The organism is Ruegeria sp. H6 (genome assembly GCF_056532975.1).
In genome coordinates, this window is the sequence record NZ_JBQFOA010000006.1 from 115344 (window position 1) to 171325 (window position 55982).

The 55982-nt window shown below is 58.6% G+C and carries 59 protein-coding genes (2 of these 59 cut by a window edge); 27 read left to right on the top strand and 32 right to left on the bottom strand.

What is annotated here, in order from left to right; genetic code table 11:
- The 3 genes from ACR0AG_RS12570 to msrA form a co-directional block, all read left to right on the top strand.
- On the top strand, positions 1–355 hold the 3' end of the coding sequence (locus ACR0AG_RS12570; protein ID WP_480839317.1) for a M48 family metallopeptidase. It extends 689 nt beyond the left edge of the window; only the last 355 of its 1044 coding nucleotides appear in the window; the start codon falls outside the window, past its left edge; it ends in the stop codon at positions 353–355.
- Between the two features lie 62 nt (positions 356–417).
- Positions 418–702 (top strand): SCP2 sterol-binding domain-containing protein, encoded by a 285-nt coding sequence (locus tag ACR0AG_RS12575; RefSeq protein ID WP_480839319.1) that lies wholly within the window; start codon positions 418–420, stop codon positions 700–702.
- A 96-nt stretch (positions 703–798) separates the two neighbouring features.
- The gene (gene msrA / locus ACR0AG_RS12580) at positions 799–1470 is read left to right on the top strand and encodes a peptide-methionine (S)-S-oxide reductase MsrA (protein WP_480839321.1); all 672 of its coding nucleotides are present in this window, start codon (positions 799–801) and stop codon (positions 1468–1470) included.
- Here the strand turns inward: msrA and ACR0AG_RS12585 are convergent.
- Both ACR0AG_RS12585 and ACR0AG_RS12590 read right to left on the bottom strand, forming a co-directional pair.
- Entirely contained in the window at positions 1467–2336 is an 870-nt protein-coding gene (locus tag ACR0AG_RS12585; RefSeq protein ID WP_480839323.1) for a ribokinase, read from the bottom strand. The two genes, msrA and ACR0AG_RS12585, sit on opposite strands and share 4 nt — an antisense overlap.
- Complete coding sequence (locus ACR0AG_RS12590) at positions 2333–4597, bottom strand: NADP-dependent malic enzyme (protein ID WP_480839326.1); 2265 nt, start codon at positions 4595–4597, stop codon at positions 2333–2335. Before ACR0AG_RS12590 ends, ACR0AG_RS12585 begins: the two co-directional genes overlap by 4 nt.
- Before the next feature lie 161 nt (positions 4598–4758).
- Here ACR0AG_RS12590 and mutS point away from each other — a divergent pair, with 161 nt between their 5' ends.
- Entirely contained in the window at positions 4759–7371 is a 2613-nt protein-coding gene (gene mutS / locus ACR0AG_RS12595) for a DNA mismatch repair protein MutS (RefSeq protein WP_480839496.1), read from the top strand.
- Between the two features lie 58 nt (positions 7372–7429).
- Here the strand turns inward: mutS and ACR0AG_RS12600 are convergent, their stop codons facing one another.
- Positions 7430–7993, bottom strand: a complete 564-nt coding sequence (locus ACR0AG_RS12600) for a nucleotide exchange factor GrpE (RefSeq protein WP_480839328.1) — start codon at positions 7991–7993, stop codon at positions 7430–7432.
- 10 nt (positions 7994–8003) lie between these two features.
- Positions 8004–9068 carry a heat-inducible transcriptional repressor HrcA gene (gene hrcA, locus ACR0AG_RS12605; RefSeq protein WP_480839330.1) on the bottom strand — a complete coding sequence of 355 codons (1065 nt, stop codon included), beginning with the start codon at positions 9066–9068 and terminating at the stop codon, positions 8004–8006.
- Between the two features lie 111 nt (positions 9069–9179).
- Between hrcA and rph the strand changes: the two genes are divergently transcribed.
- Genes rph through ACR0AG_RS12625 form a run of 4 tightly spaced genes read left to right on the top strand, consistent with a single transcriptional unit; the run spans position 9180 to position 12006 of the window.
- Positions 9180–9893: a ribonuclease PH gene (rph, locus tag ACR0AG_RS12610; protein WP_480430059.1), complete on the top strand. Its 714-nt coding sequence runs from the start codon at positions 9180–9182 to the stop codon at positions 9891–9893.
- Positions 9890–10504 carry an RdgB/HAM1 family non-canonical purine NTP pyrophosphatase gene (gene rdgB / locus ACR0AG_RS12615; RefSeq protein ID WP_480839332.1) on the top strand — a complete coding sequence of 205 codons (615 nt, stop codon included), beginning with the start codon at positions 9890–9892 and terminating at the stop codon, positions 10502–10504. The genes rph and rdgB overlap by 4 nt, the downstream gene beginning before the upstream one ends.
- Positions 10494–11648, top strand: coding sequence for a radical SAM family heme chaperone HemW (gene hemW, locus ACR0AG_RS12620; protein WP_480839334.1), 1155 nt, complete (start codon positions 10494–10496; stop codon positions 11646–11648). Before rdgB ends, hemW begins: the two co-directional genes overlap by 11 nt.
- Positions 11649–11652: 4 nt before the next feature.
- Entirely contained in the window at positions 11653–12006 is a 354-nt protein-coding gene (locus ACR0AG_RS12625) for a YbaN family protein (protein ID WP_480839336.1), read from the top strand.
- On the opposite strand, the gene ACR0AG_RS12630 is transcribed toward ACR0AG_RS12625, so the two are convergent.
- From ACR0AG_RS12630 to ACR0AG_RS12660, 7 genes are all read right to left on the bottom strand, one after another.
- A complete protein-coding gene (locus ACR0AG_RS12630) occupies positions 11996–12892 on the bottom strand; it encodes a ParB/RepB/Spo0J family partition protein (protein ID WP_480839338.1) in 897 nt (298 codons plus the stop codon). The two genes, ACR0AG_RS12625 and ACR0AG_RS12630, sit on opposite strands and share 11 nt — an antisense overlap.
- A gap of 20 nt (positions 12893–12912) precedes the next feature.
- Positions 12913–13716, bottom strand: coding sequence for a ParA family protein (locus ACR0AG_RS12635; protein ID WP_480839340.1), 804 nt, complete (start codon positions 13714–13716; stop codon positions 12913–12915).
- Positions 13709–14320: a 16S rRNA (guanine(527)-N(7))-methyltransferase RsmG gene (rsmG, locus tag ACR0AG_RS12640; protein WP_480839342.1), complete on the bottom strand. Its 612-nt coding sequence runs from the start codon at positions 14318–14320 to the stop codon at positions 13709–13711. The genes ACR0AG_RS12635 and rsmG overlap by 8 nt, the downstream gene beginning before the upstream one ends.
- A complete protein-coding gene (gene mnmG / locus ACR0AG_RS12645) occupies positions 14317–16185 on the bottom strand; it encodes a tRNA uridine-5-carboxymethylaminomethyl(34) synthesis enzyme MnmG (RefSeq protein ID WP_480839344.1) in 1869 nt (622 codons plus the stop codon). Before mnmG ends, rsmG begins: the two co-directional genes overlap by 4 nt.
- Before the next feature lie 12 nt (positions 16186–16197).
- Positions 16198–17484, bottom strand: a complete 1287-nt coding sequence (mnmE, locus tag ACR0AG_RS12650) for a tRNA uridine-5-carboxymethylaminomethyl(34) synthesis GTPase MnmE (protein WP_480839346.1) — start codon at positions 17482–17484, stop codon at positions 16198–16200.
- 30 nt (positions 17485–17514) lie between these two features.
- A complete protein-coding gene (gene rho, locus ACR0AG_RS12655) occupies positions 17515–18786 on the bottom strand; it encodes a transcription termination factor Rho (protein ID WP_480550441.1) in 1272 nt (423 codons plus the stop codon).
- Positions 18787–19009: 223 nt separating this feature from the next.
- Positions 19010–19459 (bottom strand): CopD family protein, encoded by a 450-nt coding sequence (locus ACR0AG_RS12660; protein ID WP_480839348.1) that lies wholly within the window; start codon positions 19457–19459, stop codon positions 19010–19012.
- A 404-nt stretch (positions 19460–19863) separates the two neighbouring features.
- Here ACR0AG_RS12660 and ACR0AG_RS12665 point away from each other — a divergent pair, with 404 nt between their 5' ends.
- The 4 genes from ACR0AG_RS12665 to dnaQ are packed head-to-tail and all read left to right on the top strand — an operon-like array spanning position 19864 to position 22601.
- Positions 19864–20463, top strand: a complete 600-nt coding sequence (locus ACR0AG_RS12665; protein ID WP_480839350.1) for a Maf family protein — start codon at positions 19864–19866, stop codon at positions 20461–20463.
- Complete coding sequence (locus tag ACR0AG_RS12670) at positions 20460–21293, top strand: shikimate dehydrogenase (protein ID WP_480839352.1); 834 nt, start codon at positions 20460–20462, stop codon at positions 21291–21293. Before ACR0AG_RS12665 ends, ACR0AG_RS12670 begins: the two co-directional genes overlap by 4 nt.
- Positions 21290–21883 (top strand): dephospho-CoA kinase, encoded by a 594-nt coding sequence (coaE, locus tag ACR0AG_RS12675; RefSeq protein WP_480839354.1) that lies wholly within the window; start codon positions 21290–21292, stop codon positions 21881–21883. Before ACR0AG_RS12670 ends, coaE begins: the two co-directional genes overlap by 4 nt.
- Positions 21876–22601: a DNA polymerase III subunit epsilon gene (gene dnaQ / locus ACR0AG_RS12680; protein WP_480839356.1), complete on the top strand. Its 726-nt coding sequence runs from the start codon at positions 21876–21878 to the stop codon at positions 22599–22601. Before coaE ends, dnaQ begins: the two co-directional genes overlap by 8 nt.
- A gap of 24 nt (positions 22602–22625) precedes the next feature.
- On the opposite strand, the gene secB is transcribed toward dnaQ, so the two are convergent.
- Positions 22626–23132 (bottom strand): protein-export chaperone SecB, encoded by a 507-nt coding sequence (gene secB / locus ACR0AG_RS12685; RefSeq protein ID WP_480839358.1) that lies wholly within the window; start codon positions 23130–23132, stop codon positions 22626–22628.
- A gap of 64 nt (positions 23133–23196) precedes the next feature.
- On the bottom strand, positions 23197–23685 hold the full coding sequence (locus tag ACR0AG_RS12690) for an FxsA family protein (protein WP_480839360.1): 489 nt from the start codon (positions 23683–23685) through the stop codon (positions 23197–23199).
- A 108-nt stretch (positions 23686–23793) separates the two neighbouring features.
- On the opposite strand from ACR0AG_RS12690, the gene ACR0AG_RS12695 reads away from it, so the two are divergent.
- The 3 genes from ACR0AG_RS12695 to ACR0AG_RS12705 are packed head-to-tail and all read left to right on the top strand — an operon-like array spanning position 23794 to position 26080.
- Complete coding sequence (locus tag ACR0AG_RS12695; protein WP_480839362.1) at positions 23794–24456, top strand: Tim44/TimA family putative adaptor protein; 663 nt, start codon at positions 23794–23796, stop codon at positions 24454–24456.
- Positions 24453–25493: a murein transglycosylase A gene (mltA, locus tag ACR0AG_RS12700; RefSeq protein ID WP_480839364.1), complete on the top strand. Its 1041-nt coding sequence runs from the start codon at positions 24453–24455 to the stop codon at positions 25491–25493. Before ACR0AG_RS12695 ends, mltA begins: the two co-directional genes overlap by 4 nt.
- The gene (locus ACR0AG_RS12705; protein WP_480839366.1) at positions 25493–26080 is read left to right on the top strand and encodes a Smr/MutS family protein; all 588 of its coding nucleotides are present in this window, start codon (positions 25493–25495) and stop codon (positions 26078–26080) included. Before mltA ends, ACR0AG_RS12705 begins: the two co-directional genes overlap by 1 nt.
- Here the strand turns inward: ACR0AG_RS12705 and ACR0AG_RS12710 are convergent.
- The 3 genes from ACR0AG_RS12710 to hslU form a co-directional block, all read right to left on the bottom strand.
- Positions 26077–27297 (bottom strand): MFS transporter, encoded by a 1221-nt coding sequence (locus ACR0AG_RS12710; protein WP_480839368.1) that lies wholly within the window; start codon positions 27295–27297, stop codon positions 26077–26079. The two genes, ACR0AG_RS12705 and ACR0AG_RS12710, sit on opposite strands and share 4 nt — an antisense overlap.
- On the bottom strand, positions 27294–28355 hold the full coding sequence (locus tag ACR0AG_RS12715) for an alpha/beta hydrolase (protein ID WP_480839498.1): 1062 nt from the start codon (positions 28353–28355) through the stop codon (positions 27294–27296). Before ACR0AG_RS12715 ends, ACR0AG_RS12710 begins: the two co-directional genes overlap by 4 nt.
- A 133-nt stretch (positions 28356–28488) precedes the next feature.
- Positions 28489–29796 (bottom strand): ATP-dependent protease ATPase subunit HslU, encoded by a 1308-nt coding sequence (hslU, locus tag ACR0AG_RS12720; RefSeq protein WP_480839370.1) that lies wholly within the window; start codon positions 29794–29796, stop codon positions 28489–28491.
- Positions 29797–29968: 172 nt separating this feature from the next.
- On the opposite strand from hslU, the gene ACR0AG_RS12725 reads away from it, so the two are divergent.
- Entirely contained in the window at positions 29969–31210 is a 1242-nt protein-coding gene (locus tag ACR0AG_RS12725) for an MFS transporter (RefSeq protein ID WP_480839372.1), read from the top strand.
- Here the strand turns inward: ACR0AG_RS12725 and hslV are convergent.
- Entirely contained in the window at positions 31199–31759 is a 561-nt protein-coding gene (hslV, locus tag ACR0AG_RS12730) for an ATP-dependent protease subunit HslV (protein ID WP_480839374.1), read from the bottom strand. The two genes, ACR0AG_RS12725 and hslV, sit on opposite strands and share 12 nt — an antisense overlap.
- A gap of 196 nt (positions 31760–31955) precedes the next feature.
- Between hslV and ACR0AG_RS12735 the strand changes: the two genes are divergently transcribed.
- On the top strand, positions 31956–32150 hold the full coding sequence (locus ACR0AG_RS12735; protein WP_480839376.1) for a DUF1127 domain-containing protein: 195 nt from the start codon (positions 31956–31958) through the stop codon (positions 32148–32150).
- A 57-nt stretch (positions 32151–32207) separates the two neighbouring features.
- Here the strand turns inward: ACR0AG_RS12735 and ACR0AG_RS12740 are convergent, their stop codons facing one another.
- From ACR0AG_RS12740 to regB, 10 genes are all read right to left on the bottom strand, one after another.
- On the bottom strand, positions 32208–32570 hold the full coding sequence (locus ACR0AG_RS12740) for a Lin0512 family protein (RefSeq protein WP_480839378.1): 363 nt from the start codon (positions 32568–32570) through the stop codon (positions 32208–32210).
- Positions 32567–32917: a Lin0512 family protein gene (locus tag ACR0AG_RS12745; protein WP_480839380.1), complete on the bottom strand. Its 351-nt coding sequence runs from the start codon at positions 32915–32917 to the stop codon at positions 32567–32569. The genes ACR0AG_RS12740 and ACR0AG_RS12745 overlap by 4 nt, the downstream gene beginning before the upstream one ends.
- Positions 32918–33007: 90 nt before the next feature.
- Positions 33008–33328 carry a thioredoxin gene (gene trxA / locus ACR0AG_RS12750; protein ID WP_480839382.1) on the bottom strand — a complete coding sequence of 107 codons (321 nt, stop codon included), beginning with the start codon at positions 33326–33328 and terminating at the stop codon, positions 33008–33010.
- 38 nt (positions 33329–33366) lie between these two features.
- Positions 33367–36747 carry a double-strand break repair helicase AddA gene (addA, locus tag ACR0AG_RS12755; protein WP_480839384.1) on the bottom strand — a complete coding sequence of 1127 codons (3381 nt, stop codon included), beginning with the start codon at positions 36745–36747 and terminating at the stop codon, positions 33367–33369.
- Positions 36744–39662, bottom strand: coding sequence for a double-strand break repair protein AddB (gene addB, locus ACR0AG_RS12760; RefSeq protein WP_480839386.1), 2919 nt, complete (start codon positions 39660–39662; stop codon positions 36744–36746). The genes addA and addB overlap by 4 nt, the downstream gene beginning before the upstream one ends.
- On the bottom strand, positions 39655–40341 hold the full coding sequence (locus tag ACR0AG_RS12765; RefSeq protein WP_480839388.1) for a nucleotidyltransferase family protein: 687 nt from the start codon (positions 40339–40341) through the stop codon (positions 39655–39657). The genes addB and ACR0AG_RS12765 overlap by 8 nt, the downstream gene beginning before the upstream one ends.
- A complete protein-coding gene (locus ACR0AG_RS12770) occupies positions 40338–41342 on the bottom strand; it encodes an aminoglycoside phosphotransferase family protein (RefSeq protein WP_480839390.1) in 1005 nt (334 codons plus the stop codon). The genes ACR0AG_RS12765 and ACR0AG_RS12770 overlap by 4 nt, the downstream gene beginning before the upstream one ends.
- Positions 41339–41809, bottom strand: coding sequence for a tRNA (adenosine(37)-N6)-threonylcarbamoyltransferase complex ATPase subunit type 1 TsaE (tsaE, locus tag ACR0AG_RS12775; protein WP_480839392.1), 471 nt, complete (start codon positions 41807–41809; stop codon positions 41339–41341). The genes ACR0AG_RS12770 and tsaE overlap by 4 nt, the downstream gene beginning before the upstream one ends.
- A gap of 41 nt (positions 41810–41850) precedes the next feature.
- A complete protein-coding gene (locus tag ACR0AG_RS12780) occupies positions 41851–43356 on the bottom strand; it encodes a PAS-domain containing protein (protein WP_480839394.1) in 1506 nt (501 codons plus the stop codon).
- Between the two features lie 62 nt (positions 43357–43418).
- Positions 43419–44816: a sensor histidine kinase RegB gene (gene regB, locus ACR0AG_RS12785; RefSeq protein WP_480839396.1), complete on the bottom strand. Its 1398-nt coding sequence runs from the start codon at positions 44814–44816 to the stop codon at positions 43419–43421.
- An 89-nt stretch (positions 44817–44905) separates the two neighbouring features.
- Here regB and ACR0AG_RS12790 point away from each other — a divergent pair, with 89 nt between their 5' ends.
- The 3 genes from ACR0AG_RS12790 (at position 44906) to ACR0AG_RS12800 (ending at position 46629) form a co-directional block, all read left to right on the top strand.
- Positions 44906–45526 carry an SCO family protein gene (locus ACR0AG_RS12790; RefSeq protein ID WP_480839398.1) on the top strand — a complete coding sequence of 207 codons (621 nt, stop codon included), beginning with the start codon at positions 44906–44908 and terminating at the stop codon, positions 45524–45526.
- Between the two features lie 87 nt (positions 45527–45613).
- On the top strand, positions 45614–46168 hold the full coding sequence (locus tag ACR0AG_RS12795; protein ID WP_039542641.1) for an ActR/PrrA/RegA family redox response regulator transcription factor: 555 nt from the start codon (positions 45614–45616) through the stop codon (positions 46166–46168).
- Positions 46169–46257: 89 nt separating this feature from the next.
- The gene (locus tag ACR0AG_RS12800) at positions 46258–46629 is read left to right on the top strand and encodes a VOC family protein (protein WP_480839401.1); all 372 of its coding nucleotides are present in this window, start codon (positions 46258–46260) and stop codon (positions 46627–46629) included.
- On the opposite strand, the gene ACR0AG_RS12805 is transcribed toward ACR0AG_RS12800, so the two are convergent.
- On the bottom strand, positions 46626–47219 hold the full coding sequence (locus ACR0AG_RS12805; protein ID WP_480839403.1) for an HD domain-containing protein: 594 nt from the start codon (positions 47217–47219) through the stop codon (positions 46626–46628). The two genes, ACR0AG_RS12800 and ACR0AG_RS12805, sit on opposite strands and share 4 nt — an antisense overlap.
- A gap of 207 nt (positions 47220–47426) precedes the next feature.
- Here ACR0AG_RS12805 and ACR0AG_RS12810 point away from each other — a divergent pair, with 207 nt between their 5' ends.
- From ACR0AG_RS12810 to ACR0AG_RS12825, 4 genes are all read left to right on the top strand, one after another.
- Entirely contained in the window at positions 47427–47741 is a 315-nt protein-coding gene (locus ACR0AG_RS12810) for a hypothetical protein (RefSeq protein ID WP_480839405.1), read from the top strand.
- Between the two features lie 101 nt (positions 47742–47842).
- The gene (gene ahcY / locus ACR0AG_RS12815; protein ID WP_480839407.1) at positions 47843–49231 is read left to right on the top strand and encodes an adenosylhomocysteinase; all 1389 of its coding nucleotides are present in this window, start codon (positions 47843–47845) and stop codon (positions 49229–49231) included.
- 13 nt (positions 49232–49244) lie between these two features.
- A complete protein-coding gene (locus ACR0AG_RS12820; RefSeq protein ID WP_480839409.1) occupies positions 49245–49994 on the top strand; it encodes an extensin-like domain-containing protein in 750 nt (249 codons plus the stop codon).
- Positions 49995–50133: 139 nt separating this feature from the next.
- Positions 50134–50475 (top strand): DUF2853 family protein, encoded by a 342-nt coding sequence (locus ACR0AG_RS12825; protein ID WP_480839411.1) that lies wholly within the window; start codon positions 50134–50136, stop codon positions 50473–50475.
- A 223-nt stretch (positions 50476–50698) separates the two neighbouring features.
- Here ACR0AG_RS12825 and ACR0AG_RS12830 read toward each other — a convergent pair whose 3' ends face one another.
- Genes ACR0AG_RS12830 through tsaD form a run of 4 tightly spaced genes read right to left on the bottom strand, consistent with a single transcriptional unit; the run spans position 50699 to position 53448 of the window.
- Positions 50699–51121, bottom strand: a complete 423-nt coding sequence (locus ACR0AG_RS12830) for an EVE domain-containing protein (RefSeq protein WP_480839413.1) — start codon at positions 51119–51121, stop codon at positions 50699–50701.
- Positions 51121–51390 carry a YciI family protein gene (locus ACR0AG_RS12835; protein WP_480839415.1) on the bottom strand — a complete coding sequence of 90 codons (270 nt, stop codon included), beginning with the start codon at positions 51388–51390 and terminating at the stop codon, positions 51121–51123. Before ACR0AG_RS12835 ends, ACR0AG_RS12830 begins: the two co-directional genes overlap by 1 nt.
- A 1-nt stretch (position 51391) precedes the next feature.
- Positions 51392–52354, bottom strand: a complete 963-nt coding sequence (locus tag ACR0AG_RS12840) for an NAD(P)H-dependent glycerol-3-phosphate dehydrogenase (RefSeq protein WP_480839417.1) — start codon at positions 52352–52354, stop codon at positions 51392–51394.
- Positions 52351–53448, bottom strand: a complete 1098-nt coding sequence (tsaD, locus tag ACR0AG_RS12845; RefSeq protein ID WP_480839500.1) for a tRNA (adenosine(37)-N6)-threonylcarbamoyltransferase complex transferase subunit TsaD — start codon at positions 53446–53448, stop codon at positions 52351–52353. Before tsaD ends, ACR0AG_RS12840 begins: the two co-directional genes overlap by 4 nt.
- 98 nt (positions 53449–53546) lie before the next feature.
- Between tsaD and ACR0AG_RS12850 the strand changes: the two genes are divergently transcribed.
- The 3 genes in view from ACR0AG_RS12850 to ACR0AG_RS12860 are tightly spaced (at most 53 nt apart) and all read left to right on the top strand, a layout consistent with a single transcriptional unit that may run on beyond the window.
- Positions 53547–54260 carry a uroporphyrinogen-III synthase gene (locus ACR0AG_RS12850; protein WP_480839419.1) on the top strand — a complete coding sequence of 238 codons (714 nt, stop codon included), beginning with the start codon at positions 53547–53549 and terminating at the stop codon, positions 54258–54260.
- Between the two features lie 53 nt (positions 54261–54313).
- Entirely contained in the window at positions 54314–55591 is a 1278-nt protein-coding gene (locus ACR0AG_RS12855) for a COG4223 family protein (RefSeq protein WP_480839421.1), read from the top strand.
- A gap of 10 nt (positions 55592–55601) precedes the next feature.
- Positions 55602–55982, top strand: the 5' end (the start) of a protein-coding gene (locus ACR0AG_RS12860; RefSeq protein WP_480839423.1) for a heme biosynthesis HemY N-terminal domain-containing protein. Its footprint extends 1110 nt past the window's final position; the window shows 381 of its 1491 coding nt (coding positions 1–381); the start codon lies at positions 55602–55604; its stop codon lies off the right edge, out of view.

The window sequence follows — 55982 nt, forward strand, 5'->3', positions numbered from 1 at the left end:
GGGGCATGAGATCGGTCATGTCGCCGAACAGCATGGGCTGCATCAGATCTACCGCTCGGTCGGGGGCTATGTTCTGATCACTTTGCTGGCCGGTGACACGGGGCCGATCCTGGATCAGGTTCTGCTTGAGGGGAACCTGCTTTTGTCCCTGTCGTACTCGCGGCAGCATGAACTGTCCGCAGATCGGTTCGGCGTGAACCTTGCACGTGAGGCCGGATTTGATCCCGGCGGGCTGTCCGAATTCTTCGCGCTTTTGAATGCGCAATACGGCGAACAGACCTCGGACTGGTTCAGCACCCACCCCGGTTCGGTGGAACGTATGGAAGCGCTCGATGCACTGACCCAAGGTCAATAGGCCAGCGACCTTGCCACGCGCGAGCGATCCCCCTAACCCGAAGGGATTACAGGAGGATTTCCATGACACTCAGCGCCATAGCCGACGGCATCCGTACCAATCTTGAGGGTAAGTCCTTTGAGGGTTCGCTCAAATTCGACTGTGGAGCCGATGGGGTGATCGTATTGGCAGACAACACCGCCACCACAGATGACCGCGACACCGATTGCACCATCCGCATCTCTCGCGACAATCTGTCGAAGCTTCTGACCGGTAAGCTGAGCCCGATGACCGGGGTTGCGATGGGCAAGATTAGGATTTCAGGCAATATGGGGATTGCGCTGAAGCTGGGTCAATTGCTGGGATAAGCCGATAAACTCGTTTCACCAGCCTGTGACAAACCATGTCAGCGGATTGAAACAATCGGCAGATCGCGCCAGCTTTGTTTTGGAAGGAGATTTGCCATGACCCGGACTGCCTATATCGACTACATCAAGCCAACCCTGTTGTTTGCGTTGATCACGCTGGCCGCATTCCTGCGCGCCGCACCCGCCCCGGCTGCGGGCACAGAAACGCTGACCGTCGCCGGCGGTTGTTTCTGGTGCGTTGAATCCGATTTCGAATCCGTACCCGGCGTCATCGGCGCCGTGTCCGGCTTTACCGGCGGCAAAACCGCCAACCCGACCTACGACCAGGTTTCAAAGGGCGGCTCTGGCCATTACGAGGCCGTTCAGATCACCTTTGATCCGGGACGCGTTTCTCGCGAAACCCTGCTGAACATGTTCTTCCGCTCGGTCGACCCGACCGATGCCGGTGGTCAGTTCTGCGACCGGGGCGACAGCTATCGTACGGCCATTTTCGTCTCTAACGCAGCGGAAAAAGCCGTTGCCGAACGGGCAAAAGCCAATGCCCAAAGCGCGTTGGGTCAAACCGTTGTCACCCCGATCCTCAATGAAGGCGCGTTTTATCCGGCCGAGGCCTACCATCAGGATTACTACAAAGGCGACAAGCTGGTGCTGACCCGCTTTGGCCCCAAGCGCCAGAAGAACGCTTACAAGGCCTATCGCAAAGCCTGCGGCCGGGATGCCCGTGTCAAACAGCTTTGGGGTGGCGACGCACCATTCGCGGGGTCCTAATCGAACCGCGCCTCCTGAACCTCATTCAGGTCAGGGATGACATCCGCCGTACCGTGCCGCGTGACCATCAGGGCCGCGGCACGATTTGCTTGGGCGATGGCCTGCGCCATGGGCATCCCGCGATCCATTCCCGCAAGCACATAGCCGGTAAACGTATCCCCCGCACCGGTCGTATCCACAGCCTTCACCTTATGGGCGGGAAAGTCAGACATCTCTCCGTGGTGATAGTACCGCGCACCATCGGCGCCCAAGGTCACAATCACATGCGCAATCTCCAGATCTGTGACGGATTGCCCGGTGGCCTGGCGCAGTTGCTCGGCCTCGATCTCATTCAGGATCAGAAAATCCAGATGAGGCAGAACCGCCTGCACGGAGTGCGCCTGAAACGGAGCGGCAGCATAGCAGACTTTCAGGCCAAGATCGCGCCCCATCTGCGCGGCTCGGCTTTGCGCATTGGTTTCGTTCTGCATAACCAGCAAATCTCCCGCAATGGCCGAGGACAAAGCCTGGCCCAACTGGTCGTCAGAGATTGCGTGGTTTGCGCCCTGAAACAGGATAATGTTGTTCTCGCCCTCCGCATCCACCGCGATGATGGCGTGACCGGTTTGCGTGTCGACCTCGGCGATATGGCGCGTGTCGACGCCATATTCCATCAGCCGATCGCGCGCCCAGCGCCCATCGGCCCCGATCGCCCCGATATGCGCAACCCGCGCCCCGGCACGCGCAGCAGCGACGGACATGTTGGCACCCTTGCCACCCAAAAACCGCTGCAGCCCCTCGGCGGCCAGGGTTTCACCCGGTCTGGGCAGGTGCGGCAGGGCGTAAACCATATCCGCGTTGATAGAGCCGAGATTCCAGATCGTCATGGCTTGCCCGAGATATCGCAGGACGCCAGTATCGCCATGTTCAGAATGTCATTGGCCGTTGATACGGTCGAGCAGATCTGGATCGGCTTGTCGACACCGCTCAGGATCGGGCCGATCACGGTGGCACCCCCCATTTCCTGCATCAACTTGGTCGAGATCGAGGCCGAATGGCGCGCCGGAACGATCAGGATATTGGCCGGGCCAGTCAGACGCTGGAACGGATAGCTGGCCTGCTGATCCACGTTCAGCGCGACATCCACGGTCATCTCGCCCTCATATTCAAAGTCTACGCCACGCTGATCCAGGACCGCCGGCGCACGGTGCATTTTTTCCGCCCGCTCAGAAACCGGATATCCGAAGGTCGAGAAACTGACAAAGGCAACGCGCGGCTCAAGCCCCATGTGGCGCGCAACCGCGGCCGAGCGTTCAGCGATATTGGCAAGATCATCCTCGTTTGGCCATTCATGCACCAGCGTATCACCCATCAGAACGATGCGGCCTTTGTGCAACAAAGCGGTCACGCCCGCGGCCCCGTGGGCCGCGTCGGCGTCAAATACATGGTTGATCCGGTCCAGAACATGCGCCGATTTCCGCGTGGCCCCGGTGACCAGCCCATCCCCATGCCCATGCGCCAGCATCAGGGCGGAAAACACATGCCGATCCCGCGCTGCAAGGCGATGAATATCCTTGCGGTCAAAGCCCCTGCGCTGCAATCGGTTATACAGGAAATCCGAATAGGTTTCGAGATGAGCGGTGTTGGCGGCATTCACCACTTCAAGCTCACGCACCGCGTCGCCTAGCCCCGCTTCTTCCAGCTTTGCCTTCACATCATCGGGGCGGCCCACCACCAGCGCCTTGCCAAAGCCCGAGCGTTGATAGGTCACCGCCGCGCGCAAAACGCGCGGATCATCACCCTCGGCAAAAATCATTCGGCTTTGGGCCTGACGCGCGCGCGCGTTCAGACCGCGCAAAATGCTTGCGGTCGGATCCATCCGGGATTTGAGGCTCAGCTCATAGGCTTCCATATCGATGATTGGCCGCCGCGCCGCACCAGTATCCATCCCCGCCCTGGCAACCGCAGGTGGGATACGGTGAATCAGACGCGGATCAAACGGCGTCGGGATGATGTAATCACGCCCAAAGGTCAGTGATTTGCCGTAGGCCATGGCGACCTCATCGGGCACATCTTCGCGCGCCAGATTGGCCAGCGCATGGGCGCAAGCGATCTTCATCTCGTCATTGATAGCGCGGGCGTGGATATCCAGCGCACCGCGGAATAGATAGGGGAAACCCAATACGTTATTGACCTGATTGGGATAATCGCTGCGCCCGGTCGCTACGATAGCATCCACGCGGACCTCATGCGCCTCTTCCGGAGTGATCTCGGGGTCGGGGTTGGCCATGGCAAAGATCACCGGATTGTCGGCCATGCTGGCCACCATGTCCTGCGTCACAGCACCCTTGACCGAGACACCAAGGAACACGTCGGCCCCTTTCATCGCATCCTCAAGCGTGCGCAGATCGGTCGAAATCGCATGGGCTGATTTCCACTGGTTCATCCCCTCGGTCCGACCCTGATAGATCACGCCCTTGGTGTCACAGACGATGCAGTTTTCATACCGCGCGCCCATCGCCTTGAGCAATTCGATACAGGCAATCCCCGCCGCGCCCGCGCCGTTCAGAACGATTTTCACATCTTCGATCTTCTTGCCCGAGATATGCAACGCATTCAGCAGCCCCGCCGCACAGATCACCGCCGTGCCGTGCTGGTCGTCGTGAAAGACTGGGATGTCCATCTCTTCCTTCAGGCGCTGTTCGATGATGAAGCACTCAGGCGCCTTGATGTCCTCAAGGTTGATGCCACCAAAGGTCGGCCCCATCAGACGCACCGCGCGGCAGAACTCATCGGGGTCTTCGGTGTCCAGTTCAATGTCGATCGAGTTCACGTCGGCAAAGCGTTTGAACAGAACCGCCTTGCCTTCCATCACCGGTTTGCCGCCCAGCGCCCCCAGATTACCAAGGCCCAGCACCGCCGTCCCGTTCGAGATCACGGCCACCAGATTGCCCTTGTTGGTATAGTCATACGCGGTCTCGGGCGCTTCGGCGATGGCCTCGCATGGAACGGCCACACCGGGGCTGTAGGCCAGCGACAGATCGCGCTGTGTGGTCATGGGCACGGTGGCCTGCACCTCCCATTTGCCGGGGGTCGGGTCCAGGTGAAAGGCCAGCGCCTCTTCTTTGGTGATCTTCGTCTTAGCCATCGGATACGTCGTTTCTTTACAAGTTGGGGCCCTTGCGTCATAGCGCAGGCCGGTCTGCGCCTCAACGAGAATAGATTTCACCTTTCGCAGCGTTTGACAGGTTTGTAAGGTCACGCCCGGAAGACGCCAAAAGGGGGCCGCCTTTGTCCACAGTCACGCCGATGATGGCGCAATATCTTGAGATCAAAGAGGCCCACTCGGACGCTCTGCTGTTTTACCGCATGGGCGATTTCTACGAGATGTTCTTTGACGATGCGGTGAACGCCGCCGAGGCGCTGGACATCGCCCTGACCAAACGCGGAAAGCACAATGGCGCAGACATTCCGATGTGCGGCGTGCCGGTTCATTCGGCCGAAGGGTACCTGTTGTCGCTGATCCGCAAAGGGTTTCGCGTAGCGGTTTGCGAACAGATGGAAAGCCCCGCCGAGGCGAAGAAAAGAGGCTCTAAATCAGTCGTGAAGCGCGATGTGGTTCGGCTGGTAACACCCGGCACGCTGACCGAAGACGCGTTACTTGAGGCCCGGCGCCACAATTTCCTGGCCGCTTATTCCGACGTGCGGGATGAGGCCGCAATCGCTTGGGCCGATATCTCGACTGGCGCGTTTCACGTGATGCCATTGACTTCGGTGCGCCTCAGCCCCGAGCTTGCGCGGCTAGCCCCGTCCGAGTTGATCGTGGCCGAAGGCGCGCAGGATGGGCTGCAAGACCCTGTGCGCGATCTGGGTATCTCGCTGACGCCCATCGGACGCGCCAGTTTCGACAGCACGGCGGCGGAAAAACGCATCTGCAGCCTGTTCAATGTCGGAGCGTTGGATGCGTTCGGAACCTTCAATCGTGCCGAAGTTTCTGCCATGGGCGCGCTGGTCGACTATCTGGAAATCACGCAAAAGGGCAAATTACCCCTGCTGCAAACGCCGCTGAAAGAATCCGAGGATCGCGTGGTGCAGATCGATGCCGCCACCCGTCGCAATCTGGAGCTGACCCGGTCCTTGTCCGGCGGGCGCGCCGGATCGCTGCTGGCGGTGGTGGATCGCACTGTAACACCCGGTGGTGCGCGGCTGCTGGAACAGCGCCTCTCCAGCCCATCGCGAAACCTGGACGTCATTTACGCACGGCTGGACGCCGTGACTTTCGCAACCGAAGACAGCCTGATCACGTCAGACCTGCGCGAGGCATTGCGCAAAACCCCCGATCTCGACCGTGCCCTCTCGCGCCTGTCGTTGGATCGCGGCGGCCCCCGGGATCTGGCGGCGATCCGCAACGGCCTGACCCAAGCCGCTTCGATCGCTGAGATCTGTGAGGGCCAAAACCTTCCCGTTCTGCTGACATCAGCCCTGCAAAGCCTCGTGGGTTTCGATGACCTGTTGAACCTGTTGGATGAGGCATTGGTCGCCGAACCCCCTCTGCTGGCTCGTGACGGCGGCTTTATTGCGCCGGGATATGACGCCGAACTGGACGAAGCCCGCACTCTGCGCGATGAAGGTCGATCCGTGATCGCGGGGTTTCAACAGAAATATGCCGAAGACACCGATATCACATCACTGAAAATCAAGCATAACAACGTGCTGGGCTATTTCATCGAAACCACGGCCACACATGCTGAACAAATGCTGAACCCACCGTTCAGCGAGACTTATATCCACCGCCAAACCACCGCCAATCAAGTGCGGTTCACAACCGTGGAATTGTCCGAGATCGAAACCCGTATCCTGAACGCGGGAAACCTGGCGCTTGAGATTGAAAAACGGCTCTATCAAAGGCTCTCCGACGGGATTCTGACCCTTGCCGCCCGCCTGAACCAAGCCGCACGCGGGCTGGCAGACCTGGATCTGACCACCGCGCTGGCTGATCTGGCGCGCGGGGAAAACTGGTGCCGCCCCCAGGTCGATACCTCTCGGGCCTTTGACATTCAGGGCGGTCGCCATCCAGTGGTCGAGCATGCGCTGCGCCAGCAATCAGGCGATGCCTTCATCGCCAATGATTGCGATCTAAGTGCCGAAGACGGGGCCGCGATCTGGCTGCTGACCGGCCCCAACATGGCCGGTAAATCCACCTTCCTGCGCCAAAATGCCTTGATCGCGCTACTGGCACAAATGGGCAGCTACGTTCCGGCAGAACAGGCACATATCGGCGTGGTCAGCCAACTGTTCAGCCGCGTGGGCGCATCCGATGACTTGGCACGGGGGCGTTCGACCTTCATGGTCGAGATGGTCGAAACCGCCGCCATCCTGAATCAGGCCGACGACCGGGCGCTTGTCATCCTCGACGAAATTGGCCGCGGCACGGCCACCTATGACGGCCTATCGATCGCCTGGGCCACGCTCGAACACTTGCACGCCGCCAATCAATGCCGCGCCCTGTTCGCCACACACTACCACGAACTCACCGCACTGGCGGGCAAGCTCGAAGGCGTCGACAACGCCACCGTCGCCGTCAAGGAATGGGAAGGTGAGGTCATCTTCCTGCACGAGGTCCACAAAGGTGCAGCCGATCGTTCTTACGGCGTGCAGGTCGCGCAATTGGCCGGCCTGCCCGCCTCGGTCGTTGACCGCGCCCGCACCGTTCTTGAACAACTGGAAAAAACCGAACGAGAGGGAGGCAAACAAAAGGCGCTGATCGACGATCTGCCCCTGTTCTCAGCCGCCGCCCCAACACCTCCGGCACCCAAGGCGTCACCGGTCACGGACATGCTTAACGACATCCTGCCCGACGAACTCAGCCCCCGTGACGCGCTCGACCTGATCTACAAATTGAAAGAGGCGGCCAAATCCTGACCGCCCCTTCATCTTTTCAAAAATACTCTCGCCGAAGGCTTGGCTTTGAAAAAGCCAATCAGCTCGCAGGGGTCGACGACACGCCAACCTGCGCCGGGCGCAGCAAGCGGTCATGCAACATGAACCCTTCGGCAGAAACCTGAATGATGTCGCCCGCCTTGGTGCCCGGCACCGGGGCCTCAAACATCGCCTCATGCACATTGGGATCAAACCGATCACCAACCTGTGGCGTAATCACCTCGATCCCGTGCTTCTGGAAAACGTCTTTCAGCGCCCGCATGGTCAGTTCAACACCTTCAATCAGACCAGCAGCCACGTCTTTCTGCTCATCGGTTGCAGCTTCAAGGGCACGTTTCATGTTGTCGTAAACCGGCAGCATATCGCGCGCGAGCTTCGACCCGCCATACTGTTCGGCGTCGCGTCGCGCCTTGTCACCACGCTTACGCGCGTTCTCGGCATCCGCCAGCGCGCGCATGAATCTATCTTTGTATTCATCTCGCTGGGCCCGCAGCTCATCCAGCTCCAGCGCCTCTTCGCTGATCTCAGCAATCTCCTCGGCCAGTTCTTCGGCTTCTGCGGACATGATATCGTCCAGAAATTCTTCGTTCTTGGGCTCTGCCATCTCTTACCCTCTAGCTCCGGTCGGAAATCAACTTGCCAACCAGTTGTGCTGTATAATCCACGATCGGTACAATCCGTCCGTAATTCAGACGTGTTGGCCCAATGACCCCAACCGCACCGATTATCTTTCGATCAGCGTTCATATAAGGAGACACCACCAAAGAGGAACCCGAAAGTGAGAAAAGTTTGTTCTCAGAGCCGATAAAAATGCGCACACCTTCGCCATCTTCGGTCAGTTCCAGAAATTCAGCGATGTCGCGCTTGCGTTCCAGGTCGTCAAACAGCGTGCGGATGCGGTCCAGTTCTTCGGCTTCACCCGACTCACCCAGCAGATTCGACCGCCCGCGCACGATCAACCGGGCCGAGTCGCCCCCGTTCCCGTCCCAGGCGGCCATGCCGCTATCGACCATCGCGCGCGCCAGCACGTCAATTTCCTGCTTCCGCGCATCGATTTGATTTTGCATCTGCCGCCGCACATCGCTGAGAGTGCGGCCTTCAATCAGTGCATTCAGAAAGTTCGCGGCCTCGCGCATGGAACTTGGCGTTTGTCCGGGCGGTGGCGTGAACAGCCGGTTTTCCACATGCCCGTCAGAAAACACCAAAACAACCAAAGCACGATCATGACCCAATGAGACGAACTCGATATGTTTGATTTCCGCCTCATGCTTCGGCGTCAGAACCAGCGACGCGCCCTGAGTGACATGAGACAGCGCAGACCCCACACGGTCCAGCATTCCGCCCACATCCCCAGCGTTAGAGCCGAAAGTCTCATCCAGTTTCTGCCGATCGTCATCGCCAAGATCCCCGACCTCAAGCAAACCGTCCACGAACATGCGCAGCCCCTGCTGCGTGGGGATCCGACCGGCGCTGACATGGGGGCTGTCGAGCAGTCCCAGAAACTCAAGATCCTGCATCACGTTGCGCACCGTCGCAGCGCTGACTTTTTCCGACAGGGTGCGTGTCAGGGTGCGGCTGCCGACTGGTTCCCCGCTTTCCAGATAGCTTTCGACGATCAGCCGAAACACCTCGCGCGACCGCTCGTTCATCTCGTTCAGGATTTTGCTTGCTTCGCTCATGCATCTTCCCCTGCTGGTCGTCATTAAATCGCAGGCAAATGAAAGGTCAATCGGGGTTGCATCGTAACGCCGCGGGGCGTTATCCCCAACCCATCAAACAAAGGAATTCCCATGCGACCCTCAGGACGTGATCTAAACGAAATGCGCGCCGTTTCAATTGAGACGGGCTTTACCAAACATGCCGAAGGGTCTTGCCTGATCAAGATGGGTGACACGCATGTGCTGTGTACTGCCACGATCGAGGATCGTGTGCCGCCCTTCATCAAAGGCTCTGGTCTGGGTTGGGTCACCGCCGAATACGGCATGCTGCCCCGCGCGACCAACACCCGGATGCGGCGCGAGGCCGCCAGCGGCAAACAAGGCGGGCGCACCGTGGAAATCCAGCGACTGATTGGCCGCGCCCTGCGCGCAGGGGTGGATCGGGTTGCGCTGGGTGAACGTCAGATCACCGTCGACTGTGATGTGATTCAGGCCGATGGCGGCACCCGTTGCGCGTCGATCACCGGAGGTTGGGTGGCGCTGCGGCTGGCGGTGAACAAGCTGATGAAAGCGGGTGACGTGATTTCTGACCCGCTGGTTGACCCGGTCGCCGCCGTGTCCTGTGGCATCTATGCCGGTCAGCCGGTTCTGGATCTGGACTACCCCGAAGACAGCGAAGCGGGCGTGGATGGCAACTTCATCATGACCGGATCAGGCAAGCTGATCGAAGTGCAGATGAGCGCCGAAGGCTCAGTCTTTAGCCGGGCGCAGATGGATCAGCTGATGGATTTAGCTGAAAAAGGCGTATCTGAACTGGCTGCCGCGCAAAAGGCCGCCACCGCATGACACGCAGGTTCGAAGGCGACAAGCTGCTGGTCGCCACCCATAACAAAGGCAAGCTTGAGGAGATGGCGCATCTGCTCGAACCTTTTGGGGTAACGGTTGTTGGTGCTGGTGAAATGAACCTGCCCGAACCGGAAGAAACCGAAGACACTTTTGTCGGTAACGCCCGGATCAAGGCCCATGCCGCCGCCAAAGCAACCGGCCTGCCTGCGTTGTCCGATGATTCCGGCATCACCATTGATGCCTTGAACGGCGCGCCCGGCGTCTACACTGCCGATTGGGCGGAAACAGGCAATGGCCGCGATTTCCTGATGGCGATGACCCGCGCCCATACAGAGTTGGAGGCAAAAAACGCCCCCCACCCTCGCGCCGCGCAATTCCGCAGCACGCTGGTGCTGGCCTGGCCCGACGGGCATGATGAGGTGTTCGAGGGCATTGCCCCCGGTCATCTTGTCTGGCCGATCCGGGGCGAAGGCGGGTTCGGCTATGACCCAATGTTTGTTCCCGAAGGTCACGACATTACCTTTGCGGAAATGGATCGCTGGGAAAAGAACAAGATCAGCCATCGCGGTCGCGCGGTGGAAATGTTCGTGAAGGGCTGCTTTGGCAGATGATTGGCGCAACGGGGGCTTTGGCCTGTATGTGCATTGGCCCTTTTGCGAGGCCAAATGCCCCTATTGCGATTTCAACAGCCATGTTTCGCGAAATATCGATCAGAAACAATGGCTTGACGCATATCTGAGCGAACTTCACCGCTCAGCCACCGAAACACCCGACCGGGTATTGAATACGATTTTCTTTGGCGGCGGCACACCTTCGCTCATGAACCCGGAAACCGTTGCCGCGGTGATCGACACCGCCCGCGCCCTATGGCGCCCAGCCAACGACATGGAAATCACGCTTGAGGCCAATCCCGGTTCGGTCGAGGCTGGCCGATTTACCGCCTATCGCGATGCTGGCGTCAATCGCATCTCGATGGGCGTGCAGGCGCTGAACGATGATGATCTCCGCCGTTTGGGCCGAATCCACTCGGTTCAAGAGGCCCGCGCCGCCTACGAAATTGCTAGAAACTGCTTTGATAGAGTCTCTTTTGACCTCATCTACGCACGCCAGCACCAGACGCCCGAAGCCTGGCAATCTGAGCTGAACGAGGCGCTGTCGATGGCGGTTGATCACCTGTCCCTCTATCAATTGACGATCGAAGAAGGCACCGCCTTTGGCGATCGCTATGCGATTGGTAAGCTGTCCGGCCTGCCCGAAGATGACAGCGCCGCCGATATGTATCTGGCAACACAGGAGATTTGCGAAAAACGTGGGCTTCCAGCCTATGAGGTTTCCAACCACGCGCGCCCGGGCGCGGAATCGCAACATAACCTGATCTATTGGAGATACGGGGATTATGTTGGCATAGGGCCCGGCGCGCATGGGCGGATTACGTTAGATGGCCAAAAGATCGCCACAGAAACCTTCCTGAACCCAGCGCGATGGTTAAAGTCTGCGTCCGAAGGAAATGGCGAATCCGGTCGAACTACTCTGCCCTCTGAAGATCAGGCTAATGAATACCTTATGATGTGTATCCGTTTGAACGAAGGACTAAATATTGATAGATATGAGTCTCTGTCCGGTCGCGTCTTGGATAGGACAAAAGTGGACCACCTCGAATCGATTGGCATGATCGAACGACGCGATGAGACATTGCGCGCCACCCCACAAGGCCGTGCCGTATTGAACGCTGTGATCCGGGAATTGTTGGAGTAATCTCTTGCGTTATCTATGGGCCAGCCTTGGATTGATCTGTGTTGCATTGGGGGTCATCGGAATCGTCCTCCCCTTGCTGCCCACCGTTCCATTCCTGCTTTTGGCCGCCTTCTTCTTTGCCCGATCTTCATCTCGGCTGCATCACTGGCTGATCACACATAAAACCTTTGGACCACTGATCCAGGATTGGCAAAGCTCCGGCGCAATCAGACCTGCAGCAAAAAAGGCGGCTACTGCATCGGTCGCCGCCATCTTTGCCATATCGATTTTTCTGAAAGTACCCAGTTTTGTACTGGTCATTCAGGCGGTTACCCTAACCGCCGTCATGATCTTTATATGGACCCGCCCTAACGGCTAAGCTTGGCACAAAGGTCGTCCAGCTGATCCAGATTTTCGTAGGTCAGGACCACCTGCCCGCTTTCACTGCCAGCCTTGTGGTTGATCGAAACCTTCATCGCCAGAATAGCAGACAAATCCTTTTCCAGCACCCGTGTATCTGCATCCTTTCCAGCGTTGAGGTTGCGACTCTGACGCACGGGTTGAGAGGAGTCGGACTGATGCTGTTTCTTCACGAGGTTTTCCGTCGCCCGGACGGACATCCCCTCACGCACAACCTTCGCAGCCAATTCCGATGGGTTGTCGGCCGTGATCAGGGCCCGGGCGTGACCGGCCGACAGTTTGCCTTCGACCACCAGGGTCTGCACATCCATCGGCAATGAGAGCAGACGCATCAGGTTGGCGATGTGACTGCGGCTTTTGCCCAAAGCCTCGGACAGTTTTTCCTGAGTATGTCCAAACTTGTCCATCAACTGACGATAACCAGCGGCCTCTTCCACCGCATTCAGGTCCGCACGCTGGATGTTCTCGATGATGGCGACTTCAAGCACTTCGGTGTCGTCGAAATCACGGATTATGACTGGGATATCATGTAGTTGCGCCATTTGAGCGGCGCGCCAACGCCGTTCGCCAGCAACGATCTCGTATTTGTCACCATCGATCTTGCGCACGATCAGGGGCTGGATAATTCCCTTTTCTTTGATGGATGCTGTCAGATCATCCAACTGATCCTGCGAAAACGTTCTCCGCGGCTGATCCGGGTTCGCCTGCAGCTTCTCAATCGGCACCGTTTGGTCCGGGCGACGAGGTTCGGACGTTGCCAGATTGTCCGCCTCGGTTGTTACATCCGCCATCAACGCGGAAAGCCCGCGCCCCAGCCCTCGGGGTTTGCTCTTTTTGGCGCTCACTTCGCCCTCCTGACCGCCGCTCAGGCGGCTGCTTTCTTGTTCTTGTAGATGACTTCCCGGGCCAAGTGCCGATACGCCATCGCCCCCAACGAGCCCGAGTCGTATTGCAAAACCGGAAGCGCATAAGACGGCGCCTCGCTGACCCTGACATTTCTGGGTATTTTGGTTTTAAATACCATCTCACCCAGATTGTCACGCGCATCCTTTTCAACCTGACGGGACAAGTTGTTGCGGTTGTCATACATGGTCAACACAACACCTTCGATTCTCAGGTCCGGATTCGCGGTTTGCCGAACCTCACGAATGGTCAGCATAAGCTGCGACAAGCCTTCGAGCGCGAAGAATTCACTCTGCAACGGTACAAGCACCGAATGCGCCGCGACCATAGCGTTTACAGTCAACAGATTGAGGGATGGCGGGCAATCAACCAGGACAAAATCCAACTCAAACGCGTCAATTGCCGTTTGCCGCAACGCGTCATGCAGCAGATAGCTTCGCTTTTCGTTCGAGATGAGCTCGATATCAGCCGAACTCAGATCGACCGTTGCCGGAATAACCAGAAGGTTGTTGATTTCGGTTTCCTGAACAACAGCCTCAAGCGGCGCATCATCGAGGATCAGATCATATGTCGTCCAATCGCGATCCTCGACACCCAACCCGGTTGAGGCATTGCCTTGCGGATCCAGATCAACGACCAAAACCCTGCACCCCGCCTCAGCCAACGCCGCAGCAAGGTTTATCGCAGTTGTTGTCTTCCCCACCCCGCCTTTCTGGTTCGCGACCGCGACAATTCTGGGTCCGCTGGGGCGAGACAGATCAACCACGGGTAACTCCTCTGATCTTTAGGATAACGGCGTTAGGTTCAGTCAAACTCTTAACGGGATCAACCTCAAAGTTCCATTCCTCGCGCGCGTCGTCCAGCTCTTTTTTCCAACCCTCTCCTTTTGGCAACAAAGCGACCCCCAAAGGGCTTAAGTGCCTATCGCAAAAGGAAATAAGTGTTCTAAGGTCAGCCAGAGCGCGCGCAGACATAATGTCAGCACCCAGTGGTTCAATCGCTTCGATTCGCTTGGAGACGACTTTACATTTCAACCCACATTCGCGCGCGACGGTTCTAAGAAAAACGGACTTCCGCTGATCACTTTCCACCAAAGTGAACTGGGTTTCCGGACTGTCCCCAACCGCCATAATCGAACAGACCAGACCGGGAAACCCGCCGCCGCTTCCAAGATCCACCCAATGCACGGCCGGTTCAGCGTTTCGATATACCTGGACCGAATCCTGAATGTGGCGCGTCCAGATATCTTTCAGGCTGTTACGGGACACGAGATTGATCTTCGGATTCCAACGCTCGACCAACTCAACATATGTTTCCAGCCGTTCAAATGTTTCACGTGAAACATTGAGGTCCGTATGCGTCAAACTCATGCTTTGCGCGCTTTCTCTCCCCGCCGAAGCCTGGCGAGGACTAGCGTCAAGGCGGCAGGAGTCACACCTTCGACCCTGCCAGCTTGCGCAATATTCGCGGGCTTTGCCTGGGACAGCTTTTGCTTCATTTCATTCGACAGCCCTTCAAGACTGAAATAGTCAAAATCTAAAGGAATCGCATGCGCTTCATCGCGCTTCATCGCGTCTACATCTCGCTGCTGGCGCTCAATATAGTTCGCGTAAAGCGCGTCGCGTTCAATTTGGTGACGAATTTCGGGATCCGTATCCTGCAGCCCTGGAACAAGGGTAATGATCTGGTCAAAGCCGACATCGGGAAACGCAAGTACTGCCATTGCATCCCTGCGGTTTCCATCCTGATTCACATTGATCCCCGCGCCCCGAATTTCTTTTGGTGTAAAGGTCTTGGCCTTCAGTTTGGTTTTTGCTGTCTCAAGGCACGCCATCTTGCTTTCGAACACTTCCCGTCGATCGTCCTGGACACATCCAAGCTCAATACCAATTGAAGTGAGTCGCTGATCCGCATTATCAGCCCGCAAGGAAAGCCGGAACTCGGCCCGAGAGGTGAACATCCGGTAAGGCTCCGCCACACCTCGTGTGGTGAGATCGTCGATCATCACACCGATATAGCTGTCGGATCGCGTGAAGAGATGAGCATCCCGCCCTTGTGCTTCGAGCGCAGCGTTCAAGCCCGCAACCATTCCTTGGGCAGCGGCCTCCTCATATCCTGTGGTTCCATTGATCTGACCCGCTAGATATAGTCCAGGCACCTCCGGAAGCGACAGAGAAAGCGTCAGTACCCGTGGGTCCACATAATCGTATTCGATGGCATAGCCGGGCTGCAGGATTGTTGCGTTTTCCAATCCCTTGATCGATTGAACGTAAGCTTTCTGAATATCTTCAGGCAGTGACGTCGAGATCCCGTTTGGATACACCGTGTGATCGTCAACCCCTTCGGGTTCAAGAAAGATCTGGTGCGAGTCTTTGTCCGCAAAACGCACGATCTTATCTTCGATAGACGGGCAGTATCGCGGCCCAACCCCATCGATGTGACCGCCATACATCGCAGATTTAGACAGGTTTTGCTCGATTATCTCGTGAGTGCGGGCGTTGGTATGAGTAACGCCACATGCGATCTGGGGCGCTGTGACTGCCCTGGACATAAAAGAAAACAGCGTAGGGTCGTCATCGCCATTCTGCCTGTCCAAAATCGACCAATCAATTGTTCGGCCGTCCAATCTGGGAGGCGTTCCAGTCTTGAGGCGCGCCATGGGCAAATCAAAACCATCCAGCCGTTCTGCCAGCTTTATTGAGGGCTTATCACCCATACGGCCACCCGGGCGTGATATTTCGCCGATGTGAATGATGCCACGAAGGAACGTGCCAGATGTCAGGATGACGGTTTTTGACCTGATTTCGGAATCATCCCCCAACCTGACGCCAACAACACGGGGTCCCTTCATCAGGAAATCAACGACCTCGCCGGTGATGACCGTCAGTTTCTCCTGCCGTTTGGTTTCTGCCTGCATGGCCTGACGGTAGAGTGCGCGGTCAGCTTGTGCTCTAGGCCCTTGCACAGCTGGCCCTTTGCGCCGATTCAACAATCGAAACTGAATCCCCGCCTCGTCCGCAACACGCCCCATAACACCATCCAGCGCATCTATCTCGCGTACCAAATGGCCTTTTCCCAGGCCTCCGATAGCCGGATTGCAGGACATCACGCCTATGTCCCGCTCGGACAAGGTCACCAACGCGGTATTGGCACCCATCCGGGCTGCGGCATGAGCAGCTTCGGTTCCGGCGTGGCCGGCCCCGATGACAACAACATCAAAATCCGAATGTTTCACGTGAAACACTCCTTACTTACCCAGACAGAAACTTGAGAATATTTCGTCAAGCAACGTCTCGACATCTATTCTTCCAACCAGAGATTCCAACGCCCGCACCGCGGTACGAAGCTCTTCTGCTGCTATATCATACAGATCTGGTCCCGATTCCAGAACAGCCCGAGCAGCGATCAGCGCATCTATCGCTTTGTTGAGCGCAACCCGGTGGCGCTCGCGTGTCGCAATACCATGGCTAGTAGTTCGCCCTGCCAAAACACGCGATATATTGCGGATAAGCTGATCAATCCCCTGCCCGGTTTTGCCCGAGATTCCGCCTTCGGACCCTTCGCGCAGGTCAGATTTCGGAAAGACCTGTATATCACCATCCTGCATGGCAACCCCAAGGTCGCTGATTTCATCAGCCAGGAACACGCGCAGGTCGGCGGCGTCTGCACGTTTGCGGGCCAGTTCAATTCCAAGGCTTTCAACATGATCGTCGGTTTCGCGCAACCCGGCGGTATCCAGCAGCGTCACCGGCAGCCCTGACAGGTCCATACGCACTTCAATGACATCGCGCGTGGTGCCGGCATATTCCGAGGTTATCGCCGCGTCCCGTCCGGCCAGCGCGTTCAACAGCGTGGATTTGCCGGCATTCGGCAATCCGACAATTGCAACCTCGAACCCGTTGCGAACCCGCTCCGCGATCAGAACGCCCTTGGCCTCTTTCTCAAGGTCGGCCCGAACGCCGCTGATCAAATCGCGCACTTCCGGTGTGACGTCCGTGGGAACTTCTTCATCGGCAAAGTCGATCACCGCCTCCAACAGCGACGCTGCACGGATCAGATCACGGCGCCAGCGTTCTACCAGAGACCCAAGACCACCTGACAAAATCGTCTGGGCCTGCTTGCGCTGCGCCTCGGTCTCGGCGTCGATCAGATCGGCCAGACCTTCGACTTGCGCCAGATCCATCTTGCCGTTTTCCAGCGCGCGACGCGTGAATTCACCAGGTTCGGCCAGGCGCAGGTCTTCGATATCCGACAGACACCGCAAAACCGCATCAACAGACGCGGTGCTGCCATGTATCTGTAACTCCGCCACATCCTCGCCGGTAAAGCTGGACGGGGCCTGGAATGTTAAGACCAGGCCATCATCCAGACGGTCTTTTTCCGCACCATGGAGAGTCCTGACCCGCATTCCACGTGCAGGTAAATCCCCACCGGTCAATTGGGCGGCAGCAAAATGCGCCTTGGGGCCGGACAGCCGAATGACTGCCACCCCGGCTTTGCCCTGCGCGCTGGCCAAGGCGAATATCGTATCCATTCGAAGGCCTCGCGTCCGTTAAGACCTGTGTCAGGTATTCATCGAATCGAAGAATTCGCCGTTTGTCTTCGTCTGCTTGAGCTTCGACAGCAGGAACTCGATGGCATCGGTGGTGCCCATCGGGTTGAGGATACGGCGCAGGACAAAGGTCTTCGCCAGATCGCCCTTGTCCACAAGCAGGTCCTCTTTCCTTGTGCCGGACTTGAGGATGTCGATGGCCGGGAACACGCGTTTGTCGGCGATCTTGCGATCCAGAACAATCTCCGAGTTACCCGTGCCTTTGAATTCTTCAAAGATCACCTCGTCCATCCGGCTGCCGGTATCGATCAGCGCGGTGGCGATGATGGTCAGCGAGCCACCCTCTTCGATGTTCCGTGCCGCACCAAAGAAACGCTTGGGGCGTTGCAGCGCGTTTGCATCCACACCACCGGTCAGAACTTTACCCGAGGACGGCACCACGGTGTTAAAGGCTCTACCAAGTCTTGTGATCGAGTCGAGAAGAATAACAACATCTCGTTTGTGCTCGACCAAACGCTTGGCTTTTTCGATGACCATTTCCGACACGGCCACGTGACGGGTCGCAGGTTCATCGAAGGTCGAAGACACAACCTCACCCTTCACCGAGCGCTGCATATCGGTCACCTCTTCGGGGCGTTCGTCGATCAGCAGGACGATCAGGTAGCACTCGGGGTGGTTCTGTTCGATCGAATGCGCGATGTTCTGAAGGATCACGGTTTTACCCGTCCGCGGTGGGGCCACGATCAGCGACCGTTGGCCTTTACCGATGGGCGAGACAAGGTCGATCACACGGGCTGACTTGTCTTTGATGGTCGGATCCTCGATTTCCATCTTCAGACGCTCATCGGGGTACAGAGGCGTCAGGTTGTCGAACAGGATCTTGTGCTTGGCCTTTTCGGGGTCTTCAAAGTTGATCTTTGTGACCTTGGTCAGCGCAAAGTAACGCTCATTGTCGTCAGGTGCCTTGATCTCACCTTCAACCGTGTCACCGGTCCGCAGAGAGTGCTGGCGGATCATATCGGGCGAAACATAAATGTCGTCAGGACCCGGCAGATAGTTCGCCTCGGGCGAGCGCAGAAAGCCGAAGCCATCCTGCAAGACCTCAAGCACGCCGTCACCGCCAACGGTCCAGCCTTCATCCGCGCGTTCGCGCAGGATCTGGAACATCATCTCGCCCTTGCGCATGGTCGAGGCGTTTTCGATCTCCAGCTCTTCGGCCATCGCCAGAAGGTCTTTAGGGCTTTTGGCCTTCAGATCAGCCAGATTCAGGGATTCAGTTGTCATGATATATAACCTTCGCCGCAATCAGCGCGGCACGAAGTGGAGTTTCAGTACGGAAGATACGCCGCCCGGACGGGCGTGTTGACCCCTACATAAGCGGCGACAGGGGCAGAGTCAAACGGCGCATGGTAACACATTATGTCTGACCTGCATCGAAACACGCTGCCTTTCCTTTCGGTCGAACGCGCATTTGAATCCATCTTCGATTTAAGAAGACGTAATGTGCCTAGAACTTCAGAACGACCGACAGGACGATGATAACCATCAAAACGGTGGGAACCTCGTTCATCATGCGATACTGCCGCCCTGTGAGCGTATTTCGGCCCGCAGCCAAGTCTTTGCGCCGCGCCATCAGCCAATGATGAAACCAAGTCATCCCGATCACGGCCGCACCCTTGACCCAGGGCCAGGCCCAGTCCCAGCTGACGATGCCCGGCGTGAACACCATGATCAATCCGCAGACCCACACCGCAATGCTGGCAGGTCGCATGATCACCCGAAGCAGCTTTTCTTCCATTTCAAAGAAAATCTCTTGCGCCCCGTCGACTGCTTGGGCCTTTTCTACGTGATAGACGAACAGTCTGGGCAAATAGAACAGACCGGCCATCCACGCGATCACGGCCATGATATGAAGTGCCTTCACCCAGGGGTAGATCGTAAAAAGTAGATCGGTCATTTCGGCCTCGGCTTTGTGATCGGGTCATCCCTAATAAAAAAAATAGAAAAGAAAAAGGATGATGGTTTTGTAGGGAGACCGGAATCCGTGGATTATTCATTTACCCAAGGGTTTTCCCCAGGTGGATAGCATTGCAGAGTTTAAATCGAATTTTGTGAACTTCTAGAAATGTATATTAAAAACATATAGTTACTATGAAATCAATATGAGCGTTCTGGGGATAAGTGCAGGGGTAAACCGGGATAATGGCGAAACCCCCAAGGACAAAGTTATCCTTGTCCCATCGGGAAACATCCTGAGCGACTCGGAGAAGTTTTTGGCGAAATTCCCAGGGTTGCGTGTCAACAGGAAAGCCATACAAAGCACTCAAGAACACTCAATGATTTACGCACGGGGTTTTCCACATGACTGTCCCCATCATCCTGGCATCCGGATCGGCGATCCGCGCACAGCTGCTTGAAAACGCGGCGGTGCCTTTTTCCGTTCAAACGGCGCGGATTGATGAAGACACCATAAAGCGCAGCCTTATGGCAGAAGGTGCGACACCACGGGATATAGCAGATACGCTGGCCGAAATGAAGGCGCGTAAGGTCAGTGACAAAACCCCAGGGGCAATGGTGCTGGGATGCGATCAGGTTCTGGATTTCGAAGGCACGCTTTTGTCCAAACCCAACGCGCCGGATGAGGCTTTTGCCCAGCTTAAACAGATGCGCGGCAAGCGGCATATGCTGTTGTCCGCGGCTGTCATCTATCAGGATGGCGAGCCGATTTGGCGCCATGTCGGTCAGGTGCGATTACGGATGCGCGCAAGCTCGGATGCTTATCTGCGCGATTACGTTGATCGCAACTGGGACAGTATTCGCCACGCCGTAGGCGCATATAAACTGGAAGAAGAAGGTGTTCGCCTTTTTGCTGCCATTGAAGGCGACTACTTTAATGTCCTGGGTATGCCCCTGTTGGAGCTGCTGAACTATCTGGCTGTGAAAGGCGTTATCAATCAATGATCGACCATCGAATTCCTCTGGCTGGGGTGATCGGACACCCGGTGGCACATTCCCGTTCGCCAAAACTTCATGGCCATTGGCTGAAAACCTATGGGCTGGCCGGTCACTATGTTCCGATGGATGTGGCCCCGGCGGATTTGGAAACGGTGTTGCGAACGCTGCCGAAGGCCGGATTTGTTGGCGCAAACGTGACCGTCCCGCATAAAGAGGCCGCGCTGCGGATCGCCGACCATGTCTCGGACCGTGCGTCGGTCATCGGGGCGGCGAACACGCTGGTCTTTCGTACCGACGGGTCGATTCATGCTGACAATACAGATGGTTACGGGTTTATGGAAAACCTGCGCAGCGGTGCGCCGGATTGGAACCCCAAAGACGGGCCTGCCGTGGTGTTCGGTGCGGGTGGGGCATCGCGGGCGATCTTGTCTGCATTGGCGGACGCTGGCGTGCCCGAGATCATTTTGACCAACCGCACCCGCACCCGCGCCGACCACCTGAAAGAAGAGTTCGGCCAGCGCATAACGGTCGTTGACTGGGTGCAGGCCGGAAACGTGATCGAAAACGCCGAACTTGTGGTCAACACCACATCCCTCGGGATGCAGGGCCAACCGGAACTGCGCGTGCCTTTGGATGGGTTGCAACCCGGCGCGGTGGTGACCGATCTGGTTTACACACCGCTGAAGACAGGCTTGTTGCATCAAGCGGAGCAAGCCGGATGCACCGTGGTTGATGGGCTTGGCATGTTACTGCATCAGGCCGTGCCCGGGTTTGAGCGCTGGTTCGGCACCCGCCCCGAGGTCACCGAAGAAACACGCGCGGCGGCCCTGGCATGAGCTTTGCGCTTGGCCTGACAGGCTCAATCGGGATGGGCAAAAGCACCACGGCGCAGATGTTTGTCGCCGAAGGCTGCGCCTTGTGGGACGCCGACGCGGCGGTTCATCGCCTGTACAGTGCTGGCGGCGCGGCAGTGAAGCCGATGAGGTCAGTCTTCCCGGCTGCGATATCCGACGGCGCTGTTGATCGTGGTGCGTTGAAACAGATTATTTCGCAGGATGCGGCTGCCCTGAAAAGGATCGAAGAAATCGTGCACCCTTTGGTGGCCGCAGATCGCGCGACGTTCCGGAAATCGGCTAAAGCCGATATTCTGGTGTTCGATATCCCGCTGCTGTTTGAAACCGGCGGCAACGCGGCCATGGATGCCGTTGCCTGTGTCCGGATCCCGGCGGATGAACAAAAACGCCGGGTGATGGCACGGGGCACAATGTCCGAGGCGCAGTTTGAACAAATCCTGTCCAAGCAGATGCCCAATGACGAAAAATGCGCGCGATCGGACTATGTGATCGTCACCGACACTCTGGACCATGCGCACGCGCAGGTGCAGGATATCGTCAGGCAGATCAGGGCGGGGATGGCAGATGCGTGAGATTGTACTCGATACCGAAACCACAGGGTTTGATCCTGAAAGTGGCGACCGGATTGTGGAAATCGGCGCGGTCGAACTGTGGAACCACGTGGCCACCGGCGAGACCTACCATGTCTATATCAACCCCGAACGGTCTATGCCCGAAGAGGCGTTTGGCGTGCACGGCATTGGCCCGGACCTGCTGGAGGCCCCGCGCCCACCGGAAAAAGGTGAAGTCACGCTGAAAGACAAGCCGGTTTTCGCCAAGGTCGGTCAGGGGTTCCGCGATTTTGTCGGCGACGCAAAACTGGTGATCCACAACGCGTCCTTCGACATGAAATTCCTGAACGCCGAGCTGAAATGGATGGGTCTGCCGCCGATCCCGATGGACCAGGCGCTTGATACGCTGGCGATTGCGCGTAAACGGTTTCCGGGGTCCCCGGCCTCATTGGATGCGCTGTGTCGTCGGTTCAATATCGACAATTCGAACCGTGTTCTGCACGGCGCGCTTTTGGACTCGGAAATTCTGGCCGAGGTCTATCTGGAACTGATCGGTGGGCGGCAGCCTGATTTCGGCCTGTCATCCTCGACCGCTACATCCGCAGGGGGCGGCGAAGATTGGCGCCCGACGCCACGTGCCACGGCTTTGTCTTCCCGGATCACGGAAGATGAGCGCGCAGCCCATGAGGCATTTGTCGAAAAACTGGGCGACAACGCCCTGTGGACCCGCGCCGGATAAAGATCAGGCGCGGGGACAGGAAGCTTACGCTTGCGATGTCTCGTCTTGCTGAGCGGCGGCCTGACGGCGCATCAGCTCGTTGCGGTACAGGGCCACGAAATCGATATTGTCCAGATTCACCGGCGGGAAGCCGCCATCGCGGGTGATGTCGCCGACGATGCGGCGCAGGAACGGGAACAGCATCCGCGGGCACTCGATCATCAGGAACGGGTGCAGCTGATCTTCGGCGACGCCTTCGACGTGGAACAGACCGCAATAATCCAGCTCGCACAGGAACAGGACATCTTCCATGCCTTTGGCCTTGGATGTCAGGTTCAGCTTGATCGACACTTCGAACTGATGATCCTGCGGGCGCTTTTTTGCGTCCAGGTTGACCTGCACGGCAATCTCGGGCTGAACTTCGCCCGATACGCCCTTTTGGGCCATCACGTTCTCAAAGGACATGTCACGGATGAACTGTCCCAGAACGCGCATTTGAACCTGAGGTGCGGCCTGCGCCGCTGTGTTTTCCTTGGCGTCTTCTTCGGCCATGAAACTACTCCAAAACTAAAATCCGCCATTGCTTAGCAAGTTGGGCGCGGTACCTCAATGCAACTCACGGGCCTTCGACCCATTTCGATGGTTTTGAGGGGTCCTTGCGGGGCCGAACCTCGGTAAATTCACCGTCAATGACATCATCTTCGCCAAATGCGGGGCCCCGGTCACCGAATTGCGCGCTGCCCATCTGAAAATGGGTGATGGTGGCCTTGGACTTGAGATACCTGAAAACAGCAACCCGCACAGGCGGGATCAGCAGCGCAAAGCCCACCGCATCGGTAAAGAACCCCGGCGTCAGCAGCAAAACCCCCGACAGCAGGATCATTGCACCATGGGCCAGCGGCTCGGTCGGGTCGTCAAGTTGCGCAAAGGAGCGCTGCAGATTGGCCAGCGCCATGCGCCCTTGCGTGCGGACCAATGCGGTCCCCAATACGGCGGTCAGCACCACAATGCCCAGGGTTGGCCACAGCCCGATCAGACCGCCGACCTGAATGAACAGGGCGATCTCGATGATCGGAACCAACAAAAAAGCCAGGAACAGGTACATTTGCGTTATCCTTTAGCATAGGCCGGGCTGTGGACTTGCCGCCTTCTGTCACCTACATAGTGGCTTGAGGCCGTGGACACAAAGTCCCGGCGCTGAAAAGAGTACGAAATGAGCGACAACCCAATGATCCAGTTACTGGTCCTGGCCGGAATTGCCGTTTTCCTGATCTTGCGTTTGAAAAGCGTGCTTGGCACCCGCGAAGGGTTTGAAAAGCCGCCGCTTTCGCAGCAGCCCGACACCAACCGGTCGCGCCCCGACTTTGAGGTGATCGAAGGCGGCCCGGATCACGATATCACCGACCATGTCGCTGAAGGCAGCAAAGAGGCCGAAGATCTGGCCGCCATGAAACGGATTGAGCCCAGCTTTTCCGTCAGCGAATTCGTTCAGGGCGCACGTGGCGCCTATGAAATGATCGTGATGGGGTTCGAAAAGGGCAACCTGAATGAGATCCAGCCCTTCCTGTCCGAGGAAGTGTTCGACAGTTTTGTATCGGTTGTGGCCGACCGCGAAGACAAGGGCCTGACCATCGAGGCCGAATTTGTCGGCGTGCGCGAAACCACACTGGCCGACGTGAACTTTGACAAGGATACCAACCAGGCGGAAATCACCATGCGCTTCGTGGGTGAGTTGACCTCGGTCGTGCGGGATCGTGGCGGTGATATCATCGAAGGCAACCCCAACACCGTGAAACGCCAAAAGGACAGCTGGACCTTTGCCCGAGTCATGGGCACCGATGATCCGAACTGGCTGCTTGTTGCCACGGACGCATGATTGCAACGCTCCGGTCGCTTTTTCTGGTGGGCGCCATGACCGCCACCAGCGCCGCCGGAGCTGAGGCGACGCGATCCATCCTGTCGTTTGACGAGCTTGATGGCTGGGCCGCCGATGATCACAGCGCGGCCCTTTCTGTTTTTCTGAACACCTGTGCGGATCTGAAAGACCCCGATTGGCAGGCGTTATGTGCCGTGGCCCAAACCTACGAAGGCGACGCGGCGCGCGCGTTCTTTGAGCTGTTCTTTCGTCCGGTCTTGATCGAGGACGGGCAGGATGCATTGTTCACCGGGTATTTCGAGCCCGAGTTGGATGGGTCAACCTCGCCGTCGGGCAAATTTCGCTATCCGCTTTACCGAATGCCACCTGAGGCCCGAAACGCGGGCCAATGGTTAAGCCGCCGAGAGCTTTTGACGAGCGATGTGATGCGCAACCGCGGGCTGGAGATCGCCTGGGTCGATGATCCTGTCGAGTTGTTTTTCTTGCAAATACAAGGCTCTGGCCGGATACGTCTGCCGGACGGCAGTTCCTTGCGGGTTGGTTATGGGGGTGCGAACGGGCATCCTTATCGGTCCATCGGGGCTGAGCTGGTGCGGCGTGGTGCGCTGGGCGCGCATGAGGTCAGCGCGCAGATGATCCGGGCCTGGGTGCGCAAGAACCCCGAAGCCGGGGCCGAGCTTTTGTTTCATAACCCCTCTTACGTCTTCTTTCGCGAGGTCAATCGCGTCGCGCCAGAATTCGGTCCCTTGGGTGCGATGAACCGATCTGTCACCACGATGCGGTCCATCGCGGCAGACCCGGCCTATACGCCATTGGGTTCGCCGGTCTGGGTCGAAAAAGACGGCAAAGACCCTTTGCGGCGTTTGATGATTGCTCAGGATACCGGGTCGGCCATCAAAGGGGCGCAACGGGCGGATATCTTCTTTGGCACAGGTGATGCAGCTGGCAAGGCCGCGGGGCAGTTGAAAGACCCGGGTCGGATGGTTGTGTTGCTGCCCATCCAGCGCGCCTATGCCCTAGTGCCGGATGAGTTCTGATGTCCCGGCGGAAATTGACCTCGGATGAGATTGAGCTGTGGCGCAAAGTGGCCAAACAGACCGAGCGTCTGCATCCGGAAATCCCACAGAGCGTACATCCGGTTAACCTGCCGAAGCCTAAACCCTCGAAACCACCCAAATCCCGCATCGACGCGTTTGAGCTGGGCGAAAAGGCGCAGACGAAGCCCGCGCGTCATACGCTCAAGCCGTCGGTCAGTGATCGGCTCAACACGTTGCCTGTCCAGATGGACACCAAGGCGTTTGGCCGCATGAAACGCGGAAAGCTGAAACCCGAGGGTAAGATTGATCTGCACGGCATGCGTGTTGATGCGGCGCACCCGGCGTTGATCCGGTTTGTCCTGTCTGCGCAGGCGACTGGCAAGCGACTGGTTCTGATCATCACCGGCAAAGGCAAAGACCGGGACGAGCCCGGCCCGATCCCAACGCCGCGCGGGGTGCTGCGCAACCAAGTGCCGCATTGGTTGTCGATCCCGCCCTTGGCGCAGGCCGTTTTGCAGGTGACGCCCGCCCATATCAGCCACGGTGGCGACGGGGCGTATTATGTCTATCTGCGCCGCACGCGTTAGAAATCCCTAAGCGCGCGACGAATGCCGATCCAGGCCAGCGCACAGGCGGCAACGAAATACAGCGCGACCCACAGGAACTGAGTGTTCAGCGCAACCCCCTGATCGATCAGAACACCCGTCAGCCCGGGCCCAATAGCGGACCCCAGAACCGAAAAAGCCGCCGCCAGGGCCTTGATCGCGCCGATATGAGAGGTGCCGTAGAACTCGGCCCAGAACGCTGGCGGTAGCGTGCTGTTGGCTCCGACAGTCAGGGCCAGGAAGACAAGGCCGACAATCCCGGCGGGAATGGACGTGCTGAGTGCAAAAATCACGAACCCGATGGCCATTGGGAATTGGAAAAAAGGCATCATCCGCGCTGTGCCCCATTTATCAAGGGCCCAACCCGCGGCGAACATCGACAGGATCGAAACACCGGTAAAAACCGGGAACAGGGTCACAAGCTGAATATGTTGCCAATCCTTGACCTCGGCCAGATGAACCTGATGAAAGAAAAACGCAGTCCCAAAGGCAGACGGTCCGGCGATCGTCGGGACGAGATACCAAAACAGCGGGTGGAACAGTGCCTCGCGCCGGGTCCAGTGCCGTCCCTTCATTCCGGTTGAGGCGTTTTCTTTTGCCAGGCTTTGCGGCGTGCGCTCCTGTCTCAGCAGCGATCTGAGAACGGGTATCCCCAGCAGGGCAACGATAACCGCCACCCCCCACAGCCAGCGCCAATCCACAAAAGCCATTGCCGTGACAAAGATCATCGGCAACAGCGCCTCGCCCGCAGCAAAACCGGTTGTCGCAATTGACAGGGCCCTGCCCCGCGTTGCGATGAACCATCGGGCCATCGCAACCATGGCCAGATGCGTGCTGAGCCCCTGCCCGAACAGCCGCAGAAGGAAAACGATAAAGGGCAGCAGAATCAACCATGTGTTCAGCGCCATGGCTGCCGACGCCATCGCCAGCCCCAGCAGAACGGCGGGCCCAAGAACCCGAACGCGAAAGACGTCCGTCAAAGTACCGGCCCAAATCATAACCACCGCCGAAAACGTGGTTCCAAGGGAATACAGCCCGCCCCAAGCCCCGTGGCTCAGCCCGTATTCGGCGCGAATCTCGCCTGCGAAGATCGAAATGAAGAAGGTCTGCCCAAAGCTGGACATGAACGTCAGCAAGACACCCGCGCCCAGCCAGGTCGCGTTGCGAACCAGGAAATCTCGCAGGTTGAACGTCGTCACGGTGTGTTGACCTGTGCCTGTCCGGTTTCGGTCAAAACGATCTCGGTCGCGCCATCAGTGTTGCGCTCACTGGGCGGCGCGATGATGTCGATACCGGGGCGGTCCGGTCCGAATGTGTTGCTGACACGACGGACGGAACTGAGGATTGCCAACAGCGCCGGCGATGTGGCCGCAACGAAATGGGATGATCCGGCATCGCTGTTGAAGGCCGTGGTGTCGATCACGTTGATCGGATAGTCGGCCAGTGCCTCGACCGAGCCGATATTGCCCAGTCGCGCGCCCTCGGACGTACCACGTAACCGGCCCGAGATGTTCAGGATCTTGTCCTTCTTCGACACCATCACGATGAACGGATCCGGCGGCGTTTTGATGCTGTTCATCTGCGAGCGGAAAACGTCCACATCCAGATCGGGTGAGATCAGGATCACGCCTTCGATATTCCGGTTCGACCAGCCCGGTTCGCGCAGTTCGGCCTGTCGCATCATCTCCATCGTCAGGGCGCTGCCCATGGAATGGGCGATGACGATGACCCGCTTCACACCCATGGATTTCAGATTGCGAATGGTCTGTTCCAACCCGTCGCGGGCAAACAGCATGCTGTCCAGATCATAGGCATAGCCAGCACCCGTCGCCCGGCTGGGCCAGGAATAGATCAGGGTCGATCCGGGAATGCCGATATCATGCGACAGCTGGGCGGCGCGAAAGGCGGTTTCCGTCTGTGTCGCGTTATAGCCGTGAACAAAGATCGACACCTCATCGACGACGCGCAGCCGGGAATTCAGATCCTGCACGCCCGAGAATTCGGTTACATCGGCCAGAACAAATTGCTTGTTCGGATTGGGATTGGCGTAGGAAAAATCCAGCGTGCCCGGTGTGTGGTTGGGCGGAATCGACACGGTCATTTCCAGAAACCGCAACCCTTCGCCACGGCGAAAGCCATAGGTCCCGTCGGGATCGCGGGCGCGGGTGGTTGCGGCAAAAACGGTCTCGGGCGTACCAACCTTCAATGCGTCGGGCACCGTTTCGGTAACCGAACGGTCCACGCAGGCACCCAGCATGAACACGGCAAAAAAGGGAACAATCAATCGCAGCACAATCGGACCTCGGCCAGAATGAAGGTCACGCTACTGTTTTCTGCGCCCACGTCCAGTGGCCATAAGGGCGGGTTTGGCGAAAACCGGCTGAGCCTTGTTACAAAACGTAACGGCTGAGGTCGGTGGATTTCGTCAGTTCACCCAGATTGTCCTGAACGAATTGCGCGTTCACAGTGATCTCGGCCCCGGCCTGATCGGGCGCGGTGAACGAGAGCTCCTCGAATACACGCTCCATCACGGTATAAAGCCGCCGCGCGCCGATGTTTTCGACGCTCTGGTTCACATCCGCCGCGATCCTGGCCAGCGCGGCGATACCGTCATCGGTGAAGCTGACCGTGACCTCTTCGGTGCCCATCAGCGCGGTGTATTGACGGGTCAGGGCGTTGTCGGTTTCGGTCAGGATGCGCACGAAATCTTCTTCGGTCAGGGCGCGCAGTTCCACGCGGATCGGCAGACGTCCCTGAAGTTCCGGGAGCAGGTCCGAGGGCTTGGCGATGTGGAACGCGCCTGAGGCGATGAACAGGATGTGGTCGGTTTTCACCGGCCCATGTTTGGTCGACACCGTCGTGCCCTCGATCAGTGGCAGCAGGTCGCGCTGCACGCCTTCGCGGCTGACATCACCGCCGCGCGCGTCTGACCGGGCGCAGACCTTGTCGATCTCGTCTAGGAAAACAATGCCATTCTGTTCGACCGATTCCAAAGCCACGCGATTGACGGTTTCATCATCCAGCAGCTTGTCAGCTTCTTCCCCGATCAGTGCGTCATAGCTTTCAGCGACGGTCATGCGTTTCTTGACAGTGCGCCCGCCAAAGGCTTTGCCGAAGATGTCGCCCAGATTCATCATGCCCATCTGGCCGCCGGGCTGGCCGGGAATGTCAAACATCGGCATCGGGTTTGAGGTGTCCGAGAGTTCCAACTCAATCTCGGTATCGTCCAGTTCCCCCGCTTTCAGTTTTTTGCGGAACATCTCGCGGGTGCCTTCGCGCGCGTCCTCACCTGCAATGGCTGCAATCACGCGGTCCTCGGCCGCCTGATAGGCGCGGGCTTTCACATCTTCGCGCATGTAGTCGCGGGTCTGGAGGATCGCCGCATCGGCCAGATCGCGCACGATCTGTTCCACGTCGCGGCCAACATATCCGACCTCGGTGAACTTGGTCGCCTCGACCTTGATAAAGGGCGCGCGGGCCAGTTTTGCCAGGCGGCGGCTGATCTCGGTCTTGCCAACACCGGTGGGGCCGATCATCAGGATGTTCTTGGGGTAAACCTCGTCGCGGATATCATCGGCCAACTGCTTGCGCCGCCAGCGGTTGCGCAAGGCCACGGCGACAGCGCGTTTGGCATCTTTCTGCCCAATGATGAAACGATCCAGTTCCGAGACAATCTCGCGCGGGGTCAGGTCGGTCACGGGTTTGATCCTTTCAATCAGCGGTTTGGCTTACGTAGTCACCGCAGGGGCGAAAACAACATCGGCGGCGTTGCTTAGCAATGCCCTTTCCGCTTTGCAAACGCTTTCCATAGGCGAAATGCGCGCCCTCTGATACAGTGTTTTCAAGGTGTTGAGGGTCAGGAGTGCGCAAGTGACAAAAATAGCCAAGATCACCCTGCTGTTCGTGGTGTTTGTTGACCTGATCGGGCAGGGCCTGGTTTTCCCAATCATCAACTCACTGATCATGGAGACAAAATCCGGCTTCCTGCCCCAAAGCACACCCGATGGCCAGCGGCATTTCTATTATGGCCTGGTGATCGGCTGCTTCTTTCTGTCGTGGTTTCTTGGCGTGGTCTATGTCTCGAAGGTCTCAGATTCCATCGGGCGCAAGAATGCCCTTTTGGTTTGCCTGGCCGGGGCGTTGGTGGGCTATGCGCTGACCATCGCCGCGCTTTATGTCAACAGTCTGCTGTTGCTGATCATTGGCCGTTCGATCACTGGCTTTACCGCAGGAAATCAGCCCATCGCCCAGGCCGCCATGATTGACGGCAGCACCGACGCCGCCGACCGTGACCGTAACATGGGATATATCGTGACGGGCGTCAGTTTCGGGCTTGTGGGCGGCCCGATCATTGGGGCGGTTTTGTCTGATGCAGCCCTTCTGGGCAGTTTCGCAACCCTGAAGACGCCCTTTTATGGCGCTTTCGTTCTGGTGCTGATCGCCATCTTCCTGGTGCTGGTCTATTTCAAAGACACCAGAACCGAACGCGAGCCCTTTGTCTTTCGCCCCCGCGATATCACCGACAGCCTGATTGCGGTGCGCGGTCATCCGATGGTGCTGAAAATCCTGCCCGTCTATTCGCTGTTCATGATTGCCAACGTGACCTTCTATGTCTTCGTTGACAATTTCCTGACCAGCAAATTCGGATATGGCGTGATAGGCGGCAGTGTTGCCATGGTCGTCATCGGCTTTGCGCTGGCGTTTTCCAGCACTTTCCTGGTGAAACCCGCGCAGGAGCGGTTCAGTAAGCACCAGATCATCTATGCCGCGCTGATCGTGATGGTGATCTGCGGTTTTGCCTTTGCGTTCATCCCCAACGGGGTGCTTATCTACGTGCCGGTCTTCTTGTTCTACTTCCTGTTCGGCGTGGCTTACCCAACAATGTTGGGCTTGTTTTCATCCAGTGTCAGTGAAACCGATCAGGGCTGGGTCATGGGTGTGACAACAGCGGTGTTCTGTCTGGCAGGCGGTATCATGTCGCTGATCGGCGGCGGATTGATGAGCATCGATATCCGCGTGCCCTATTACATCGTCATCATCGCCGCGATATTCGGCTTGATCGGCATGCACCGCCGCTGGAAGGGAAAAGAAATCAAGGCCCTACTGGCCTGAGATTTCCTCAACCGTCAGATTGCCATTGGTATAGACGCAGATATCGGCGGCAATGGCCATCGCCTCACGTGCCACCGCTTCGGCGGGCTTGTCGCTGTCCATCATCGCGCGGGCCGCAGCCAGCGCAAAGTTTCCGCCCGATCCGATGGCGGCCACGTTATGTTCAGGCTCCAGCACGTCCCCTGCCCCGGTGATCACCAACAGATCGGTGCCGTCGGTCACGATCAGCATCGCTTCGAGCTTTTGCAAGTATTTGTCCGTGCGCCAGTCCTTGGCCAACTCTACCGAAGCACGGGCCAATTGGCCCGGCGTTGCCTCAAGTTTGGCCTCCAGCCGCTCCAGCAGGGTAAAGGCGTCGGCCGTTGATCCTGCGAATCCGGCGACAACCTCGAACCCGCCTGATGACAAGCGCCGCACTTTGCGCGCGGTGCCCTTGATTACGGTTTGGCCAAGGCTAACCTGGCCGTCCCCGGCGATAACAACTTGGCCGTCTTTTTTGACGCCGATAATCGTGGTGCCGTGCCAACCGGGAAAGTCGCTGTCTGCCATCAAAGCCTCCGTCCTGCGTGCTGCCCTATATGGGACGCACGGGCGCTGGGTGCAACTGTTCTTAAACTGTTCAAAAGATATGCACTGCGTGCATTGCGGGACTGTTGGACGAGCAATTGTGGAATCGCGGTGCTGGTTCTAAATGAGCCTCACAACCGACACAGGGTCGGCTGTTTCAAATCTAAGGACAGCGCAAATGGCTACCATCGCAAAAACCCACGCGCCGCTCGGAGCAGTCACAATCCTGCACGTAGTGGACGCATTCCACCAGACCTTCCAGAACGCAGTTCGCTGGAACGCATCGCGCAAGACCCGCAAAGAGCTGTCGAACCTGACAGACGCTCAGCTGAGCGACGTTGGTCTGACCCGCGAAGATATCGCGAAATTCTGATCCGAGATCAGATCAAGACGTAAGACAAGCCGCTCAATCCGGGCGGCTTTTTCTTTTTCAGCTTTGTATGTATTTGCCTGCGAGATCAGGTAGATAGGCCTCGACCGCGGCGGTGGCCACAACGTGTTTTGTGCCGGCCTCGGTATCTTCGACATCCATGCCGCCCAGCACCGCGCGGACCACCGCGTGCCCTCGTGGCAAATCGGATGCAACCGCGCCGCAATCCACCTCATCGGGCTGCTGTACACCGATTGTAACCTGAACGCGCATCTCCTTGTGGTCGATCCCCAGCTTGGAAAACAGTGTGATGGATGAGTGATGCAGTGCATCCTGAACCGCTCGGCGCGCGGCCTTGGTATAATCCTGACCATACAGATCGTTGCCTGTGCCCATCTCCAGAATGATACGTTTTTCGGTCATTGGGCGGGCTCCATGTCGAAAGAGACAATGATGGCGGCGTTGGCAATCACCGTGCAGCCCGCGCTATGGGGTTTGTCGATATCCAGACCGCCCTGCTTGACGGTGATGTTGGGCTGGCCATAGGGGAATATGGCTTTCAGCGCCTCGGTATCCACGCGGTCCGGTTTCTGCACACCAATCTCGGCGTCGATGATCATGGCCTCTTTGGGAAAGCCGAACAGCTCGGCCATGTTCACCGAATTATGCCAAAGCGCATCCTTGATCGCGCGCAGGGCCGCTTGGGTATAGTCCTCTCGCCGCAGCGAACTGCCCATGCCGAATTCCACCAGAACCCGTGTCTTTGCCATTTCTGTTCCTTGTCGATTTCGCAAACCGTGCGTTCAAATAGAAAAGGCGCCCCGGATGAGACGCCTTTGCTTCATGCCTTTTGCATGGGCTCAGATCGATTCGTCGATCCAGCTTTGCAGGGCCGCCTTTGGGGCCGCGCCCGCGCGGTTCGATACGACCTGACCATCCTTGAAGATGAACAGCGCGGGAATGCCGCGCACGCCCATCGCAGCGGCCGAGTTCGGGTTGCTGTCAACATCGACCTTGGCGATTTTCACCTTGCCGCCATACTCAGTCGCCAGCTCTTCCAGAGCGGGGCCGATTTGTTTACAGGGGCCACACCATTCGGCCCAGAAGTCCACAACAACGGGGACGTCAGAGTTTTTGACTTCGGTGTCAAAGGTATCGTCGGTAACGGCAACGGTCGACATAGTCTGTCTCCTGAAAGGGGAATGCTTGGGTCCCGAACCTAGGTGCGGTGCTGGGCAAGGTCAAGATGTGGGTCGCGCTGCAACGAAACCGTCACGATATCGTGTGGCAACCACATCAGCTGAGCGGTTCTGGTCCAAAGAATTGCGACGCGAACGGTGCGATCAGGATAAATCTGCGACACCGCGTGCGCATAGGCCCCCATCTGCCGCAACAGACCTTCGGGGCAAGCTGACGGCGTATCCGGAACCGTCGCGTTTGATTTGAAATCAATCACTTGCACCTCAGTTTCCGTGACGATTAACCGATCGACCACCCCATGGATACGACGTCCGAATACGTCGGCGGACACCGGAACCTCGGCCAGCGCGTCCGGGGTAAAGATACCCTTCAACGCGTCATTTGTCAGAACCGCGACGGCCTCGTCCAGCAACTCCTGGCGATCCGAATTCGGAATATCGGGCAACAGCCTGGCGCATAGCTCGGGCCACGCGGTGCGGGGCATATCAGGCAGATGCTCCAACAGCAGGTGCAGTCGCGTCCCGCGCAGCTTTGCCGCGTCTTCGCCCTGTCCTGCATCCCCGGGCAGAGCCTTTGCGCCACCAAGGTCCGAGGGGCTGAGGGTCTCTGCTTGTTTTACCGGTTCTGAGGGGGTTTCGCGAAAATGCGGCGGCAAGCCCGCAAGCGATATCTCACTGTGTTCTGCGTCGATCAGCGGCAGCGCATTCCAGTCGCCGTGGGACAGCCTCTTGATCTGTGACCCGGGCAAGGCTACTGCGCCCGCCCGCTCCATGGCTGTATCAACCAGCTGATACCAGCTGGCGCCGTCCTTGCCCACGTCGCCTGCTGCGGCAACGATAAGCCACTTTTCTGCCCGTGTTAGAGCCACATAAAGCAGGCGTAGCCGTTCATTCTCTTCTTTGGTACGCGCGTCTTCGCGGGCTTGCGCGATCAACGTGGGGGATGCGTCGGCCGGGACCTTCCACAGCGCCGTTCCATCCGCTGTCATGATTTCGGCATCGCGCGGGGCCTGCCGTTTGCCGGTGTCCGGCAGGATGACAATCGGTGCCTCAAGCCCTTTTGAGCCGTGCACGGTCATGACCCGGATCATGTTGCCGACACTGCTCATCTGGCGCTTGATCTCCAGATCGTCGGTCTGCATCCACACCAGAAAACCGGTCAGACTGGGAATGTCTGTGCGCTCATAGGCCAATGCCTGTGACAGCAGCGCGTTGATCCCATCCTCCGCCTCGGCCCCCAACCGACCCAGCAGTTTGCGGCGCCCGTCATGGCGGGTCAGGATTCGTTCGATCAGATCAAAGGGGCGCAGAAAGTCGGTCTGCCCGCGCAGGTCGTTCAGCACGGCCAATGTATCCGGAAACTCATCTGCTCGACGCCTGAGGGCGGCCCACAAGTACGTTTCCTCGCGCCGGTGCGACAGGTCAAAAAGCTGTTGCTCCGTCCAGCCGAACAACGGGGATTTCAGGACTGTCGCCAAAGAAAGGCTGTCTTCGGGTGTTGCCAGAAAGCTCAACATCGCAGCGAGGTCCTTAACCGCCAGTTCTGCGCCCACCTTCAGGCGGTCCGCCCCGGCGATGGGTAGGCCAAGTGTTTTGCAGGCGCGAATGATCTCGGCAAACAGGTCCGAGCGTCGCTGCACAAGGATCAGAAAATCGCCCGGCTGCACCTTGCGCCGCACGAAACTGCCAGGCGTTGCGCCATCTTCGGGGATGGTTTCACCTTTGTCGATCATTTCCTTGATCGACTGCGCCACCTGCTCGGCCAGGATTACCGTGTGGTGTCGCGCACCGGGCCGGTCGACCGGATCGGTCCAATGGCCATCCTCAGTGTCTTCGACCTTTTCGACCACAGGCCACAGATCAACGCGCCCGGGCAAATCAGCCTTGAAGGCGCGGTGCTGCGCGTCCTTGTGGAACCCCGCCTGGGCCTGATCCTTAAACAGGATATCGACCAACCCAAGGATCGCGCTGGACGACCGGAACGAGTATTCAAGCGTCGAATCCCACAATTTAGAGCCCGATTCAGTAAGGCGTTGCCCAAACTCTGCCTGCATGCGGTCAAAGGCTTGCGGGTCTGCGCCCTGAAAGGAATAGATCGACTGTTTCTTGTCCCCGACCACAAAGATGGTGCGTTCGACATCGGTGCGCGCGCCCTCGCCGCTGGTGAATTCCTGCGCCAGTTTTTCAACCACGTCCCATTGGCCCGGGCTGGTGTCTTGTGCTTCGTCGACCAGAATATGGTCGATGCCGCCATCCAACCGATACAAGACCCACTGCGCCACCGAAGGGTCGTTCAGCAATTGCCGTGCGCGCAGGATCAGATCGTCAAAGTCCAGCCAGCCGCGTAGTTGTTTGCGCCGCTCGTACTCAGGCAGAAACGCCGCTGCAAACCGGTGTAGCACATGGGTTTTTTGGGCGGCGGTCAGGGCCAGACGCTGCTGGCGCGCCGCTTCCACCCGCCGCATCAGATCCTCTAGCTGCGGCATCTTTCCTGCCAACGGACCCTCGCGCAGGGGTTTTGTCGGAAAGCTGCCGATCTTTGCGGCAAACGGCTCTTTCGCGGATTTGCCGGTCAGCAGAACGCTTTCGAGCACCGGCAGTTGTGCCAGAACAGGCGCGCGGAACGCGGCCAGCTTGTCTGCCGCCTTTGCGTTGTTTCCACCACTTTCAACAAGAGGGGGAAGGATCGACTGGATCAGATCAACCTCACCGCCCAGAAAGACCTGCCGCAGCAGATCCGTGTCATCGAAGCCCGGCGGCAGGTCGAATTTTTGCAGCAGCGATGGCCAATCCAAGGGCTGCGCAAACAGATCGTGTTTTTGCGCCACTGCTGCGGTCAGCCGTTCGAAACCGGTATCAGTGACAAAGCGTGCGATATCCTCGACCAGATGCGCGTTTGGGCCTTCGGCAAAATCCTCAAGGATTTCCTCGCGCAGCAAGGCGGCGGCGCGGTCCTCCATCTCGGTGAATTGCGGGCTGACACCGGCCTCAAGCGGAAAGCGCCGCAGCAGCGAGGCGCAGAATGAGTGGATCGTTTGGATTTTCAACCCGCCGGGGGTTTCAATGGCGCGGGCAAACAACGTGCGCGCCTGCGCCAAACGGTCCGAGTCGATTGCGCCATCGACACCCAGATCTGTCAGGTGGTCGCGCAAATTCTGGTCGCCCTGCATCGCCCATTCGCCAAGACGCTGGAACAACCGGTTCTGCATCTCGCTCGCGGCGGCTTTGGTATAGGTCAGGCACAGGATGTGCTGTGGCTGCACCCCGCTCAGCAAAAGCCGGGCGACGCGGTCGGTCAGAACCCGCGTTTTGCCCGAGCCCGCATTGGCCGCCAACCATGTCGACGCATCCGGGCGCGCGGCTTGGATCTGCCGCTCGGTGGCGTCGTTTCGGGCGGTCATGTCATGTCCTCCGGCTGGGTGTCGGCGGTGCGATCCCACTCACCAAACCGGGCCAGATGATCATAGTCGCCTATGTCAGTGTCCTTGTGCAGCATCCGACGGGACGAGAACCCTTGATCAGGCTCTAAATAAGCGGAAATAAGTTCTTTCAGCTCGGCCAAAACCTTGTCTGCGGGTTCTTTCTGCAGCGGTGCCGGAACCTCTTTGTAGGTGCCGCCCATTCCGATAAACAACGCCTCTGCCACGGAGGTGGGGTCGAATCCGTGGATGCCGCCCTGCTCGGCCAGCGCCGCTTCGATCAGCAGCTGCTTGTCAAACTTGGACTGCTGGGATTCCGTGGGCGGCGCGCCGGTTTTATAGTCGACGATCCGCAACGCGCCGCGGGCATTTCGGTCGATCCGGTCGGCGCGACCGACAATCGTGAAGTCCAGCGGTGCGAGCGCCAGCTTCATCGCAGCCTCAAACGCAACCGGGCCGCCATCCGCACGACGCGCTGTTTCCGCGCGCAGGAAATCATCTGCGATCCGTTCCAGACGGGCCAGCCAAAGCTTGCGCGCGGTGGGCCAGGCCACATGGTCGTCCAGCAAAGCCTCGGCCCGTTTCAGAAAGTTCTCCCGCGTCAGCAAAGCGGCGTCCAGAACGCTGTCCTTGATGAAATGTTCCAATATGTCGTGGATGACGATCCCGCGCAAAAGCGCATCGGGTGCCTGGACCAGCGGGTCCAGTGGCCTCAGGCGCAGGACGTGTTTGGCATAGATCGCGTAGGGGTCCCGGATCAGACGTTTGATTTCCGTTACCGAAAGACGGCGGGGACGCGCGTTGACCGGTGGGCGCGGCGACGGGCGATGCGCGGCAGGGATATATGGTGCCTTTTCAAGCGCTTTGGCCCAGTCCAGCCATTTGTTACCTTCAGCTCGCATACGATCAAGCGCTTGCGGCCCACCCTGCCCCGGCAAACCGCTCAGCAAGTTGGTCAGACGGTTCAGCCAGCGTGACGCCACCGTATCCGCATCGTCAGATCGGGTGGCGCGGGTCAGCCAGACCTCGGGCGCACCGACGGCCTGCTGAAAATCATGGGCGGACAGACCGATCCGACGCTCGGGCAGCAGCAGGCCCGCCTTGGCCCGCATCTGGCGGTTCAGCCAGGGATCGGGCGCGGCGGCTTCGGGCCAGCTGCCTTCGTTGAGGCCGCCAAGAATCAGCAGGTCTGCCCCCTGTACGCGCGCCTCAAGCGTGCCCCAGATCATGATATGCGGGTGCGGCGCGTCCCGGTCACGCACTTCTTCGCCCGCAAGCAAGGCCCCCAGAAGGTCGGCGAAGTCGTAGGCGGTCATGGATCCGCCATGCTGAGCCTCGGCCTCCAACGACTCCAGGACACCGAGCGCCTTTTGTCCGGCATTCATGTTCCACAGCGAACCAGAACCGTCGGACTGTCCGGCGGAGATTGCCTCGGCCACCTTACGCAAACGCGCGACCCAATCGGGCAAGGGCAACGCATCGGTAATGTGCTGGTCACAGAAAATGGTCGTGATCCAGTTGACCCATTCCTCGGGCGTATCCGTTCGGGTGGCAAAGGCCATCAGGCTTTCTGCATCCGGGTAAGGTGGCCCGTGGCGTCTGAGATCCAGTTCAAGATCGCGGGTATGCAACAGGTGATCGCCGCGCCCGTCGCCGTCGTGACACAGGGGATGTTTCAGCAGGGTCAGAAGGGATTCACCGTCCAGACGGTGCGCGAACAGCCCCACCACATGGCGCAGAAACCTGCCCGGTGGGGATAGCTGCAGCGGCAGGCCGGCGCTGTCATCGGCCAGGATATCCCAGCGACCCAGAGCGGCGCTGACCTGACGGGTCAGCATTCGATCAGGGGTGATCAAGGCGGCGGTCTGGCCATCCTCGGCCGCTTGCCGCAGGCGCAGGGCAATGGCCAGCGCCTCGTCGCGTGGTGATTGCGCTTCGACCAGCGTGACATCTTTTGTAGCGGTATCCAGACCAGTCAGCTTGGGCCCTTCAGACATCCAGGCGTCGGTAATCGGGGCAGGGCGCAATGCAAGCGAAATCAGTTTGTTACGCTCTGGAGAGGGCGCTGGTTCATCGGTCCAGGCGCGCACGGCCTGAGGTGGAAGACCAAGATCCTGCAACAGCTTGTGAAACCGGTATTGCGGGTGATCTTCGGACGTTAAGGCGTCCGATAGCCCGGCCCAGACATTGGGCGGCTGATCAAAATCGAACCCGGGCAGAACAACGGCCCCTTGCGGCAACTGCGCGATCGCTTTCATCAGCATCAACGTCGTGCCCCGCGACCCGGTTGATCCGGCGAGGATGATCGGGTGCTGCGGCGGCGTGACCTGCCACCTGCCGATCAGGCCTTCAACGATCTGCCGTTGCCTGGCCTGCGCATCGTTGCCTGCGTCAACAAAGTGATCGGCGATGCCGATAAACGCCTGCGCGCGCGCCCAATGACCGGACATGTCGCTGACATCCAACTGGCGAATGACCTCGGGCGAAACGCCTTCGCCCTGCATTTCGTCAATCAGCGCAGCCAGGCTGTCCGACAGATCAAACACCGAGGATCGGGCCGCCAGATCAGGTTGTTGTTCCAGCAGCTTGGCGATCAGCTGCGTCAACTCCAACCGACGGCGCAGCGGGGGGATGGCAGGGGGCACCTGCGCAAGCTCCGGCCCGTCGCCAAGGTCGGTCAGCAGCGAAATGCGCGGCAGCAGGCAAGGTGGCCCCTGATCAAACAGCTCGCGCACCCGGCGTGCCATGCGGCGAGTGTTCAGCACCAGTTGGACCCGGGCCAAAGCCTCGGGCGGGTGTGCCGCAAAGCGTCCGCGCAAGCCATTGACCAGTACTTTGGGAAAATCCGCGCCGGGCGGGGCGGCAAACACGCGCGGGGGGGAGCTGTCGTCAAACATCGGCAATCAGGCTTTCGGCCAGGGCAATCCCCTCGGGGCGACCAACATCGCACCAGCGGCCCGGATATTCGGCGGCAAACAGACGTTTTTCGTCATGCATGCGATCCCAGAGCAGGTTCAGCGAAAACGCCCGTTGCTGGAAATCGTGTAAACCCTGGGTCTTGATGATCTGCGCACCGCCATAGATCAGGCCGGGCCCACGGGTGATCCGGCCATCCGCGTCGCGCGTGAAATCACCGGGACCGGTATGCCCAACGGTCCGATCCACGGGGATACACATCAGCAGCGCATCCATGCGATCCGGGTCCCATAGCTCGCGCAGCAGGGCAAGCGGGTTTGGGCCCGCCCAGATCGCATCCGTGTTCAGCGTGAACACTGGATCAGACCCTAACAAAGGCAAAGCAGCGCGCAATCCCCCGCCGGTCTCCAGGATATCCGGCCGTTCATACGCAAAGGAAATGTCATGGCCTACCAGATGAGCCTCGATCTGATCTGCCCGGTAATGCAGGTTCATCACGGTGCGCACAGGCTGAATCTGATCCACAAGGTGCAACGTGTGATCGACCAACGCTTGTCCCGCAACTTTGATCAGGGGCTTTGGCTGCGATTTGGTCAGCGCGCCCATACGGGTCCCGAACCCCGCAGCAAACAGCATGATGGCCTGCGGTTGATTGGTCATTGGGCCCTCAACCGGTTGAGGTTCTCTGGCGTTGGCGCGGGCAGGGACGATCGCAAAATATCGGCGATCGGGACCAGCGTGGGATGTTCAAGATTGCGCATCAGATGATCCCAGGCGGCCGGTATCAGGTCGATGTAATGCGGTTTTCCATAGTCGGTGGCCAGCCGGGCGAAACCGCCAAGAATGCGCAGATTGCGCTGCGCGCCCAGTACTTTATACGCGGTGCGAAAATCGTGATCGTCCACGCCGGAGGCCTGAATATAGGCGTCGATCATGCGCATCTCGATGCCCACGGGTACGGTGCGGCGCACATCCTGCAGCAGTGACATCAGATCGTATGCAGGATGGCCCAGCATGGCGCTTTGGAAATCCAGCAACCCAACCCGTTGCAACCCGTCGCGATCCGGCAGCCAAATCAGGTTTTCAGCATGATAATCCCGCTGCACGACAACCCGAGTCCCACCCGTTTCGCGATGTAGAATATCGCTGAACCGCAACTCGAACCGTTCGCGCGCTTCGGTGTCGTGCTGCCCCAATACCCCTTGCGCGTATTTGGTAAAGGCCAGCGCCGCAAACTCGGTCATCATCGCTGGATCATAGCTGTCTAATGACAGGGTTGGCGCCGCGTGGAGATGCACAAGCACCTCTGTCGCCGCGTGATAGAGAGTCTTTTCCAGTTCTGGATTGCGTTCCAAAACGCGCGCAAACAGGTCGTCGCCGAAATCCTCAAGCAACAAGAATCCGAACTCGGTATCTTCGGCATAGATTTCGGGCGCGTTCAGGCCGACGGATCGCAGGTATTCGGCCATGCGCACAAAGGCCGCGACATCTTCGCCCTTTTCCGGTGGAGCATCCATCAGGATGGCGGTTTTGCCATCGGGTGCTGTCAGGCGTTCATAGCGCCGGTTCGAGGCATCCCCGGCCAAAGACGCATGGGTGGCACCGGCCCAATGAGTTTGCGCGACAAGCGCCTCTGCCAGAACGGCCCGGTTGGTGGTCATAAGATCGCCTCAAGCTTGGTGTTCCACTTTGGGTCTGACCAGGAGGGCCAGAGGTGGCGCGTTTCCATCTGGTCGTGATCGGTTTCGAACCGGAGTGTCAGGGCGGTTTGCGGTGTCAGGGTGCCCAGCTTCTCGGGCCATTCGATCAGACAAACCGCGCTGTCAAAGGCGTCGAGCAGCCCAAGCTCTTCTACCTCGTCTACCGAGGTCAGGCGATAGAGGTCCGAATGCCAGATCTCTCCGACCGAAGTTTCATAGACCTGCACCAAGGTGAATGTAGGCGAGGGGACATCCTCGGGAAGTTCCATCACCGATTGGATGAGGGCGCGCGCGAAATGGGTCTTGCCGCCACCAATGGCACCCTGCAGCAAAACCACATCGCCAGCCTGCAGAACCCGACCCAGCGCAGCGGCCAGATCAGCGGTGTCTTGCGGTGATTTCAGAGTGATTTTCTGCGCCTCAATCATGGCGCCACAATGGACCCGCGCCAGATTGGCCGCAACCCGGTTCAGGCGCTGATCTTGTGTAAATCCGGTTTTTGGCGAATGTCGTCGCCGACCGAAAATCGCACGATGGTCGCACCGTTATACATCGGGTTGATGGTGCAGATTATTTCCGCCCCGTCCCGCTTGCGCAATGTCGACGACCACTGTGATCTGTTGTCACGCATACTCACGAAATCCCGGATTTCACCCATGACGGGTGTTGCAATGCACTGCTCCTGCCAGTCCCGTGTTACGTCCAGAACATTTGCGGGGTCGAATCCGGTTTCTTCAGGTTCGCCCCACATCTCCTGATAGGCAAGGTTGGTCAGTGCCAGCGTACCGTCATCCGAGAACACGGCGATTGCATCCGCCAGCTTGTCCAGAATGGACTGCATCAGATCCATCTCGGACCGGAAACGGCGGGTCAGCGTGATCTCGGCGGTGATGTCCTCGAACAGGAACGCAACCGCCCCGTCGGGGTGTGGGCGCCCGCTGACGGAATAAACCGAGCCCGAGGGCAGGGACCATGTCTCCTGATAATCACCGTCTTGCGCTGCCTCTAGCAGATCGTTCATCTGACGGCGCCAGCTGCGGTAATTCTTGGGTTCAGGCATCATGTGCTGATCCCTGAGCCGGTCAAAAAAGCTCGACAGGCTTGGACGGCTGCTCAGGAAATCGGGGGGCAGAGTGGTCAGGTCGATCAGCGCGGGGTTGAACAGCGCCAGTTGCCTGTTGCGGTCAAAGATGGCCAGTCCGATCGACAATTGTGCAAAGGTCTTGGTCATGGTCTGCACGAATTTACGCTGTGCAGATTCCGCCTCGACAATCGCGTTGATGTCGGTCGCGTAATACAGCTGGCCCTGATCCAGACCCACATGGCTGAGGTCGAACCACAGCTTGTTGTCACTGCCGGCAACAGCAACAGAAACCCGGGTTTTCTTGCCCAGGTGATCGACATCCGTTACCGCCGGAAACACCGGCAGGGTCAGATCCGCATCCCGGCCACGCACTTTGCGCACCAGCGACACATAGGCCGCATTGCACCACCGGACCGCGTGAAGATCATCCAGCAGCCAGACAGGGTAGGGTGCTTTGTCCATCGCCAGCCGTATCGGATCACTGGGATCGCGGCGCGTGGGGTTGGTCCAACACTTGATATCGCGCAATTGCACCCGGACAATGCCGTCGATCCATTCGCACAACACCTCACGTTCGACCGTGCAATCGATGGCGGACACCACCAAGTTGCCTTGATCGCGCACTGTGCCGGGGGTTTCCGGGAAGGCCGGAAAATCGCGTTTGAGCAATCTGCGCAAGTCATCCCAATTGTCGACAGTTTCATACCCGGCCAATGCGACGTCCGAATGGCTGATCAACCGTTCACCGTCGAACAGGAAAACCGTGTCGAATAACGACTGTGGTGACAGTAGGCCAAAGTCGCCGCGAGTCTGCCCCCGGGGCGAAAGCCATTGAAACGCAAGCCAGACCGAGGCGATGCCAACCGCCCCCAGTATGATTATTTCCGTCATGCAAGGGCCCCTATCGAAACAGCAGATTAACTATGCGTTACAATGGTTAACGGGACCTTAACTCAGATTTGGAACGGTTGGTTCACGCCTGACGGAACCGGAGAATCCCCGGTCTGTGCGTCGATCAGGTTGCGCGGCCAAACGACCTGAACGATGGCTCCGCGACGATCCGTATTCTTCTGAAGCGTCTGGTATGGATCCGAGCCATTGGCAAATTTCAACTCGGCCCCGCTGCGTTCCAACAGCGTTTTGGCGATGAACAGACCCAGCCCCATGCCCTCATATTCCGGGCGGGCGCGTTTGTCGGTCTCGCTGCGGCGACGGCGCATGAACGGATCGCCAATTCGCCCGATGATATGCGAGGGATAGCCGCGCCCGTCATCCATGATCGAGATCTTGATCCACTCTGCCGTCCATTCCGCCTCGACCCAGACATTGGCCTGGGCAAAATCAACAGCGTTCTGGATCAGGTTGCGCAGCCCGTGAATGATCTCGGGTTTTCTGAGGATAGACGGTTGCTGCACGTCACCATCCTCGGCGGGACCTTCCGCGAAATGAACGGACTTGCCCCGGTGGATATGCGGCTCTGCCGCCTCGTGAATGACGGTCGACAGCGGCGCCTGACGCAGGTGGAGGTCATCTTTCCCGGCGCGCCCCATATCGCGCAGGATATCGCGACAGCGATCCGCTTGTTCGCGGATCAGGGCAGCATCCTCTTTCAGATCGGGACGGTCGTCCAGTTCCTCTAGCAGTTCGGAGCTGGCCAGCTTGATGGTGGCCAGGGGCGTGCCCAGTTCATGCGCGGCGGCGGCGACAACACCGCCCAGATCGGTCAGCTTCTGTTCACGCGCCAGTGCCATATGGGTGGCCGACAGCGCCTCGGACATGGATTGCACCTCGGAACTGACACGATGCGAATAGGCCCCAAGGAACACGATGGCGATGACGATGGCGGCCCAATTTCCGAACAAAAGAATATCGGGCATGTCCAGCTGGGCCCCAAGGTCGGTGCGCAGGGGCAAGTGAAACTGCGCCAGCAGCGAGGTGAGCACAATCGCAACGCCCCCGACGATCAGGGTGGATCGCGTGCTCATGACATTGGCCGAGATCGTGACCGGCCCGAGCAGCAACAGCGCAAACGGGTTGTTCAGGCCACCGGTCAAATACAGCAGGAAAGCCAATTGCAACAGGTCGAACAGCACCATCAGAAAGTTCTCGAATTCTGACAGGCGTTTGTTTTCGGGAAACAGCAGGATCGCGGTCAGGTTTCCCATCACCGAAACCCCAACCGCGAAGTAACAAAGCCCCAGTTCCAGTTGAACATGATAGGTTTGCTGTGCCACCGTTATGGCCGTGATCTGGCCGATGATCGCGACCCAACGCAGCAAGATCAGGGTCCGCAACCGAATCCACGAGCTGCGTTCCTGCCCGCGCCATAGGCTGGTGTTCGAGTTTGCCATCGGTCATTTTGTCCTGTTGCGTCGGCTGGGTTACTTGATAGGTGTCCGGGCCGAAACGATCAACAATCCCCTGAGCACGGAATTCTGCCATGATCCGCATCTACGCCATTCTTGCTTCCCTCGTTCTGGCCATCGGCATCGGGGCCATGTGGCTGCTGACCCGCGGCGCGGGATCAGATGACCAGTTTGCCCAGTGCCGCTCCAGCCAGATCGCAGGTGGAGCCGCTGCGATTGGCGGGCCGTTCGAACTGGTCAATGGCAAGGGCGAAACGGTCACCAACACTGACGTTATCACCGAACCGACACTGGTTTACTTTGGCTATACGTTCTGTCCCGATGTCTGCCCCTTCGACATGTCCCGCAATGCCGAGGCCGTTGATCTGCTGGCCGAGCGCGGCCAGTCCGTGACACCGCTGTTCATCTCGATCGACCCGGATCGCGACACGCCAGAAGTTGTAGACGACTATGCCTTTAACCTGGGTGGCAAGACCATTGCGCTGACCGGATCGCCGGAACAGGTCAAGGCCGCCAGCAAGGCCTACAAGACTTATTACAAGGCGCACGACAAAAGCGACGAATATTACCTTGTCGACCATTCGACCTTTACCTACCTCGTCACGCCGGAAAACGGGTTTCTCGAATTTTTCAAACGCGATGACACCGCCCAGCAAATGGCCGACAAGGTTGGGTGTTTTCTCGACAAGATCTGACCGCGGCGGGTCCGTTTGACCTTTGAGGCCACACTGCTATTACTCATACTTAAGCCTATGGCGTAAAAGAACAGAAAGACCCGAGAAATGGCAGACAGTTCCCAGCTTGAAATCGGCCCCGACAAATCCCTGTTGTTGGTGGATGACGACGAGCCGTTTCTGAGACGTCTGGCAAAGGCCATGGAAAAGCGCGGGTTCGAGGTTGAAACTGCCGGCTCCGTCGCTGCAGGCCGCGCCATTTCCACCGCCCGTCCGCCTGCCTATGCGGTCGTTGACTTGCGGCTTGAAGATGGCAACGGGTTGGATGTGGTCGAAGTGCTGCGCGAAAAGCGCCCCGACAGCCGGGTTGTGGTTCTGACCGGATATGGCGCCATCGCCACTGCCGTCGCCGCCGTGAAGATCGGCGCGACAGATTACCTGTCAAAACCCGCCGACGCCACGGACATCACCAATGCGCTGCTGGCCAAGGGCGACGAACTGCCCCCACCCCCGGAAAACCCCATGAGCGCGGATCGGGTCCGTTGGGAGCATATCCAGCGTGTCTATGAGCTGTGTGATCGGAATGTCTCGGAAACCGCACGACGCCTGAACATGCACCGCCGAACGTTGCAGCGGATTCTGGCAAAACGCAGCCCGCGATAGATGGCGGTCACCGCTTCGTGATTTGCTAACCCGGGCCGTGTTTCAGAGTGTCCGCTTTGACATCTGAACCCAACTAGGAACATCACGATATGATCGGCTATGTGACCATCGGCGTCTCTGACATGGAGCGCGCCAAGACATTTTATACTGAACTTCTTTCCGACCGCGGCGCCAAGGTGACGCTGGACGCAGGTCGTATCGCCTTTATCGGCAATGAACCCGGCGCGACGATGCTGGCCGTGTGTCAACCCTATGACGGAGAGACATGCGCACCAGGCAATGGCACCATGGTGGCCTTTGCGGCAGACTCCAAAGAACATGCGCAGGCGATGTACGACAAAGCGATCAGTTTGGGGGCGACTGATGAAGGCGAACCCGGACAGCGCGTACCTGACCGCTTTTATGGCGCCTACGCGCGTGACCTGGATGGCAACAAGCTGTGTTTTTATGTCTTCGGTTAAATCTGGGCCAATAGGCTAAGGTGGCGATTTGTATACGCCCGTCGCACTTCGACCGGCGGGCGTAGTACGATGTTCAAACCTTCCATTACTGCCCGGTCGGGGCGACCAAAGAACTTTGTCGCTTCACTCTCCGAAAACCCCGCGATTTGAGTCGCTTCCATCCAGGCGCTGATTTTGTCGGCTTTCTTGATCTGCCGTTTCACCGTCTTTGGCACCTCGGCGGGCAGGCCGAACCGGATGTGGATCGCTGCCGCCAGCCGGTCATCCAGCGCCCCGTAATCCGGGCCAACAGCGGATTTGACGGGCGAAATCATGTCGCCGATCACATATTCGGGGGCGTCGTGTAACAAGGCCGCCAGCCGCCATTTCACCGGCGCATTCGGGGCGATGCGGCCAAACAGCTCTTCGACCAGCAGCGAATGTTCCGCCACCGAATAGGCGAAATCGCCGCCCGTCTGCCCGTTCCAGCGCGCCACAAAGGCCAGCCCGTGGGCGATATCCTCGATCTCGATATCCACCGGAGTGGGGTCCAGCAGGTCCAACCTGCGACCCGACAGCATGCGTTGCCATGCGCGGGGTTGTGTTGCCATTATGCCATGCCTTGTGAAGTGGGACACATAAAAATCGTATTTTTCTGCTATGATGTACCTGTCAGGATCACCAGCTGCCAACGTTTTCTTGAGCATTCGTGCTTTGAACCAACGTGAAACGATCCCGACATCAAGGACTGAGGGGGGTGCTGACTCCTCCCAGTTGCGCCCCTCTCGAACCGAAACTTGGATCGAAAGGAGCTTGTTATGTTCAAGCGTTTGTTCGGAATTGCACTGGCCTTTGGAATGGCTGCTACCGCGCCCCCGGCGTTTGCCCAGAATTGTGCACAGCGTGATCATGTGATTGCCAAGCTGCAAGACGGCTATGCGGAAGAGCTGGCTTTTGGCGGATTGCAGAAATCCGGTAGCAGGCAATCGGTTATGGAGGTCTGGACCTCAAAAGAGACCGGAAGTTACACCGTTCTGGTCACACATGCGAACGGCATGAGTTGCATTGTCGCCGTTGGCACCGATTTCTTCGAAGCGATCCCCAAGATCAAGGTTGAGGGAACGCCCAGCTGATATTTACAGCGCCAGGGTTTTAACCCGGCCATCCACGTTGCCACCTGCCCAAAGGAATGCTAGGGCAGCCCGGACCAAGATTTACCGGAGTGGAGCACCTGATGGCCGGGGACTATATCGTCAAAGACATCTCATTGGCCGATTTCGGCCGCAAAGAACTGGATATCGCCGAAACCGAGATGCCGGGCCTGATGGCTTTGCGTGCGGAATATGGTGAAAGCAAGCCTCTGAAAGGCGCCCGTATTGTTGGCTCTTTGCACATGACAATCCAGACCGCTGTATTGATCGAAACGCTAGTGGCGCTGGGCGCCGATGTGCGCTGGGCATCGTGCAACATCTTCTCAACCCAGGACCATGCGGCGGCAGCGATTGCCGAGGCGGGCATTCCGGTCTTTGCCATCAAAGGCCAGACACTGGAAGAACACTGGGATTATCTGGATAAATCCTTCCTGTTCGAAGACGGCCCCAACATGATCCTGGACGATGGCGGCGACGCAACGCTGTATATCCTGCTGGGCGCCCGCGCCGAAGCGGGTGAGGACATCATTCCCGTTCCGGGTTCGGAAGAGGAAGAGGTGATCAAGAAGCAGATCGCCAAGCGTATGGCGGCAAGCCCCGGCTGGTTCACCAAGATGCGCGACCAGATCCAGGGTGTCTCCGAGGAAACCACCACCGGTGTGAACCGCCTGTATCAGCTGGTGAAAGACGGCCACCTGCCGTTCCCGGCGATCAACGTGAACGACTCGGTCACCAAGTCGAAATTCGACAACAAATACGGCTGTAAGGAATCGCTGGTCGATGGTATCCGCCGCGCCACCGACACCATGATGGCCGGTAAAGTTGCCGTGGTTTGCGGCTATGGCGACGTGGGCAAAGGTTCGGCTGCTTCGCTGCGCGGTGCGGGTGCCCGTGTGAAAGTGACCGAAGTTGACCCGATCTGCGCGCTGCAAGCGGCCATGGACGGTTTCGAAGTCACCCTGCTGGAAGACGAAGTCGCCAGCGCGGATATCTTCATCACCACCACCGGCAACAAGGACGTGATCCGCATCGAGCATATGCGCGCGATGAAGGACATGGCCATCGTCGGCAACATCGGTCACTTTGACAACGAAATTCAGGTGGCCAGCCTGAAGAACCACAAATGGACCAACATCAAGGAACAGGTGGACATGATCGAGATGCCCTCGGGCAACCGCATCATCCTGCTGTCCGAAGGCCGCCTGTTGAATCTTGGCAATGCCACAGGGCACCCTTCGTTTGTTATGTCGGCTTCGTTCACCAATCAGGTTCTGGCGCAGATCGAGCTGTTCACCAAGGGCGATGAGTACGAAAACAAGGTCTATATCCTGCCCAAACATCTGGACGAGAAAGTCGCCCGCCTGCATCTGGACCGGATCGGTGTGAAGCTGACCAAGATGGACAGCGAACAGGCGGCCTATATCGGCGTGAAACCCGAAGGCCCGTTCAAGCCGGAACATTACCGCTACTGATCGTTTCGCTGCCATGACGCAAGACACGCAACGCCGCCGGTTTTTGTACCGTGCGGCGTTGTTTGTTTTCAGGATCTCGGTTGCCTTGATCCTGTTTGGCGGCGGCGGTTGGTGGCTGTTGGCGCATCCGCAAACGCCGGTACCTGCCCATTGGAACCCGCTTGAGGATCTGACGATTGACGCCCCGGTCACCTTCGTGACGCCGTTTCAAGTGGGGCGCGCGGTTCAGGACACGGCAATGTGCCGCGCCATAATGGCGGATGCCGGCATTGCATTCACCACGATGGACGATCTTGTGGTGGATCAGAATTGCGGGATATCCGGCCGCGGCCTGCTGTCTGAACTGGGGCGCGCAAGTATTGCGCCGGTTGAAACCCGTTGCGCCACTTCGTTGCGGCTTGCCATGTGGGAACGCCACGTGGTGCAACCCGCCGCGCGTGAATTGCTTGACACCGAGGTCAGCGCAATCCGGCATATCGGCAGCTATAATTGCCGCCGGATGCGCAGCGCCCAGGGTGAAAATAACGGCTGGAGCAGTCACGCAACAGCCGATTCGATCGATATCATAGGCTTTCGATTGTCCGATGACCGCAGCCTGTCGTTGCTGGACGATTGGAATGGCGGTGGATCCGAGGCGGCCTTTTTGCGCCGAATTGGGCGTGGCGCATGCAAGTGGTTTCGGGTCGTTCTGGGCCCGGATTTCAACCGGCTGCATGCCGATCACTTTCATCTGCAGGGTCCCGGTTGGGGATATTGCCGTTAGGTCAAGGTAGCCAACCGCGGGAGCCTTTCCTCGCGTTACGGGGAATGCGCAGGATTTTTCCCTTTGTGCATTTTTTTGGTGCCGCTACCGTAGCCGCGGTTTTGAAGGACCATTTAAGCATCTGAGCGAGGAGACACTTATGGGAAAGCGCGACGAACTGATTGCGAAATATGCCGAAGATCTGAAGTCCAAATGTGGCATGGACGCCGATATGGACTTGTTGACAAAGGTTACAATTGGGTGTGGTCCGGCCATCTACGATGCGGATGCCGAAACCGTTGCGGCCAGCCAGGACAGTGAAATCGAGACGGTCAAAAACAACTTCCTGATCAAAAAGCTTGGCCTTTCCGATGGGCCCGAGCTGATGGAAGCGATCGACAAGGTCATGGAAACCTACGGCAAATCCGAGCGCAACAAATACCGCGCGGTCGTCTATTACATGTTGACCAAGCATTTCGGAAAAGAGTCGGTTTACAGCTGATTTATTGGGAACGCTTGCAGGCCCCATTTGCAGGCGTTTCTAATTTGTTTTTTGTTTTAAGTACTTGGGATTTGAAATCCCGTCGGATCTTTGGCTAGATTGGCTACATGACCAGGACGGTCAGAGCCAGAGATTTCCATACGCGTGTGGTGAGTTGGGAGCACGCGGGGGTGGGGAAGGTTCTGTATCGTCGGAACCTTCCCTTTCAATTTAAAGAACAGGATCAATCCGCCTGAGTCTGACCCATGCCGCAGACGACAGCCCATTCCTGATCGCTGACCGGCTGAACGGACAGGCGCGAGTTTTTGACCAGCACCATCTCGGCCAGCCGTTCGTCTGCCTTGATCTGATCAAGTGTCACGGGTTGCGAAAACGGGCGCACCGCTTTGATATCCACGCATTCCCAGCGTGCATCGTGGGTGGTGCTGTCGGGATGAGCTTCGGCACAAACTTCGACGATACCGACAACCGCCTTTTCCTTTTGCGAATGGTAAAAGAATCCTCTGTCGCCGATTTTCATGTCGCGCATGAAGTTGCGCGCCTGATAGTTGCGCACCCCATCCCATTCCTCACCCACATCGCCCTTTGCAACCTGCTGGTCCCAGCTCCAGGTCGAGGGCTCGGACTTGAACAGCCAATACGCCATTAGCCCACCACCTTTTTCCAGGGGATCAGCTCGACCGACTGGAACAGGCCAGCCTTGGCGTAGGGGTCATTGTCGGCCCAGCTCTGGGCGGCGCTTAGGTCTTCGACATCCAGAATGATCAGCGACCCGATCATCGCATCGCCGTTCAGCAGTGGACCGGCTTGCGACACAACGCCGGTTTCCTCGATATAGGCCAGATGGGCCGCGCGGTTGTCCAACCGGGTTTGAACTGCGCCATCTTTGTCGCGCGCGATCAGGGCGATTAGCATGTTATTCCTCCTTCAAGGGGCGATTGAGCAGAGCTTCAATCGCGTCAGTTACACTGTAAGTTCCTTTGCTCAGCTCGGCCACAGCCGCACTGATCGGCATCTCCAACCCTTCGACTTTCGCGATGTCGGTTACCGCCTGAGCGGTCGCCACGCCCTCAACAGTCGTGGTGCGGTCGAATGATTTATTTAGACCCAAACTCAGGCCAAAACGGTAGTTTCGTGACAGCTCGGAAGAGCATGTCAGGACAAGATCACCCAGGCCGGACAGCCCCATCAGGGTTTCGGGCAAAGCCCCGTGTGCTGCCGCAAATCGCTGCATTTCCGCAAATCCGCGCGTCATCAACGCGGCGCGGGCGCTGTCGCCTAACCCCGCCCCCATACAAGCGCCGCAGGCGATGGCCATAACATTTTTCAGCGCCCCGCCCAGTTCTGCCCCGGTCGTGTCGGTCGTTCGATACAGACGAAGCGCAGATGTGGTCAGCGCCGCTTGCAAATCCTGCCCCAAATCCGACTTGTCGCAGGCCAGGGTCAGGGCCGTGGGCAGGCCCCGCGCAATGTCATCGGCGAAACTGGGACCGGTCAGCAGGGCAGGGTGCGCGTCCGGGACAACTTGCCGAATAACGGCAATCGGACCAAGCCCGCTCGACAACTCGATCCCTTTGCAGCAGGCAACCAGTGTTTTGCCCGACAACACAGCCGCATTGTCCTGCAAGGCCGCACGCAGTTTCTGCATCGGAACGGCCAGCAGGATAGCCTCGGACCGGCAGGCCACCTGGATGTCCGACGTGACAGAGAGCGCATCGGGCAGTGTAACTCCGGCCAACCGTGCTGCGTTCTGGCGCGATGCCCGCATTTCATCCGCGCGGGCCGCATCCCGTGCCCACAGCATGACAGGGCCATTTCCGGCCAGCGAGATTGCCAGCGCAGTGCCAAACGCCCCTGCGCCCAGTACCGAAACACTCATGCCTTGGCCCCCTTTTTGCCACCGCCCAGCATCGCGGGGCTGGTCTGGTCCAATGGCCAGCGTGGTCGGGCCGTCAGGGTCAGATCATCTTGTTTCCCGTCGCGAAAACGCTCGATCCCGGCATAAGCGATCATGGCGGCGTTGTCGGTGCATAAGGCCAGCGGAGGCGCTGTAAACTGTGCACTGTTTTCGGCACAAACAGTCTCTAACGCGGTCCGAATGGCCGAATTTGCAGCTACGCCGCCCGCCACGGCCACCACCGGCTTCGCAGGGTCCAACGCCAAGTAATGCGCGATCGCGCGGCGCGTTTTCTCGGCCAGCGTAGCAACCACCGCCTGTTGGAACCCGGCGCACAGATCGGCGCGGTCCTGTCGGGTGAGCCCGCCTTTTTCCGCAACAACCTGATCGCGCATGCGCATCAATGCGGTCTTCAGACCCGAAAACGACAGATCGCATCCGGGCCGGTCCAGCAGGGGCCGGGGAAAGCGGAACCGGCTGGGATCGCCCGCGCGCGCCTCAGCCTCGACCGCGGGGCCGCCAGGTTGGGGCAGGCCAAGCAAGCGGGCGGTTTTGTCGAACGCTTCGCCGGGCGCGTCATCGATGGTGCCGCCCAGGCGGGTAAACTCTTCGGGCCCATGCGCGATCAGGTATTGGCAATGCCCGCCCGACACCAAAAGCATCAGATAGGGAAAGGGGATGTCATCGGTCAATCGCGGCGTCAGCGCATGGCCGGCCAGATGATTGACCCCAACCAGTGGCAGGCCGGTTGCCGCGCTGATCCCCTTGGCGCACATCACGCCGGACATGACCCCGCCGATCAGGCCGGGCCCGGCAGTTACGGCGACGGCATCCATATCCTGCAGGGTCAGCCTGGCTTCGCCCAGCGCCTGAACCACGCAGCCATCTAGTTTCTCGGCATGGGCGCGGGCTGCGATTTCTGGCACGACGCCGCCATAGCTGCTGTGCAAATCCGTCTGGCCATAAACGACCGAAGACAGGATCTGTGCCGTTTGCCCGGGGACATGGCGCACCACGGCGGCGGCGGTGTCGTCACAGCTGCTTTCCAACCCCAAAACGGTAAGTGTTTGCACCATCGGCCTGATCCGTTGCATCATGATCTTACGGCGGGGTATCACCCTGCGCGCGAGCAAACAATCCTTGTGGCCCGAGGCATCGAACCTTGTATTTGTTGATGACCCGCCCCCGCGCCGCCTCGCAGAGGTTTGTCGCGCAGTTGCCGACCCGCACGATAAACCGGGTCACGCCGCTGTTTTCCCCATTGCTGGAAATCCGACCGCTCAGTGTTCAGGTCGATACAGATGGGATGAAGGGCCTGATTTTTACATCGGCAAATGCGGTGAATGCGGCGGTTTCGATGAATGTGGACCAATCCATACCGGCCTATTGCGTCGGCCCCGCGACCACCGGCACCGCAAAAGGATCCGGCTGGGATGCGCAAATGGTTGGCGGCACAGCGGAAGAACTGGTGGCGAACCTGCTGCAACTCCGGCCAGACAGCCCTTTGCTGCATCTCAGGGGGGAACACAGCCGCGGTAACGTAGCCGAACGGTTGACCGAGCTTGGGATCACAACGCAGGAGCAGCCTGTATACCAACAACGCCTGTTGCCATTGACCGAGGACGCACAGAGCGTCGCCAACGGGACACAGCCGGTGATCGTGCCCTTGTTTTCGCCACGCACGGCGCGACAATTTGCCGATGTCTGGACCGGCTCGGCCCCGCTGTGGCTGATCGCGATCAGCGAGGCGACGGCGGAGCCCCTTAAATCATTGGACTATACGCGCCTGAAAATCGTCAAGGAACCGACGCCCAAGAAAATGCGCAAGGCCGTTAAAAAGCTTGTGAAACACGCGTTCCGGGTTGAGGGCACGCCGGGGGCAGACTAACTTGGTACCGTTCGCATTTCAGGTTCTTTCAGATTCGATAAGGGGAAACGACGGTGGCGGGTGACAAGAAAACCGATCAAGAGCCGGTAGAAGACCCCAAATCAGAAGACATGATCGAAGAGGGGGACACCCAGGATCGGGTGGAGTCCGACGCGGCAGAGCTTGACGTGGAAGACACCGCGGACGAGGTCTCTTCCGAAGCCGAAGCCGAAGCCGAAGCCGAAGCCGAAGCCGAAGCCGAAGCCGAAGCCGAAGCCGAAGCCGAAGCCGAAGCCGAAGCCGAAGCCGAAATGGCGAACGTCCATGTCGCGGAACCGGCACCGACCCAGCAAAGTTTGACCGAGCAGGCAGATGAAAAGCGCGGTGGCTTTGTGCCGGCCCTGTTGGGCGGCGCGATTGCCGCGGCGGTTGGGTTTGCGTTGGGGCAAAGCGGAGTGTTGTCTTCGGGCAGTTCTGACACCACCGAAGCGATGCAAGCGCTGGAAGCCAAGTTGACGGATCAGGCCGACCAGATCGCAAAGCTGACGCAAACACTGTCCAACAGCCCCGACGTATCTGGCCTATCGGATCAGATCACCACCTTGTCGGATAAGCTGGCACCGGTTGAGGCCGACTTGAATGCGGTCAAGACCAGCGTGTCGTCGCTTAGTGCGTCTGTTGAGCCGCTGGCCGGTCGACTGGCTGATCTGGAAAAGCGCCCGGTTGAGGCCAGCGTGTCACCCGATGTAACTGCCGCCTTTGATGCCGAGATGAAAAAGCTGCAGGACTCGTTGGCCGCCCAGCGCGCCGAGGTGGAAAAAATGGTGGCCGACGCGCAAGCGCTTGAGGCGAAAGCCGCCGCTGAATCCAGGGCGGCTGCAAATGCCGCGATACTGTCCCGACTTCGCACGCAACTGGCCGCGGGCCAGCCCTATGAAGAGCTTGTTTCTCAGCTCCAGGCAGGTGGCGTGGAAATTCCTGACGCGTTGTCCGCATCGGCCAAAGAGGGTGTCGCGTCCCTGACCGATCTCAGCACCTCTTTTGCCCCCGCCGCGCGCACGGCGCTGGCGGATGCGCGTGATGCTGACAAGGGAACGGGCCTTTTGGCATTTCTCGAACGTCAAACCGGTGCCCGGTCTGTGACCCCGCAGGATGGTGACGACCCGGACGCGATCCTGTCACGTGCGCAGGCGGCTTTGTCGGATGGGGATCTGTCCACGGTGCTGAGTGAGCTTAAATCATTGCCCGAGGCGGCGCAGACCGCCATGGCCGAATGGGAGCAGGCGGCCCAAACCCGATTGACTGCGGTTGAGGCCGCAAATGCGCTTGGCACAAGCGCGAACTCGAACTGAAGGACCTGCCATGCTCTGGTCATTGTTAAAGATCCTTGTTTTTGTTGCCATTATTGGCCTGCTTGCCATGGGTGCCGGATACCTGATGGAATCCAGCGGTGGCGTTCAGGTGACCGTTGCGGGTACGGAATACACGCTGGGGCCATTGCAATCGGTGATCGCGCTGGGCGTTTTGGTGCTTGCTGTCTGGCTGTTCTTCAAATTACTCAACCTACTGATCGCAACGCTCAAATTCCTCAATGGGGATGAGACGGCGCTGTCGCGTTACTTTGACCGCTCGCGCGAACAGCGCGGATATCAGGCGCTGGCTGATGGTTTGATGGCGCTGGCCTCGGGCGAAGGGCGCGCCGCCATGACCAAGGCCAACAAGGCCGAAAAGTTGTTGAACAAG

Coding starts and splice junctions, on each gene's coding strand:
- msrA (WP_480839321.1), top strand. CDS start 799: ATGACCCGGACTGCCTATATCGACTACATCAAGCCAACCCTGTTGTTT.
- mltA (WP_480839364.1), top strand. CDS start 24,453: ATGATTGCAACGCTCCGGTCGCTTTTTCTGGTGGGCGCCATGACCGCC.
- ACR0AG_RS12770 (WP_480839390.1), bottom strand. CDS start 41,342: ATGACCACCAACCGGGCCGTTCTGGCAGAGGCGCTTGTCGCGCAAACT.
- tsaD (WP_480839500.1), bottom strand. CDS start 53,448: ATGGTGCAAACACTTACCGTTTTGGGGTTGGAAAGCAGCTGTGACGAC.
- ACR0AG_RS12575 (WP_480839319.1), top strand. CDS start 418: ATGACACTCAGCGCCATAGCCGACGGCATCCGTACCAATCTTGAGGGT.
- dnaQ (WP_480839356.1), top strand. CDS start 21,876: ATGCGTGAGATTGTACTCGATACCGAAACCACAGGGTTTGATCCTGAA.
- ACR0AG_RS12745 (WP_480839380.1), bottom strand. CDS start 32,917: ATGGCAAAGACACGGGTTCTGGTGGAATTCGGCATGGGCAGTTCGCTG.
- ACR0AG_RS12780 (WP_480839394.1), bottom strand. CDS start 43,356: ATGACGGAAATAATCATACTGGGGGCGGTTGGCATCGCCTCGGTCTGG.
- ahcY (WP_480839407.1), top strand. CDS start 47,843: ATGGCCGGGGACTATATCGTCAAAGACATCTCATTGGCCGATTTCGGC.
- ACR0AG_RS12850 (WP_480839419.1), top strand. CDS start 53,547: ATGACCCGCCCCCGCGCCGCCTCGCAGAGGTTTGTCGCGCAGTTGCCG.
- ACR0AG_RS12585 (WP_480839323.1), bottom strand. CDS start 2,336: ATGACGATCTGGAATCTCGGCTCTATCAACGCGGATATGGTTTACGCC.
- ACR0AG_RS12600 (WP_480839328.1), bottom strand. CDS start 7,993: ATGGCAGAGCCCAAGAACGAAGAATTTCTGGACGATATCATGTCCGCA.
- mnmE (WP_480839346.1), bottom strand. CDS start 17,484: ATGGATACGATATTCGCCTTGGCCAGCGCGCAGGGCAAAGCCGGGGTG.
- rho (WP_480550441.1), bottom strand. CDS start 18,786: ATGACAACTGAATCCCTGAATCTGGCTGATCTGAAGGCCAAAAGCCCT.
- ACR0AG_RS12695 (WP_480839362.1), top strand. CDS start 23,794: ATGAGCGACAACCCAATGATCCAGTTACTGGTCCTGGCCGGAATTGCC.
- rsmG (WP_480839342.1), bottom strand. CDS start 14,320: ATGAGTTTGACGCATACGGACCTCAATGTTTCACGTGAAACATTTGAA.
- ACR0AG_RS12735 (WP_480839376.1), top strand. CDS start 31,956: ATGGCTACCATCGCAAAAACCCACGCGCCGCTCGGAGCAGTCACAATC.
- ACR0AG_RS12690 (WP_480839360.1), bottom strand. CDS start 23,685: ATGTACCTGTTCCTGGCTTTTTTGTTGGTTCCGATCATCGAGATCGCC.
- trxA (WP_480839382.1), bottom strand. CDS start 33,328: ATGTCGACCGTTGCCGTTACCGACGATACCTTTGACACCGAAGTCAAA.
- ACR0AG_RS12670 (WP_480839352.1), top strand. CDS start 20,460: ATGATCGACCATCGAATTCCTCTGGCTGGGGTGATCGGACACCCGGTG.
- tsaE (WP_480839392.1), bottom strand. CDS start 41,809: ATGATTGAGGCGCAGAAAATCACTCTGAAATCACCGCAAGACACCGCT.
- hrcA (WP_480839330.1), bottom strand. CDS start 9,068: ATGAGCGAAGCAAGCAAAATCCTGAACGAGATGAACGAGCGGTCGCGC.
- ACR0AG_RS12790 (WP_480839398.1), top strand. CDS start 44,906: ATGATCCGCATCTACGCCATTCTTGCTTCCCTCGTTCTGGCCATCGGC.
- ACR0AG_RS12835 (WP_480839415.1), bottom strand. CDS start 51,390: ATGCTAATCGCCCTGATCGCGCGCGACAAAGATGGCGCAGTTCAAACC.
- ACR0AG_RS12665 (WP_480839350.1), top strand. CDS start 19,864: ATGACTGTCCCCATCATCCTGGCATCCGGATCGGCGATCCGCGCACAG.
- rdgB (WP_480839332.1), top strand. CDS start 9,890: ATGACACGCAGGTTCGAAGGCGACAAGCTGCTGGTCGCCACCCATAAC.
- ACR0AG_RS12715 (WP_480839498.1), bottom strand. CDS start 28,355: ATGCTGGGTGCCTGCGTGGACCGTTCGGTTACCGAAACGGTGCCCGAC.
- ACR0AG_RS12840 (WP_480839417.1), bottom strand. CDS start 52,354: ATGAGTGTTTCGGTACTGGGCGCAGGGGCGTTTGGCACTGCGCTGGCA.
- addB (WP_480839386.1), bottom strand. CDS start 39,662: ATGTTTGACGACAGCTCCCCCCCGCGCGTGTTTGCCGCCCCGCCCGGC.
- ACR0AG_RS12590 (WP_480839326.1), bottom strand. CDS start 4,597: ATGGCTAAGACGAAGATCACCAAAGAAGAGGCGCTGGCCTTTCACCTG.
- ACR0AG_RS12705 (WP_480839366.1), top strand. CDS start 25,493: ATGTCCCGGCGGAAATTGACCTCGGATGAGATTGAGCTGTGGCGCAAA.
- ACR0AG_RS12820 (WP_480839409.1), top strand. CDS start 49,245: ATGACGCAAGACACGCAACGCCGCCGGTTTTTGTACCGTGCGGCGTTG.
- hslV (WP_480839374.1), bottom strand. CDS start 31,759: ATGGCAGACAGCGACTTTCCCGGTTGGCACGGCACCACGATTATCGGC.
- mutS (WP_480839496.1), top strand. CDS start 4,759: ATGATGGCGCAATATCTTGAGATCAAAGAGGCCCACTCGGACGCTCTG.
- ACR0AG_RS12795 (WP_039542641.1), top strand. CDS start 45,614: ATGGCAGACAGTTCCCAGCTTGAAATCGGCCCCGACAAATCCCTGTTG.
- ACR0AG_RS12810 (WP_480839405.1), top strand. CDS start 47,427: ATGTTCAAGCGTTTGTTCGGAATTGCACTGGCCTTTGGAATGGCTGCT.
- addA (WP_480839384.1), bottom strand. CDS start 36,747: ATGACCGCCCGAAACGACGCCACCGAGCGGCAGATCCAAGCCGCGCGC.
- ACR0AG_RS12825 (WP_480839411.1), top strand. CDS start 50,134: ATGGGAAAGCGCGACGAACTGATTGCGAAATATGCCGAAGATCTGAAG.
- secB (WP_480839358.1), bottom strand. CDS start 23,132: ATGGCCGAAGAAGACGCCAAGGAAAACACAGCGGCGCAGGCCGCACCT.
- ACR0AG_RS12660 (WP_480839348.1), bottom strand. CDS start 19,459: ATGACCGATCTACTTTTTACGATCTACCCCTGGGTGAAGGCACTTCAT.
- ACR0AG_RS12805 (WP_480839403.1), bottom strand. CDS start 47,219: ATGGCAACACAACCCCGCGCATGGCAACGCATGCTGTCGGGTCGCAGG.
- ACR0AG_RS12800 (WP_480839401.1), top strand. CDS start 46,258: ATGATCGGCTATGTGACCATCGGCGTCTCTGACATGGAGCGCGCCAAG.
- rph (WP_480430059.1), top strand. CDS start 9,180: ATGCGACCCTCAGGACGTGATCTAAACGAAATGCGCGCCGTTTCAATT.
- ACR0AG_RS12765 (WP_480839388.1), bottom strand. CDS start 40,341: ATGACCAATCAACCGCAGGCCATCATGCTGTTTGCTGCGGGGTTCGGG.
- ACR0AG_RS12830 (WP_480839413.1), bottom strand. CDS start 51,121: ATGGCGTATTGGCTGTTCAAGTCCGAGCCCTCGACCTGGAGCTGGGAC.
- ACR0AG_RS12740 (WP_480839378.1), bottom strand. CDS start 32,570: ATGACCGAAAAACGTATCATTCTGGAGATGGGCACAGGCAACGATCTG.
- regB (WP_480839396.1), bottom strand. CDS start 44,816: ATGGCAAACTCGAACACCAGCCTATGGCGCGGGCAGGAACGCAGCTCG.
- coaE (WP_480839354.1), top strand. CDS start 21,290: ATGAGCTTTGCGCTTGGCCTGACAGGCTCAATCGGGATGGGCAAAAGC.